Annotated in this window: 44 protein-coding genes and 1 tRNA gene (1 of these 45 running past the window's edge); 28 read left to right on the forward strand and 17 right to left on the reverse strand. The window is 34.9% G+C overall.

The features are described from left to right. A partial coding sequence (locus HRU49_RS00615; RefSeq protein WP_363146051.1) for a uracil-DNA glycosylase family protein occupies positions 1 to 222 on the forward strand: 222 nt, incomplete at its 5' end. A gap of 51 nt (positions 223 to 273) precedes the next feature. Here the strand turns inward: HRU49_RS00615 and HRU49_RS00620 are convergent. Then, positions 274 to 876, reverse strand: a complete 603-nt coding sequence (locus HRU49_RS00620) for a carboxymuconolactone decarboxylase family protein (RefSeq protein ID WP_296353082.1) — start codon at positions 874 to 876, stop codon at positions 274 to 276. Between the two features lie 67 nt (positions 877 to 943). Here HRU49_RS00620 and HRU49_RS00625 point away from each other — a divergent pair, with 67 nt between their 5' ends. From HRU49_RS00625 to argH, 19 genes are all read left to right on the forward strand, one after another. Further along, positions 944 to 1,372, forward strand: coding sequence for an OsmC family protein (locus HRU49_RS00625; protein ID WP_296353084.1), 429 nt, complete (start codon positions 944 to 946; stop codon positions 1,370 to 1,372). 224 nt (positions 1,373 to 1,596) lie between these two features. Next, positions 1,597 to 3,276, forward strand: coding sequence for a dihydroxy-acid dehydratase (ilvD, locus tag HRU49_RS00630; protein WP_296353086.1), 1,680 nt, complete (start codon positions 1,597 to 1,599; stop codon positions 3,274 to 3,276). Positions 3,277 to 3,288: 12 nt separating this feature from the next. Then, positions 3,289 to 5,025: a biosynthetic-type acetolactate synthase large subunit gene (ilvB, locus tag HRU49_RS00635; protein WP_296353088.1), complete on the forward strand. Its 1,737-nt coding sequence runs from the start codon at positions 3,289 to 3,291 to the stop codon at positions 5,023 to 5,025. 87 nt (positions 5,026 to 5,112) lie between these two features. Next, positions 5,113 to 5,643: an acetolactate synthase small subunit gene (gene ilvN, locus HRU49_RS00640; RefSeq protein ID WP_296353090.1), complete on the forward strand. Its 531-nt coding sequence runs from the start codon at positions 5,113 to 5,115 to the stop codon at positions 5,641 to 5,643. 12 nt (positions 5,644 to 5,655) lie between these two features. Further along, complete coding sequence (gene ilvC, locus HRU49_RS00645) at positions 5,656 to 7,164, forward strand: ketol-acid reductoisomerase (protein WP_296353092.1); 1,509 nt, start codon at positions 5,656 to 5,658, stop codon at positions 7,162 to 7,164. A gap of 66 nt (positions 7,165 to 7,230) precedes the next feature. Beyond that, complete coding sequence (gene ilvA, locus HRU49_RS00650; protein WP_296353094.1) at positions 7,231 to 8,496, forward strand: threonine ammonia-lyase IlvA; 1,266 nt, start codon at positions 7,231 to 7,233, stop codon at positions 8,494 to 8,496. A gap of 265 nt (positions 8,497 to 8,761) precedes the next feature. Then, positions 8,762 to 11,209: a bifunctional aspartate kinase/homoserine dehydrogenase I gene (gene thrA, locus HRU49_RS00655; protein WP_296353096.1), complete on the forward strand. Its 2,448-nt coding sequence runs from the start codon at positions 8,762 to 8,764 to the stop codon at positions 11,207 to 11,209. Between the two features lie 5 nt (positions 11,210 to 11,214). Then, positions 11,215 to 12,135: a homoserine kinase gene (locus tag HRU49_RS00660; RefSeq protein ID WP_296353098.1), complete on the forward strand. Its 921-nt coding sequence runs from the start codon at positions 11,215 to 11,217 to the stop codon at positions 12,133 to 12,135. Further along, the gene (thrC, locus tag HRU49_RS00665) at positions 12,132 to 13,430 is read left to right on the forward strand and encodes a threonine synthase (RefSeq protein WP_296353100.1); all 1,299 of its coding nucleotides are present in this window, start codon (positions 12,132 to 12,134) and stop codon (positions 13,428 to 13,430) included. Before HRU49_RS00660 ends, thrC begins: the two co-directional genes overlap by 4 nt. 11 nt (positions 13,431 to 13,441) lie before the next feature. Continuing rightward, positions 13,442 to 15,028 carry an NADP-dependent glyceraldehyde-3-phosphate dehydrogenase gene (locus HRU49_RS00670; protein WP_296353102.1) on the forward strand — a complete coding sequence of 529 codons (1,587 nt, stop codon included), beginning with the start codon at positions 13,442 to 13,444 and terminating at the stop codon, positions 15,026 to 15,028. A 318-nt stretch (positions 15,029 to 15,346) separates the two neighbouring features. Then, entirely contained in the window at positions 15,347 to 15,970 is a 624-nt protein-coding gene (locus HRU49_RS00675; protein WP_296353104.1) for a GNAT family N-acetyltransferase, read from the forward strand. Continuing rightward, the gene (locus HRU49_RS00680) at positions 15,967 to 17,148 is read left to right on the forward strand and encodes an argininosuccinate synthase domain-containing protein (RefSeq protein WP_296353107.1); all 1,182 of its coding nucleotides are present in this window, start codon (positions 15,967 to 15,969) and stop codon (positions 17,146 to 17,148) included. Before HRU49_RS00675 ends, HRU49_RS00680 begins: the two co-directional genes overlap by 4 nt. A gap of 2 nt (positions 17,149 to 17,150) precedes the next feature. Further along, positions 17,151 to 18,128 (forward strand): N-acetyl-gamma-glutamyl-phosphate reductase, encoded by a 978-nt coding sequence (gene argC / locus HRU49_RS00685; RefSeq protein WP_296353109.1) that lies wholly within the window; start codon positions 17,151 to 17,153, stop codon positions 18,126 to 18,128. A gap of 11 nt (positions 18,129 to 18,139) precedes the next feature. Then, entirely contained in the window at positions 18,140 to 18,940 is an 801-nt protein-coding gene (proC, locus tag HRU49_RS00690; RefSeq protein ID WP_296353112.1) for a pyrroline-5-carboxylate reductase, read from the forward strand. After that, on the forward strand, positions 18,937 to 20,064 hold the full coding sequence (locus tag HRU49_RS00695) for an aminotransferase class III-fold pyridoxal phosphate-dependent enzyme (protein ID WP_296353114.1): 1,128 nt from the start codon (positions 18,937 to 18,939) through the stop codon (positions 20,062 to 20,064). Before proC ends, HRU49_RS00695 begins: the two co-directional genes overlap by 4 nt. A 1-nt stretch (position 20,065) precedes the next feature. Then, on the forward strand, positions 20,066 to 21,001 hold the full coding sequence (locus tag HRU49_RS00700; protein WP_296353116.1) for an acetylornithine carbamoyltransferase: 936 nt from the start codon (positions 20,066 to 20,068) through the stop codon (positions 20,999 to 21,001). A 1-nt stretch (position 21,002) separates the two neighbouring features. Further along, positions 21,003 to 21,779, forward strand: coding sequence for an acetylglutamate kinase (gene argB / locus HRU49_RS00705; protein ID WP_296353118.1), 777 nt, complete (start codon positions 21,003 to 21,005; stop codon positions 21,777 to 21,779). Continuing rightward, positions 21,776 to 22,837 carry a M20 family metallo-hydrolase gene (locus tag HRU49_RS00710; RefSeq protein ID WP_296353120.1) on the forward strand — a complete coding sequence of 354 codons (1,062 nt, stop codon included), beginning with the start codon at positions 21,776 to 21,778 and terminating at the stop codon, positions 22,835 to 22,837. Before argB ends, HRU49_RS00710 begins: the two co-directional genes overlap by 4 nt. Continuing rightward, complete coding sequence (gene argH, locus HRU49_RS00715) at positions 22,834 to 24,108, forward strand: argininosuccinate lyase (RefSeq protein ID WP_296353122.1); 1,275 nt, start codon at positions 22,834 to 22,836, stop codon at positions 24,106 to 24,108. Before HRU49_RS00710 ends, argH begins: the two co-directional genes overlap by 4 nt. Positions 24,109 to 24,187: 79 nt before the next feature. On the opposite strand, the gene HRU49_RS00720 is transcribed toward argH, so the two are convergent. Further along, a complete protein-coding gene (locus HRU49_RS00720) occupies positions 24,188 to 25,654 on the reverse strand; it encodes a glutamate synthase subunit beta (RefSeq protein WP_296353124.1) in 1,467 nt (488 codons plus the stop codon). A 3-nt stretch (positions 25,655 to 25,657) separates the two neighbouring features. Continuing rightward, a complete protein-coding gene (gltB, locus tag HRU49_RS00725) occupies positions 25,658 to 30,160 on the reverse strand; it encodes a glutamate synthase large subunit (RefSeq protein ID WP_296353127.1) in 4,503 nt (1,500 codons plus the stop codon). A gap of 442 nt (positions 30,161 to 30,602) precedes the next feature. Between gltB and HRU49_RS00730 the strand changes: the two genes are divergently transcribed. From HRU49_RS00730 to HRU49_RS00740, 3 genes are all read left to right on the forward strand, one after another. Further along, on the forward strand, positions 30,603 to 31,631 hold the full coding sequence (locus HRU49_RS00730) for a porin (RefSeq protein ID WP_296353129.1): 1,029 nt from the start codon (positions 30,603 to 30,605) through the stop codon (positions 31,629 to 31,631). Between the two features lie 71 nt (positions 31,632 to 31,702). Beyond that, positions 31,703 to 32,977, forward strand: coding sequence for an ammonium transporter (locus tag HRU49_RS00735; protein WP_296353177.1), 1,275 nt, complete (start codon positions 31,703 to 31,705; stop codon positions 32,975 to 32,977). 210 nt (positions 32,978 to 33,187) lie between these two features. Continuing rightward, positions 33,188 to 33,490 (forward strand): P-II family nitrogen regulator, encoded by a 303-nt coding sequence (locus HRU49_RS00740; protein ID WP_296353130.1) that lies wholly within the window; start codon positions 33,188 to 33,190, stop codon positions 33,488 to 33,490. A 232-nt stretch (positions 33,491 to 33,722) separates the two neighbouring features. Here the strand turns inward: HRU49_RS00740 and HRU49_RS00745 are convergent, their stop codons facing one another. The 5 genes from HRU49_RS00745 to HRU49_RS00765 are packed head-to-tail and all read right to left on the reverse strand — an operon-like array spanning position 33,723 to position 40,591. Then, positions 33,723 to 36,305 carry a phosphoenolpyruvate carboxylase gene (locus tag HRU49_RS00745; protein ID WP_296353132.1) on the reverse strand — a complete coding sequence of 861 codons (2,583 nt, stop codon included), beginning with the start codon at positions 36,303 to 36,305 and terminating at the stop codon, positions 33,723 to 33,725. A gap of 6 nt (positions 36,306 to 36,311) precedes the next feature. Continuing rightward, on the reverse strand, positions 36,312 to 37,430 hold the full coding sequence (gene leuB, locus HRU49_RS00750; RefSeq protein ID WP_296353134.1) for a 3-isopropylmalate dehydrogenase: 1,119 nt from the start codon (positions 37,428 to 37,430) through the stop codon (positions 36,312 to 36,314). A 9-nt stretch (positions 37,431 to 37,439) separates the two neighbouring features. Next, positions 37,440 to 38,030, reverse strand: coding sequence for a 3-isopropylmalate dehydratase small subunit (gene leuD / locus HRU49_RS00755; protein ID WP_296353136.1), 591 nt, complete (start codon positions 38,028 to 38,030; stop codon positions 37,440 to 37,442). Next, complete coding sequence (gene leuC / locus HRU49_RS00760) at positions 38,030 to 39,415, reverse strand: 3-isopropylmalate dehydratase large subunit (RefSeq protein ID WP_296353138.1); 1,386 nt, start codon at positions 39,413 to 39,415, stop codon at positions 38,030 to 38,032. Before leuC ends, leuD begins: the two co-directional genes overlap by 1 nt. Positions 39,416 to 39,421: 6 nt before the next feature. Further along, positions 39,422 to 40,591 (reverse strand): 2-isopropylmalate synthase, encoded by a 1,170-nt coding sequence (locus HRU49_RS00765; RefSeq protein ID WP_296353140.1) that lies wholly within the window; start codon positions 40,589 to 40,591, stop codon positions 39,422 to 39,424. Between the two features lie 144 nt (positions 40,592 to 40,735). Here HRU49_RS00765 and HRU49_RS00770 point away from each other — a divergent pair, with 144 nt between their 5' ends. Genes HRU49_RS00770 through HRU49_RS00780 form a run of 3 tightly spaced genes read left to right on the forward strand, consistent with a single transcriptional unit; the run spans position 40,736 to position 45,253 of the window. Continuing rightward, a complete protein-coding gene (locus HRU49_RS00770) occupies positions 40,736 to 42,298 on the forward strand; it encodes a hypothetical protein (RefSeq protein WP_296353142.1) in 1,563 nt (520 codons plus the stop codon). Positions 42,299 to 42,300: 2 nt separating this feature from the next. Then, on the forward strand, positions 42,301 to 43,992 hold the full coding sequence (gene recJ / locus HRU49_RS00775; protein WP_296353145.1) for a single-stranded-DNA-specific exonuclease RecJ: 1,692 nt from the start codon (positions 42,301 to 42,303) through the stop codon (positions 43,990 to 43,992). Between the two features lie 4 nt (positions 43,993 to 43,996). Further along, on the forward strand, positions 43,997 to 45,253 hold the full coding sequence (locus HRU49_RS00780; protein WP_296353146.1) for an MFS transporter: 1,257 nt from the start codon (positions 43,997 to 43,999) through the stop codon (positions 45,251 to 45,253). 18 nt (positions 45,254 to 45,271) lie between these two features. On the opposite strand, the gene HRU49_RS00785 is transcribed toward HRU49_RS00780, so the two are convergent. The 4 genes from HRU49_RS00785 to HRU49_RS00800 form a co-directional block, all read right to left on the reverse strand. Beyond that, positions 45,272 to 46,024, reverse strand: a complete 753-nt coding sequence (locus HRU49_RS00785; protein WP_296353179.1) for a UDP-2,3-diacylglucosamine diphosphatase — start codon at positions 46,022 to 46,024, stop codon at positions 45,272 to 45,274. 10 nt (positions 46,025 to 46,034) lie between these two features. Further along, complete coding sequence (locus HRU49_RS00790) at positions 46,035 to 46,487, reverse strand: 6-carboxytetrahydropterin synthase (protein WP_296353148.1); 453 nt, start codon at positions 46,485 to 46,487, stop codon at positions 46,035 to 46,037. Between the two features lie 330 nt (positions 46,488 to 46,817). After that, a complete protein-coding gene (locus HRU49_RS00795) occupies positions 46,818 to 48,152 on the reverse strand; it encodes an MATE family efflux transporter (protein WP_296353150.1) in 1,335 nt (444 codons plus the stop codon). Continuing rightward, on the reverse strand, positions 48,149 to 48,649 hold the full coding sequence (locus HRU49_RS00800; protein ID WP_296353152.1) for a GNAT family N-acetyltransferase: 501 nt from the start codon (positions 48,647 to 48,649) through the stop codon (positions 48,149 to 48,151). The genes HRU49_RS00795 and HRU49_RS00800 overlap by 4 nt, the downstream gene beginning before the upstream one ends. Positions 48,650 to 48,683: 34 nt before the next feature. Between HRU49_RS00800 and HRU49_RS00805 the strand changes: the two genes are divergently transcribed. Next, a complete protein-coding gene (locus tag HRU49_RS00805; RefSeq protein WP_296353154.1) occupies positions 48,684 to 49,481 on the forward strand; it encodes a universal stress protein in 798 nt (265 codons plus the stop codon). 2 nt (positions 49,482 to 49,483) lie between these two features. Then, positions 49,484 to 49,557: transfer RNA gene (locus HRU49_RS00810), tRNA-Ala, on the forward strand. 37 nt (positions 49,558 to 49,594) lie between these two features. On the opposite strand, the gene HRU49_RS00815 is transcribed toward HRU49_RS00810, so the two are convergent. From HRU49_RS00815 to HRU49_RS00835, 5 genes are all read right to left on the reverse strand, one after another. Beyond that, the gene (locus HRU49_RS00815; protein ID WP_296353156.1) at positions 49,595 to 50,434 is read right to left on the reverse strand and encodes an alpha/beta hydrolase; all 840 of its coding nucleotides are present in this window, start codon (positions 50,432 to 50,434) and stop codon (positions 49,595 to 49,597) included. Between the two features lie 2 nt (positions 50,435 to 50,436). Further along, the gene (locus HRU49_RS00820) at positions 50,437 to 53,193 is read right to left on the reverse strand and encodes a PD-(D/E)XK nuclease family protein (RefSeq protein ID WP_296353159.1); all 2,757 of its coding nucleotides are present in this window, start codon (positions 53,191 to 53,193) and stop codon (positions 50,437 to 50,439) included. A 64-nt stretch (positions 53,194 to 53,257) separates the two neighbouring features. Beyond that, complete coding sequence (locus tag HRU49_RS00825; RefSeq protein ID WP_296353160.1) at positions 53,258 to 54,664, reverse strand: OmpA family protein; 1,407 nt, start codon at positions 54,662 to 54,664, stop codon at positions 53,258 to 53,260. Between the two features lie 125 nt (positions 54,665 to 54,789). Then, the gene (gene kbl / locus HRU49_RS00830; protein WP_296353162.1) at positions 54,790 to 55,983 is read right to left on the reverse strand and encodes a glycine C-acetyltransferase; all 1,194 of its coding nucleotides are present in this window, start codon (positions 55,981 to 55,983) and stop codon (positions 54,790 to 54,792) included. Positions 55,984 to 56,024: 41 nt separating this feature from the next. Next, positions 56,025 to 57,671, reverse strand: partial view of a UvrD-helicase domain-containing protein gene (locus HRU49_RS00835; RefSeq protein ID WP_296353165.1) — the 3' portion only. It continues 1,485 nt past the right edge of the window; the window shows 1,647 of its 3,132 coding nt (coding positions 1,486–3,132); its start codon lies beyond the right edge, outside the window; it ends in the stop codon at positions 56,025 to 56,027.

Here is a 57,671-nt window from a genome sequence, read left to right on the forward strand (position 1 = left end):
AATGTAGATTTAATTATTTTAATTGGCGCCTATGCGCAAAATTATTATTTAAAAGACAAGAAAACATTGACAGAGCGTGTTGGGGACTTTAAAACCTATCTACCTAAATATTTTCCTATTCCTCATCCTTCACCAACAGATAGATTTTGGCGCGCAAAAAACCTTTGGTTTGAAGAATTGGTGGTGCCTGAGTTAAAAGACTACATTTCTAAAATAGTGTAAAAAAAGCCTTACCATTTTTGGTAAGGCCTTAACTCTTAAATGGATTTGAGATTAATATTTAGTGCCATCATGTTTACCTTTTTCCCATCCGTGTTTTCCGAGATACTGGTCAGCACTTTCTACAGCTCCTGATTCTATATCAGTTCCCATAGAGTCGTTCCATCTGTTGAGGTATCCGAAAAGTGAAATTACACCTAACATTTCTACAATTTCCCCTTCGTCCCAATGCTCATATAATCGTCTTTTAATATCTACATCTACAGCATTAGGCACTAATGATGCTGCTAAGCTAAAGTCTAAAGCTGCACGCTCTGCCTCAGAAAAAGCAGGATGTGTTCTGTATTCCCAAATATTATCGAGTTGTTCTTGTTCTGCGCCATAACGCTCGGCTGCTCTAATAGCGTGAGCCTGACAATATCGACAACCAGTAGAATTACTACTTACCCATGCAATCATGCGTTTCAAGGCCGAGGTTACGCGACCTTCGTTGGCCATAACGGCTTTGTTTAGGTTTATAAATGCTTTACTAATTGCTGGTCGTCGTTGCATAGTCAAAACAGAATTTGGGCAAAATCCAAGGGTTTCATTAAAGAATTCTGCCAATTCTTTTGTTTTTAAATCATGCTCTGGCGATAACGGAGTTACTAATGCCATAGTTGTATTTTTAAGTCGTATTTTTGATTGTACAAGATAGCAGTTCTAACATGTAATCTAAAACAAAATGGCAGATAAAATTGTAACACATTGGCAAGGTAGTTTAACCTTTGAATCTGATAATCCAAGTGGAAAATTAGTAATTATGGATACAGATGTTGAGGGTGAAGAACGTAAGGGATTATCTCCTAAAGCAATGATGTTATCATCATTAGCCGGTTGTTCTGCTCTGGATGTGATTTCAATCCTAGACAAGATGAATGAAGACATTGACGATTTTAAAATTGAAGTGTCTGGAGAACTAACAGATGAACATCCAAGATTTTACCATTCTGTGGTAGTTGATTATCATTTTTATGGCACAGATTTAAATAAGAAAAAATGTGAAAGAGCTGTTGATTTATCTGTAGAAAAGTACTGTGGTGTCATGGAGATGTTCAGGCAGTTTGCTAAAATAGAAACATCAATTCACTACCACAATGTGATGAAAAAATAGGCTCCAAACAGTCAATGACTCTTGAATATGATGACATGAGAATCTTTTTTCAAAGAAAATAGAATATTGGACATCATACAAAATAGACAACAAATAACTGTTAATCAGTTAGTTGTAAATTTTGTAGCCCATCTGAATTTACAAGTTAATTCTTCATAACACGACTCCGAGCTTGTTCAATAGGTAATTTTAACATTGCAACTAAGATTTTGCAAGCTTAAGTTATGAGTCAATTGAATAAATACAGCAAAACAGTTACACAAGATCCAACACAGCCAGCTGCTCAGGCTATGCTTCATGCTATAGGATTAACCAAAGAGGATTTTTTTAAGCCAATTATCGGAATTGCAAGTACAGGTTATGAGGGCAATCCTTGTAATATGCACCTAAATGATTTAGCAAAACTTGTAAAAGAAGGCACAAAGAATGAGGATATTGTTGGGTTAATATTTAATACCATTGGAGTTAGCGATGGTATTTCCATGGGAACACCGGGAATGCGTTACTCCTTACCGTCGCGAGATGTTATTGCCGATTCAATGGAGACTGTAGTTCAAGCGATGAGTTATGATGGGCTTGTTACTGTTGTTGGTTGTGATAAAAATATGCCAGGTGCTCTAATGGCAATGATTAGATTAAACCGTCCTTCTATTTTAGTGTATGGTGGTACCATAGATTCAGGATGTCATGAAGGTAAAAAGTTAGATGTTGTTTCTGCGTTTGAGGCTTGGGGAAGTAAAGTTGCAGGGACTATGGCCGAAGACGAGTATCAAAATATTGTTGAAAAAGCTTGTCCTGGGGCAGGTGCTTGTGGCGGAATGTATACCGCTAATACTATGGCATCTTCTATAGAAGCTTTAGGTATGGCATTGCCATATAATTCTTCAAACCCTGCATTAAGTAAAGAAAAAAAGGACGAGTCGGTTCGAGCTGGCGAAGCTATGCGCATCTTACTAGAAAAGGATATTAAACCCTCTGATATTATAACACGCAAGTCTCTCGAAAACGCAATAAGATTAGTTACAATTCTTGGTGGTTCTACCAATGCAGTTTTACATTTTCTTGCTATTGCAAGAGCAGCAAATATTGAATTTACTCTCAAAGATTTCCAAGATATTAGTGATAACACTCCATTTTTAGCAGACCTTAAACCTAGTGGTAAATATTTAATGGAAGATGTACATGCTGTAGGTGGTATTCCAGCTGTAATGAAATATCTTTTAAAGAAAGGTTTACTTCATGGAGACTGTTTAACAGTAACAGGAAAAACTGTTGCTGAAAATTTATTAGATGTAAAAGATCTTACCAAAGGTCAGGATGTTATAAAGCCAATAGAAAACCCTATCAAAGTTTCAGGCCATTTGCGCATGCTGTACGGCAATTTAGCCACAGAAGGTAGTGTTGCTAAAATTACTGGAAAAGAAGGATTAAGATTTAAAGGAAGAGCTAAGGTGTTTGAAGGAGAATATGCTGCAAATGATGGTATAAGAGATGGTAAGGTGGAAGAAGGGGATGTGGTAGTTATAAGGTATGAGGGGCCAAAAGGAGGCCCAGGAATGCCAGAAATGTTAAAACCTACTGCTGCCATTATGGGTGCAGGATTGGGCAAAGACGTGGCTTTAATTACGGATGGAAGATTCTCAGGAGGAACTCATGGTTTTGTTGTTGGGCATATTACTCCAGAGGCTCAAGAAGGTGGTAATATTGCTCTTGTTAAAGATGGTGATGTCATAATAATTGATGCAGAAACCAATTCAATTTCTGTTGAGGTTTCAGAAGAAGAATTACAAAGTAGAAGATTAGAATGGAAGGCGCCAGATTTAAAGTTTAATCGCGGTGTGCTTTATAAATATGCTAAAACAGTATCATCAGCTTCTATGGGCTGCGTTACTGATGAATTTTAAAATCAAAAGCTCATGAAAGAAACACAAATCGTACAAGGTCAGGTAGAAAAAACATCTACTACAGAACGTATTTCTGGAAGTGAAGCTATCGTAAAATGTCTTATTGAAGAAGGTGTTGATCTACTTTATGGTTATCCAGGTGGAGCCATAATGCCAGTTTATGATGATCTTTATAAATACCAAGACAAGATTCATCATGTATTATGTCGTCACGAGCAAGGAGCAACACATTCGGCGCAAGGTTATGCACGAATTTCGGGAAAAGTTGGTGTGGCTATGGCTACCTCCGGACCAGGAGCAACTAATCTCATTACTGGAATTGCGGATGCTCAGATAGATTCAACTCCAATGGTTTGTATTACAGGTCAAGTGCCTTCCCATCTATTGGGAAGCGATGCCTTTCAAGAGACTGATATTGTGGGTATTTCTACTCCAATTACAAAATGGAATCATCAGATTACTAAGGCTTCAGAAATTCCTGAAGTCATAGCAAAAGCATTTTATATTGCAAAGAGCGGTCGCCCAGGTCCAGTTTTAGTTGATATTACTAAGGATGCACAATTCGAAGAGTTTGATTTTAGATATGAAAAGTGCTCTGGAATTAGAAGTTATAAACCGGTACCTGAAACAGATAAGGAAGCTTTGAAAGTGGCTGCGGATTTTATAAATAATGCCAAAAAACCATTAGTTGTTTGGGGCCAAGGAGTCATTTTAGGAGAAGCTGAAGAGGAATTTAAAGCAGTTATTGAAAAGGCTGGAATACCTTCGGCTTGGACTATTTTAGGTGCTTCGGCCATACCAACATCTCATCCATTAAATGTTGGAATGGTTGGTATGCATGGTAATTATGCGCCTAATATTTTAACTAATGAATGTGACGTGCTTATAGCTATTGGTATGCGTTTCGACGATCGCGTTACAGGAAGTCTCAACACCTATGCGAAGCAAGCTAAGATTATTCATTTCGAAATTGATCCTGCAGAAGTAGATAAAAATGTAAAAACAGATGTTGCTGTTTTGGGCGATGCAAAGGACAGTTTAAAGCAATTGCTTCCACTATTAAATCCTAATTCTCACATAGGCTGGCGCCAACGTTTCAAAGATCTCTACAAAATTGAATTTGAAAAAGTCATTAAAGCGGATTTACATCCAACTAAAGATGGCTTAACTATGGGTGAAGTTTTAAAAGAAATTAATGTACAGACTAAAGGTGAAGCGGCCATTGTAACCGATGTTGGACAACACCAAATGATAGCCTGTCGTTATGCAGAGTTTAATGAATCCAAAAGTAATATTACTTCTGGTGGCTTAGGAACTATGGGCTTTGGTTTACCAGCTGCTATTGGAGCTAAAATGGCGGCGCCAGATCGCGAGGTCATTTCAATTTCAGGTGATGGTGGCTATCAAATGACCATTCAAGAATTAGGTACCATTTTTCAAACAAAAGCAGCGGTTAAGGTTGTTGTACTTAACAACGACTTTTTGGGAATGGTAAGACAATGGCAACAGTTGTTTTTTGATAAACGTTATGCATCCACTGAAATGGTGAACCCGGATTTTGTTGCTATTGCAAAGGGTTATCACTTAAATGCAAAACGCGTTACTAAAAGAGAGGAATTGGCAAGTGCAGTGGAAGAAATGATTGCAAGTAAGGAGCCTTACTTCTTGGAAGTTTGTGTTGAAAAAGAGGATAATGTATTTCCAATGATTCCATCTGGAGCATCAGTATCAGATATAAGATTAGAGTAGCCCATAATAGGCATTTGGCAAAATGAGCCTTGATAAAATGTTACATATATCGCAGTCGAAATGTGCATAGATTATTAAAAAATTAGAATGAGTACAGAAAAACAATATTTCACGGTTTCAGTATATACTGAAAATAACATTGGTTTGCTTAACCGGATTTCAGCAATTTTTCAAAGACGACACATTAATGTAGAAAGTTTAAATACTTCAGCTTCTGAAATTGAAGGCGTTTCAAAATTTACAATTCTTGTGCATGTTTCCGAATCGCAAATTAAGAAGATTATTGGGCAAATTGAAAAACAAGTTGAAGTTATAAAAGCCTACTACCATACAGAAGAAGAAACTATTTATCAAGAATCATGCATCTTTAAAATAAAGTCAGATCTGCTTTTTGAAGAGCGTCAGATTCAGAATATCATTAAAGAAAGTAATGCCAGGATAGTTACTGTTAACAAGGAATTTTTTGTTCTTGAAAAATCTGGAAGGCGACAAGAAATCGAATTATTATATAGAGAACTAAATGCTTTTGGAATTATGCAATTTACGCGTTCAGGACGTATTGCAGTAACCAAAGATGAAATGAAAATATCACAAATGCTAGCCGCATTTCAACATTAAAAACAAATTAAAATGTCGAATTATTTTAACACATTGTCATTAAGAGAACAATTAGAGCAATTAGGAAAATGCCGATTTATGGATGCTTCAGAATTTGAAGATGGGGTTAATGCTTTAAAAGGAAAGAAAATTGTTATTGTAGGTTGTGGAGCGCAAGGTTTAAATCAAGGTTTAAATATGAGAGACTCTGGCCTAGATATTTCCTATGCACTGCGTCAAGCCGCTATAGATGAACAACGTGCTTCTTATAAGAATGCCTCATCCAATGGATTCACCGTTGGCACATATGAAGAATTAGTTCCGGATGCTGATTTAGTATTAAACTTAACTCCAGATAAACAACATACAAATGTGATTAAGGCAGTAATGCCTTTAATGAAGAAAGGAGCGACATTAAGCTACTCTCATGGTTTCAATATTGTTGAGGAAGGTACTAAAATACGTGAAGATTTAACCGTTATAATGGTTGCGCCAAAGTGCCCAGGAACTGAAGTTAGAGAAGAGTATAAGCGTGGATTTGGGGTTCCTACATTAACCGCAGTACATCCAGAGAATGATCCTGAAGGTAAAGGATGGGCACAAGCTAAAGCCTATGCTGTAGCAACTGGAGGTCATCGTGCAGGAGTATTAGAGTCCTCATTTATAGCAGAAGTAAAATCTGATTTAATGGGTGAGCAAACCATTTTATGTGGATTATTACAAACTGGAGCCATTTTAAGTTTTGATAAAATGGTTGAAGATGGTATTGATCCAGGATATGCAGCTAAGCTAATACAATTCGGATGGGAAACCATTACAGAAGCCTTAAAGCATGGTGGTATAACCAATATGATGGATCGCCTATCAAATCCAGCAAAAATAAGAGCCTTTGAATTATCAGAAGAACTTAAAGGTATAATGCGTCCTTTATTTGAAAAACACATGGATGATATTATATCTGGTCATTTTTCAAAAACTATGATGGAAGACTGGGCAAATGATGATATTAATTTATTATCCTGGAGAGCAGCAACTGGCGAAACTGCCTTTGAAAAAACTGCTCTGACTTCAGATCATATTATTGAGCAAGAGTATTTTGACCATGGCGTATTATTAGTGGCTTTCGTGAAATCTGGAGTAGAGTTAGCTTTCGAAACTATGGTAAGTGCTGGTATTATTGAAGACTCTGCATATTACGAATCCCTTCATGAATTACCATTAATCGCAAATACGATTGCGAGAAAGAAGCTATTTGAAATGAATCGCGTTATTTCGGACACTGCAGAATATGGGTGCTATTTATTTGATCATGCTTGTAAGCCTTTATTGGAAGACTTTATGAAATCTGTAGACACCTCTGTTATTGGTAAATCGTATAGCGCGTCACATGGAGTTGATAACCTTGAATTAATTGCTATTAATGAAGCGATTAGAAATCATCCAATCGAAGCAGTTGGGAAGCGCTTACGCAGTGCTATGACAGCTATGAAAGAAATAAAAACAGAAGAAGTAAGTAGAGCAACACAAGAGGCGCTTGTCTAGGCGATATTTATTGTTAGTCTTTGTCAAAGACAAAAAATGATCATTTCTTTTAATTAAGGACTGAAGATGGAAAACACAACAACATATAGCCCTTCGCTACACGACGTTGAGAAAGCTGCAGAAAATCTAAGAGGCATTGCTAAAGTAACGCCACTCTCTAGAAATGTGCGTTACTCAAAGCATTTTAATTCTAATATCTTTTTTAAACGTGAAGACTTACAAGACGTAAGGTCTTATAAAATTCGAGGAGCATATAACAAGATTTCATCTTTGGAGCCTAACCAAATAGAAAACGAAATTGTTTGTGCTAGTGCGGGTAATCATGCACAAGGAGTGGCCCTATCCTGCAAACTTTTAAAAATTAAGGGTACCATTTTTATGCCTTCACCAACACCTAGTCAAAAAATTGAACAGGTAAAGATGTTTGGCGAAGCGTTTGTCACTGTTGTTTTAGTTGGTGATACGTTTGATGATGCTTATGAAGCTGCAATAAAAGAATGTGAACGATTAAATAAAACATTTATTCACCCCTTTAATGACGAAAAAGTTATTGAAGGACAAGCTACTGTTGGATTAGAAATCATTGATCAGGCAGCATCGCATCCTATTCATTATGTGTTTGTGCCAATAGGTGGTGGTGGGTTATCAGCAGGTTTGTCCACAATTTTTAAATTGCTTTCACCAGAGACTAAAATCATTGGAGTAGAACCAAAAGGAGCGCCATCAATGTCAATCTCAATTCAAAATGATCGCAATACAACATTAAAGGCCATAGAGAATTTCGTAGATGGGGCGGCAGTTAAACGCGTTGGTGATATTAACTTTAATATTTGTAAGTCAACCTTAGATGACGTTGTGATAGTTGATGAAGGTAAAATTTGCCAAACCATTTTAGACCTTTATAATAAAGACGCCATTGTTCTAGAACCAGCAGGCGCCTTAAGTCTTTCGGCTTTGGAACAATATAAAGAAGAGATTGAAGGAAAGAATGTTGTATGTGTTGTTAGTGGTAGTAATAACGACATAACGCGAACGGCAGAGATTAAAGAGCGTGCTTTATTGTATGCCAATTTAAAGCACTACTTTATAATAAAGTTTCCTCAGCGCGCAGGAGCGCTTAGAGAGTTTGTCTCTACTATTTTAGGACCTGAAGACGATATCACTCATTTTGAATATACTAAGAAGGTGAATAGAGAGAATGATGTTGCAGTAGTTGGTTTGCAACTAAAATCACCAGAAGATTTACAGCCCTTGATCACTAAGATGAAGTTGCATAATTTTTTCGGAGATTATCTCAATAACAAGCCAGATTTATTTCAGTTTCTAGTATGATAATGAGGTTTTTAAGGAAAATTCATTTGAATAATCATTGAAAAATGAGTCGAGAGAAAATAAATCATTTATTGGTTTTGTTAAGTAAATATATTTTTGAACATTTGTACTTGAATGAGATATATTATAAACATAATGACAACAATGATTACCATGATTCCCTGACGGAAGGTGATATTGTTATACCCATATATTAAACCTTCCTAAAATTTTTAGGAAGGTTTTTTTATGGACTAGATTCAAAGGTCCAAGAAAATTGAACTATATGAAAGTACTAAAATTTGGAGGCACATCCGTTGCTAATGCAGAAAACATATCTAAGGTTATTACGATCCTTAAATCAGAATCGAAAAAGCAAAAACTTGCCGTTGTTGTTTCGGCATTAGGCGGCACAACAGATATGCTTATTAAAGCAGGTGAGTTAGCGACTCAAAAAGATAAAGATTACATAAAGGTGTTTCAAAATATTTCTGAAAGACACCATAAGACTGTTGAAGGCTTAATTAAAGGACCTAGAAAAAGAACAGTTTTTAAGCAGATCGATGACATGCTAAATGATTTAAAGCAGATACTTCAAGGTATTTATTTAATCAATGAATTTTCCGACAAATCTCGCGATAAAATCTTAAGTTTCGGTGAATTGTTGTCTTCATACATTATATCAGAAGCATTAGTACAAATAGAAAAAAAATCTACATTAAAGGATAGTCGAGACTTAATCATTACCGATTCTAATTACACCAATGCTAATGTCATCAGTAAAATAACCTCTGAAAATATTTCTTCATTTTTCAATAAAAACAAAGAACGAATAGTTGTTTTACCTGGCTTTGTTTCTAGCAATAAAGCTGGTGATACAACAACACTTGGGCGAGGCGGATCTGATTATACAGCTGCATTGGTTGCTGCAGCAATTAAATCATCTACATTAGAGGTTTGGACTGATGTAAGTGGTATGTACACTGCTAATCCTAAATTGGTTAAGCAAGCGTTTGCAATAGAAGAGATTTCTTATCAGGAAGCTATGGAATTATCACATTTTGGCGCCAAGGTATTGTATCCTCCTACGGTTCAGCCTGCATTACAAAGGAGTATTCCGATTTATATAAAAAACACTTTTGAGCCAAAGGCAAAAGGGACTTTAATAACTAAAAAACCAAAATCCAAGAATGGTCCTGTTAAAGGAATAAGCCATATCGAAGATATAGCCTTATTAACTCTTGAAGGAAATGGCATGGTAGGAATTCCTGGATTCTCTAAGCGGTTATTTTCTGCGCTCTCAAGACATGAGATCAACGTGGTTTTAATTACACAAGCATCTTCAGAACATTCTATCTGCGTTGGAGTGTATAGCAAAGACGCTAAGCAGGCTAAAAGCATCGTGGATGATGAATTTGCTTATGAGATTTCATTGAAGCGTATTCAACCACTACTTATTGAAGACGAATTGGCTATTGTTGCTGTGGTCGGTGATAAGATGAAGAGTCATCAAGGTATTAGTGGGCGACTATTTAGTTCCCTTGGTCAAAATAATGTAAACGTAAGAGCAATTGCCCAAGGAGCATCTGAGCGTAATATATCAGCAGTAATTGCACATAAAGACATTAAGAAGGCATTGAATACTTTGCATAATCGATTTTTTGAAAAACAAGTAAAAACACTAAACTTATTTGTTGTTGGTGTTGGCAATGTAGGTGCTATTTTACTAGATCAAATAAAGCAACAGCAAGACTACTTATCTAAAAATCTGTTGTTAAACATTAAAGTAGTTGGCATAAGTAATTCTAGAAAAATGATCTTCAATGAAGAAGGCATTGCATTATCAACTTGGACAGAACAGATTAAAAAAGGAAAAGCTAGGACACATAAATCGTTTTTTGAAGCGGTTAAAGCTCAAAATCTAAGTAATAGTATTTTTATTGATGTTACCGCTAATGAAGACGTTGCAAAAACCTATAAAGATTATTTAAAAGAAAGTATTGCAGTTATAGCATGTAATAAAATTGCCTGTTCCTCAAAATATTCAGATTATCAAGAACTAAAGGAATTGTCAAGAAAGTACAATGCTTCATTCTTATTTGAAACAAATGTTGGCGCCGGATTGCCAATAATTTATACTTTGAATAACTTGATAAACTCAGGTGATACTGTAACGTCTATTCAAGCTGTTTTATCAGGAAGTTTGAATTTTATTTTCAATAATTTTAATGAAGAACGAACTTTTTATGATGTAGTTAAACAGGCGCAAGATGAAGGATATACAGAGCCGGACCCTAGGATTGATCTTAGTGGTGTTGATGTTGCAAGAAAGATACTAATTCTAGCCAGAGAAGCTGGATTTAAATTAGATCTCAAAGACATTAAGAATGAAGCGTTTTTACCTAAATCAAGTTTAAAAGCAGATTCTGTGGCAGATTTTTATAAAACTTTAAAGTCTGAAGCTACGCATTTTGAAAGCCTTTATCAAAATGCAAAAGCAGAAGACTGTCAATTAAAGTATGTTGCTGAATTTAATAATGGAACCGCTAAAGTTGGACTAAAGGCAGTTGATAAAGAGCATCCATTTTATAATTTAAAGGGAAAAGATAATATTGTGCTTTTTTATACCCATCGTTACCCAGAGCAACCGCTAATTATAAAAGGAGCTGGAGCTGGAGCTCAAGTTACAGCTTCAGGTTTATTTGCTGATATTATAACCCTTGGACGAAATTAATATACATGAAAAGTATTAAAGTTTTTGCGCCTGCAACAGTAGCCAATGTGTCCTGTGGATTTGATGCTATGGGCTTTGCCTTGGAAAGCCTTGGTGATCAAATGGTGTTTACACAAACAGAAGACAACGGTGTTAAGATATCAAAAATTGAAGGAGCAAATTTACCCTATGACGTGGATAAAAATGTTGTAGGTGTAGTTGCGAAACAAATGCTAGAGGATTCTAATGCTAACTTTGGGTTAGACATACAGATATTTAAAAATTTCAAACCAGGTAGCGGATTAGGAAGTAGTGCTGCAAGTGCCTCTGGAACTGCATTTGCGGTCAATACACTATTAGATAATAAATACAATAAATTAGAATTAACACAATTTGCGATGCAAGGTGAAGTCACTGCTTGTGGCTCTGCCATAGCAGATAATGTTGCCGCATGTTTGTATGGTGGTTTTATTTTGGTTAGAAGTTATAATCCTTTAGATATTGTTTCTATACCAACACCAGGAGAATTGATAGCTACAGTCATACATCCTCAGATTGAAATAAAAACAGCAGATTCACGCCAGGTTGTACCTGAAACAATTCCTGTAAAAACAGCAGTTGCACAATGGGCTAATGTAGGTGGTTTAATAAGTGGCTTACACACCAAAGACTTTAATTTAATAGGTCGGTCATTGGTTGATTATGTAGCAGAGCCAAAACGAAAAGAACTCATCCCACATTTTGATAAGGTTAAACAAAGCGCATTGAATTCCGGTGTTTTAGGCGTTGGTATTTCTGGATCGGGACCAACAATATTTGCGTTAAGTAAAGGTAAAAATATTGCGCATAAAGTGGCGAAGGCAATGGATGAGGTATATGTAAATTCTGGTATTGGCTATAATATATATGTGTCGCGAATAAGTAATAAAGGGGTTCACTTAGTATGAAGTATTTTAGTTTAAATCATGACGCGCCTGAAGTATCATTTCAAGAGGCTGTAATAAAAGGATTGGCACCAGATAAAGGCCTTTATTTCCCTAAGTCAATTAATCAACTTCCTAAGTCGTTTTTTGATAACATTGAGTCCTTAGATGATGTCTCTATAGCTTATGAAGCTATTAAACAATTTGTTGGTGATGAAATTCCACAAACAGATTTAAAAGACATATTAGAAGATGTTCTAAGTTTTGACTTTCCTGTTGTAGAACTTAATGATTCCATATCGGCTTTAGAATTATACCATGGGCCAACCATGGCATTTAAGGATGTAGGAGCTCGATTTATGGCAAGATGTCTAGGTTATTTTAATGGGCAAAAAGAGACGAAAGAGAATGTAACAGTATTAGTAGCTACTTCAGGTGATACAGGTGGTGCAGTGGCGAGTGGATTTTTAGGCGTAAATGGTGTTGAGGTTGTTATCCTTTATCCAAGTGGTAAAGTAAGTGACATACAAGAAAAGCAATTAACTACCCTTGGTCAAAATATTACCGCCTTAGAAGTCGAGGGTGTTTTTGACGACTGTCAGGCTATGGTAAAGCGTGCTTTTTTAGACAAGGATTTTCATAATAAGCGAAAGTTAACATCAGCTAATTCTATAAATATAGCAAGGTGGCTTCCTCAAATGTTTTACTACTTTTTTGCTTATAAGGCTTTAAAACATAAGGGTAAGGATTTGGTGTTTTCTGTACCTAGCGGTAATTACGGGAATATTTGTGCAGGTATGATGGCTCAAAAACTAGGGCTACCAATCCAACATTTTGTTACGGGCACGAATGCAAATGATGTGATACCACAATATTTAAAAACAGGTAATTACACTACTAAATCATCTGTTGCTACAATTTCAAATGCTATGGATGTTGGTGCACCTAGTAACTTTATTCGTATTAAAGAATTACATGACGGCAGTTTTGAGTTATTAAAAAAGAATTTATCCGGTTATAGTTATTCTGATGTTGAAACTCTAGAAGCGATCAATTATTTAAAAGAGCGTAGTGATTATGTAGCAGATCCACATGGTGCCATTGGTTATTTGGCATTAAAGGATTATTTAGCAGGAAACCGCAATGTTCAAGGTGTCTTTTTAGAAACAGCCCATCCCATCAAGTTTTTACCTGTTATGCCAAATTCTATTGCAGATAAATTAGAAATACCAACTCAAATAAAATCAATTTTGTATCTTAAAAAGCGCAGCATTCAAATACATGACTATGAACAGCTAAAGGACTATTTGCTCCCTTAAAAGAACTTTTTATGAAACACAATTGTATCCCTCAACAATTTCAAATCAACGAACTGATTCATCAATCGACGTATTTACTTAATGGCGAATTAATAGAGTGGAGTGGTGAAACAACAGATATATATTCGACAATTTCTTCAACAGAAGATTACAAACCAACCTTATTAGGAAGTATTCCTACTTTAACAGAAACGGAGGCGTTACAAGCCTTAGATGCGGCTTCTGAAGCCTATGGGAAAGGACAAGGATTATGGCCAACTATGAAAGTTTTAGATCGTGTAGAATGTATGTTAAAGTTCGTTGAACAGATGAAAACCAAGCGCGAAGAAGTTGTAAAATTATTAATGTGGGAAATTGGTAAAAATTTACCAGATTCTCAAAAAGAATTTGATAGAACAGTCCAATATATTTACGACACTATTGAAGATTATAAGCAGTTAGATCGGGATAGCGCGAAGTTTCATAAGCAAAGTGGTGTCCATGCACATATAAGACGCGGTCCGCTAGGAGTAGTATTGTGTTTGGGGCCTTATAATTATCCTTTAAACGAAACCTTTGCACTTTTAATTCCCGCTTTAATAATGGGAAATACAACGATATTTAAACCTGCAAAATTCGGGGTATTATTATTATCACCACTTTTAGAGGCGTTTCAAAATAGCTTCCCCAAAGGTGTGGTTAATATTCTTTACGGCAGAGGCAGAACTGTTGCTACTCCAATAATGAAGGATGGCAGAGTTGATGTTTTGGCTTTGATTGGTAATAGTAAGTCTGCAAACGCATTGCAAGATCATCACCCAAAAAGTAACAGGCTAAGGATGGTTCTAGGATTAGAAGCTAAAAATCCTGCTATTGTTTTAAAGGATGCGGATTTGGATTTAGCTATAGCTGAGTGTATTGCAGGAACAACCTCTTTTAATGGACAACGTTGTACGGCATTAAAAGTATTATATGTCCACGAGGATGTTGTTGATGAATTTAACAGGCGATTCTCAAATGCTGTTGACGCTTTGAAATTTGGTAATCCTTGGGATAAGGATGTTAAACTGACTCCGTTACCAGAGCCAGATAAACCTGTTTATATTCAAGAATTAATTGATGATGCTAAGATAAAGGGTGCAAGTATATTAAATTCTAGAGGTGGTGAAACCACTGATAATTATATATTCCCGGCTATCTTATATCCTGTGACTAAGGATATGCGCGTATATGAAGAAGAGCAATTTGGTCCCGTAATACCCGTAATTCCTTTCTCTAAAATCGGCGAGCCTTTAGATGATATGGCTGCTTCTAATTATGGGCAACAAGTTAGTTTGTTTGGGAAAGACACTAGAACATTAGCGCCATTAATTGATACTTTAGTTAATTTGGTTTGTAGAGTAAATCTTAATAGTTCATGCCAAAGAGGCCCTGATGTTTATCCATTTACTGGACGTAAGGATTCAGCAGTAGCAACTTTGAGTGTTCATGATGCGCTTCGTTCTTTTTCAATTAGAACGTTTGTAGCTTCGAAAGACAACGATTATAATAATGCGATTTTAAAGGAACTACTTGATTCTAACGCTTCAAATTTTGTAAGTACTGATTACTTATTGTAGTTAATTAGTTAGATATTCATAAAATAGCTTTGGTTATTTTATGAATATCATAATAATTTTTAATTGTAAATTAATTAGGAAGTCCGTTAAAAATATATTTCTACCTTTACACCCAGAATTAAACCATAAAAGCAGATAGCTTGTTAGTATTAACCTTCATATTTATTTTTAGCACTGTTGTTCTTCGCAATAACAGCAGAAGGTTACGTCCTATTTTCCGTCGCCCGTAAGGGTATGTATTTATTTTGGAACCTAGGTGAGTCCGGTTCCCTTTTCAAAACATTTCAAAACACATTTTAACACTAAAACACAATTGCAATGAAAATTGTTATTGCTGATAAGTCACATACGGTATATGCAGATATAATTTGCAAAACCATTGAAGATGCTGCGCAAGTAAGAGGTACTGGTATTGCTAAGCGCCAGCCAACATATATCATATCTAAAATTGAAAATGGGAATGCTGTGATAGCACTAAAAGACAACAAATTTGCCGGTTTCTGTTATATCGAATCGTGGAGTCATGGAAAGTTTGTAGCCAATTCAGGATTAATTGTTCATCCTGATTTTAGAAATCAAGGTTTAGCTAAGCAAATTAAGACTGTCATTTTTGAACATTCAAGGACTAAATTTCCTAACGCCAAAGTCTTTAGTATAACTACAGGATTAGCAGTAATGAAGATGAATAGTAATTTGGGTTATAAGCCTGTTACTTTCTCTGAGCTTACTGATGATCAATCATTTTGGAATGGTTGCCAGACTTGCAAAAATTACGATGTACTTCAACGTACTGAGCAAAAGATGTGTCTGTGTACAGGAATGTTGTACGATCCAAGCAAGAAAAAAGGTAAAGAAAGTTCAAATCATAAATATGATAAAAAAGTATGGACGAGATTAAAAAGCATCAAGCAATCTCGATTCCTTAAAAAGGATAAGACATGAAAAATAGATTAGTTATAGCCTATAGTGGTGGATTAGACACCTCTTATTGTGCATTGAGTTTGAGTAAAGCTGGTTATGATGTGCATGCTGTTAGTGTTAATACAGGAGGTTTTACAAAAGAAGAAATCAAAAGCATTGAAACTAATGCCTATAAAATGGGTGTATCTACCTACAAGAATATAGACGCCATTAGTTCATATTATAATAAGGTAATTAAACACCTCATTTATGGTAATGTTCTCAAAAACAATACCTATCCATTATCCGTGAGTGCAGAACGAATAATTCAAGCCATTGAAATTGTAAAATATGCGAATGACATTGATGCTAAATTTATAGCTCATGGCAGTACTGGAGCTGGGAATGATCAAGTAAGGTTTGATATGATTTTCCAAACTTTAGCGCCAGATATTGAAATTATAACACCAATAAGAGATGGTAAATTAAGCAGACAGGAAGAGATTGATTATCTCAAAGCAAATGGTGTTGATTTGCAATGGGAAAAGGCTAAGTACTCCGTTAATCAAGGGCTTTGGGGAACCAGTGTTGGAGGAGAAGAAACGCTAACTTCTAAAAATCCTTTACCTGAGTATGCATATCCATCTCAATTAGAAAACTACGAAACACAAAATATTGAGCTTCATTTTAAAGAAGGTGAATTGGTTGGAGTTGATGAATTTAAGTCTGAACCTCAGCATTGTATAGCGTATTTAAATAAAGTGGCTTCCAAATTTGCCATTGGTAGAGATATTCATGTTGGTGATACCATTGTTGGGATTAAAGGACGTGTAGGTTTTGAAGCAGCTGCAGCTTTAATTACTATTAAAGCGCATCATTTATTAGAAAAGCATACCCTAACAAAATGGCAACTACAGCATAAGGAGTACTTATCTAGTTTTTATGGAATGCATTTGCATGAAGGACAATATTTAGATCCTGTTATGCGAGATATAGAAGCTTTCCTAAAGAACAGTCAATCCAAGGTTTCTGGAAGTGTTTTTGTTTCCTTAAAGGCGTATCATTTTTCCTTGGATGGTATAGCCTCACCTAATGATTTAATGAATGCCAAATTTGGAAGTTATGGTGAAGACAATAAAGGCTGGACCGCAGATGAGGTCAAAGGATTTATCAAAATTAATGGTAATCAAAATAGAATCTATCACCACGTAAATTCATAGTAATGATAAAGGTAGGAATTATAGGAGGAGCAGGATATACCGCTGGAGAATTGATCAGACTTTTGTTAAATCATAATCAGGTTTCAATTGATTTCGTTTTTAGCACATCTAATGCTGGTAATAAAGTTTCTAAAGTGCATCAGGATTTGATTGGATCAACTGAAATTGGTTTTACTAGCGAAATTAATTCGAATGTAGATGTTCTCTTTTTGTGCTTGGGTCACGGAAATTCCAAAGCATTTTTAGAGCAAAATAGCTTTTCTGGTCATACTAAAGTCATTGATTTAAGTAATGATTTTAGACTGGAGCCTAGCCAGACATTTGAGAATAAATCCTTTGTTTATGGTTTACCAGAATTTCAAAAAGAGCGAATTAAAACCTCAAATTTTGTGGCAAACCCTGGGTGTTTTGCTACAGCTATTCAATTGGCAGTTTTACCGCTCGCCAATGCTGAGTTATTAACCAATGATATTCATATTAATGCAGTTACTGGTGCAACAGGCGCAGGAACTTCTTTGTCTAAAACAACACATTTTACATGGCGCGACAATAACTTTTCCTATTACAAGCCTTTTACACATCAACATTTGGGTGAAATAGAACAAACCATAAATGGGCTTCAAAATAGCTTTCAGTCTAACGTACATTTTATTCCTAATCGCGGTAATTTTTCAAGAGGCATTTTTGCAACGGTATATACAGATTATGAAGGTACAATAGATGATGCTACCCAGTTGTATCAAGACTATTATAAGGATGCAGCCTTTACTTTTATTTCAGAAGAGGCAGTGCATTTAAAACAGGTAGTGAATACTAACAAGTGTATCATTCATTTACATAAGCATAATGAAAAGCTATTAATCACAAGTATAATAGATAACCTACTAAAAGGAGCTTCAGGTCAAGCTGTACAGAATATGAACTTGATGCTTGGATTTAATGAAACTGAAGGATTAAACCTAAAAGCCAACTTCTTCTAAAACCATAGATTATGAAAATTGCAATTATAGGAACAGGAAACTTAGGAAAATCTATAGCAAAAGGCTTGATAACTACCGACGCTATAACCTCACTTTATCTTACCAAAAGAAATTTGAGTGATATACAAAGTTTTAAAGGGTATAAAAATGTCTTTTTAACTTCAGACAATATAGAGGCCGTTAAGCATTCAGATATTTTAATTTTTGCTGTTCAACCTGCTCATTTTGAAGAAATTCTTCAAACGATAAATCCGTATTTAACGGAGAAGCATGTTTTAATATCCACAATAACCGGATTTACCATTTCAAAAATTGAAGCTGAGGTTGGTGAGCAGAATTTTATTATCAGAGCTATGCCAAATACGGCTATTGCAGTTGGTAAATCCATGACCTGTTTATGTGCTAATGCAAATGGTGAAAAGCGCATTAAAATAGCGGCGGCTATTTTTAACAGACTTGGGCACTCATTGACTATTCCAGAATCACAAATGCAAGCCGCAACGGTTGTTTGCGCAAGTGGTATTGCCTTTTGGATGCGTTTGATTAGAGCCACAACACAAGCGGCGATTCAGCTTGGTTTTGATGCCAAGGAAGCCCAAGAATTGGCGATGCACACGAGTGAAGGAGCTGCTAACTTATTAATTACAACTGGGAATCATCCTGAAGAAGAGATTGATAAAGTTACAACACCAATGGGTTGCACCATTGAAGGTTTGAATGAGATGGAACACAAGGGCTTGAGCTCTTCCTTAATTCAAGGTATGGTAACATCATTCAAAAAGATTAATACAATAAAAGAAGAACAGATATGAGTTTATTTAATGTATATCCGTTGTATGATGTAACTCCAGTTAAGGCCAAAGATGTCTATATATATGACGACCAGGGACAATCGTATCTCGATCTTTATGGCGGTCATGCGGTTATTTCTATCGGGCATTCACATCCAAAATATGTCACTGCCATTACTAATCAATTGGAACAATTAGGGTTTTACAGTAATTCTATAGTTAATCCTTTGCAGATAGAATTAGCTAATAAACTGAAAGTCGTTTCAGGATGTAATGACTATGAATTATTTTTATGTAATTCTGGTGCAGAAGCTAATGAGAATGCATTGAAATTAGCGTCATTCCATACGCAAAAGTCAAAAGTTTTAGCGTTTAAAAATGGATTCCATGGTAGAACATCGGCAGCAGTTGCAGCAACGGATAACAGAAAAATTATATCTCCTTTGAATGCACAACAAAAGGTTGATTTCGTCGACCTAGGAGATTTAGAATCTGTAGAAGCTATCCTTAAACAGAACCAAACTTGTGCTATAATAGTTGAATGTATTCAAGGCGTTGGTGGATTAGATCAGAGTACTACAGCATTTTATCAAGGTTTAGAGCAATTATGTAAGACTTACAACACTTTATTAATTGCAGACGAAGTGCAATCTGGTTTTGGTAGAACTGGTGAATTCTTCGCCTTTCAAAAGCACAAGATCACTCCAGACATCATCTCAATAGCTAAAGGCATGGGTAATGGATTCCCTGTTGGCGGTATATTGATTTACTCTGAGATAAAAGCGTCATTCGGATTATTGGGAACAACTTTTGGAGGGAATCATTTAGCCTGTGCTGCAACTTTATCAGTATTGGAGGTTTTAGACCAACAACAATTAATGAATAATGCCACAGATATATCTGAATATTTTATGGAGCAGGCTAAGAAGCTTCCAAAACTTAAAGCTATAAAAGGGAGAGGTTTAATGTTAGGCTTAGAGTTCGATTTTCCGATTTCTGAATTACGAAAAACGCTCATTTTTAAACATCACATTTTTACAGGGAGCTCGAAGAACCCAAACCTTATTCGAATTTTACCGCCCTTAACGGTAAAGAAAAGCCATATAGATATGCTTATTGAAGCATTGCATTCAGAATTAAAATAATATGAAACATTATACATCTATTTACGATATAGAAAATCTACAGCAATGTATTGCTGACGCTAAGGCTCTTAAAAAAGATCCCTATGCTTTTGATGATTTAGGAAAGCATAAAACTTTGGTCATGCTCTTTTTCAATTCAAGTTTGAGAACACGTTTAAGTACAGAAAAAGCAGCAAAGCATTTAGGTATGGATGTCATGGTTTTAAACATTGACAATGCCTGGAATTTAGAATTTGAAGATGGCACAATTATGAATCTCGATACTTCTGAACATATTAAAGAGGCAGCACAAGTGATCTCACAGTATGCAGACATTATTGCGGTCAGAGCATTCCCAACGTTGAAGGATAAGGACAAAGATGAATCTGAGCTTATACTCAGTAGTTTTAAATCTTATGCCACAGTTCCTATTGTAAATATGGAAAGTTCAACAGCACATCCATTACAGGCATTAGCAGATGCCATTACAATTTCTGAATTAACTGAAGTTAAGAAACCTAAAGTTGTGCTCTCTTGGGCACCACATCCCAAAGCCTTACCACAGGCTGTAGCAAATTCATTTGTAAAGATGATGCAACAACTAGATATAGAGTTTGAAATTACGCATCCAGAAGGGTATGAGCTAAACCCTGAAATTGTTAAGGATAGTAAAGTGAACTACAATCAAAACGAAGCTTTAAAGCATGCCGATTTTGTATATGTCAAGAATTGGAGCAGTTACAGCGATTATGGGAAGATACTGACTGAAGATGCTGATTGGATGATGACTAAAGCTAAGTTAGGAGATGCCAAGTTTATGCACTGTTTGCCAGTAAGACGAAATGTTGTGGTAGAAGATGCCGTTTTAGATAGTGCACAATCTGTGGTTATTGAGCAAGCTAACAATAGAACATATGCTGCGCAGATTGTATTAAAAAATATTTTAGAGAACCTTTAAAATGCAAACACTAAAAATCATAAAAATAGGTGGGAACATCATTGACGATCAAAAAGCATTATCTGACTTTTTAAAACAATTGGCAACACTAGAAGGTCCTAAAATTCTAGTACACGGTGGAGGTAAGTTGGCTTCCAAAATGACAGAGCGGTTAGAAGTGCCAGTTAAAATGCATAATGGCAGACGTATTACAGATGCAGAAACCCTAGATATTGTAACAATGGTGTACGCAGGAAAAATAAATAAAACAATCGTAGCACAGTTACAAGCCAATCAATGTAATGCTATTGGATTAACCGGATCTGATGGTAATACTATTATTACTGAAAAAAGAGCAATCAATCAGATAGATTTTGGGTTTGTTGGAGATGTTAAGGCTGTGAATACGGATAGTCTAGACTTACTAATAGATAACAAAATTACCCCTGTTTTTTGCGCTATAACTCATGATAAAAAAGGACAACTACTTAATACCAATGCAGACACAATTGCTTCTGAATTAGCCATTGCATTTTCCAAAAATTTCAGAACGGAATTGTATTACTGTTTTGAAAAAAATGGCGTTTTAAAGGACGTTTCAGATAATGATTCTGTAATTGAAACTATAGATGCTAAGTACTATCAAAAACTAATTGAAGAGCATATAATAGCTGATGGCATGTTGCCTAAGCTCACCAATTGTTTTAATGCTATTGAAAAAAATGTGAGTAAGGTTTGTGTTGGCAAGCCTAGTATGCTATTTCAATCAGATTCAATTTATACAACACTTATAAAATGATAAAGACATTAACCAAAGATGCTATTGCCTTATTGAAGCAATTAATTGAGACTCCATCGTTTTCATCACAAGAAGGTGATACAGCGGTATTGATTGAGCAGTGGTTTATAAATCATAAGATTCCATTTAAAAGGCAAGCACATAACGTTTGGACTTTCAATAAATACTTCGATGACAGTAAACCGACACTTCTTTTAAATTCCCATCATGACACGGTTAAACCAAACAACGGTTATACTAAAGATCCGTTTCAAGCTATAGTAGAAGGGGATAAATTATATGGCTTAGGAAGTAATGATGCTGGAGGATGTTTGGTGTCGCTACTAGCAACTTTTACATATTTCTATGAAAATAGAAACCTCAACTATAATCTTGTTATTGTGGCTTCAGCAGAAGAGGAAAGTAGTGGTCCAAATGGATTAAACAGTATGTTACCTGTGATTCCAAAAATTGATGTTGCCATTGTTGGTGAACCGACCTTAATGCAGCTTGCTGTTGCAGAAAAGGGCTTGGTGGTTTTTGACGCCAAAGTAAAAGGTACTGCAAGTCATGCAGCACATCCAAATGACGATAATGCCATTTATAATACCATCGATGTATTAAAGTGGTTTCAAGAGTTTAAGTTCGATAAAAAGTCACTTGTTCTTGGAGATGTTAAAATGACTGTCACTCAAATCAATGCTGGCAAACAGCATAATGCCGTACCGTCAGAGGTTGATTTGGTTGTTGATGTTCGTGTTAATGATAGGTATAGTAATGCCGAGATTGCTGAGATACTTAAGCAGAAGTCTCCTTGTACTAGCATTGAAGCGCGAAGTTTGAGATTAAATTCATCGGCAATTCCGATTCATCATGAGTTGGTGAAAGCTGGAATAAAATTAGGTAGAGAGACTTATGGGTCACCTACCTTGTCCGATCAAGCCGTATTAAGCTGTCCATCTCTGAAATTAGGTCCAGGTGATAGCACACGTTCTCATACAGCAGACGAGTATATTTATATATCGGAAATTGAAGAAGGTATAGATATCTATATAAAAATGTTAAATCAGGTATTATGAAACTCTGGGAAAAAGGATTTACAATCGATAGAAAAATAGAACAATTTACTGTTGGCAATGATAGGGAAATTGATCTGCATATCGCCAAATATGATGTACAAGCATCTTTGGCACATGCTGTTATGTTAGAGTCTATAGGAATTTTAAACTCTAAAGAACTCGAACAATTGAAAAATGGCTTAGAAGGAATTTCAAATGCAATCGAAAACGGTGAATTTATAATAGAAGACACCTTTGAGGATGTGCATTCTAAAATCGAATACGAACTCACAAAAACTTTGGGAGATGTTGGTAAAAAAATTCACACAGCACGTTCCAGAAACGATCAAGTTTTAGTGGCTTTACAGTTGTATTATAAAAATAGTTTAAAGGAGATTAATAAAAGAGTCAAAGAGCTATTTGATACACTATTAAACTTGGCGGCTACACATAAAGATGCAGTATTGCCTGGCTATACGCACTTACAAGTTGCCATGCCATCGTCTTTTGGACTTTGGTTTTCTTCTTATGCTGAACTTTTGATTGATGATGTGCATGTATTAAATGCCGTTGAAAAAATTGTAGATCAAAATCCCTTAGGATCGGCAGCAGGATATGGAAGTTCATTCCCAATTGATAGAAATTTAACCACTAAAGAACTTCAATTTTCAACCTTAAAGTATAATGTTGTCGCAGCACAATTAAGTCGAGGAAAAAGTGAACGATCTATCGCTAGCGCTTTAGGTGGTTTAGCAAACACTCTGGCGCGTTTTGCAATGGATATTTGCTTGTATATGAGCCAGAATTTTGGGTTTATTAGTTTTCCAGACGAACTCACAACAGGAAGTAGTATTATGCCACATAAGAAGAATCCTGATGTCTTTGAATTGATTAGAGGAAAATGCAATAAGATTCAAGCTTTACATACTGAAATGCTACTCATTACCAACAATTTACCTAGTGGTTACCATAGAGATTTTCAATTGCTTAAAGAGCATATGATTAGTGCCTTTGAAGACCTTAAGAACATTTTGGATATTTTTAATTATGCAATTCAACAAATCATAGTTAAGGATGTAGACTTAACAGATGAAAAATATAAATATCTTTTTACTGTTGACAGTATTAATAACCTTGTGGTAGAAGGCATGTCCTTTAGACAGGCTTATCAAGAGATTGGTAGCCAAGTACAAAACGATACTTATAAGCCAGATTTAGGTAAACCACATACACATATTGGCAGTATGGGTAATTTATGTTTAGATGAAATACGAGCTAAGTATCCAAAATAAAAAGCATCCGAAAGGATGCTTTTTTGACCTACTAGAATTTATAGCCCTTACCCTAAAACAAAGACTAGTAGTACATTATTTAGACACGTGGTAAATCGCTGTCATCTTTTAAAGGCAGATGAGATTCACCCATTAAATAGGCATCTACATGATGTGCAGCTTGGCGACCTTCTGAAATGGCCCAAACAATTAAGGATTGTCCACGACGCATATCTCCTGCAGCAAAAATACCTGGTACGTTTGTGGCATAATCTTTAGTTGTTGCTTGGATGTTAGTTCTAAAATCCATTTCTAACCCAAATTGTTCAGCTAAGGTGGTTTCTGATCCTGTAAAACCAAGCGCCAGTAAGGCCAAATCGCATTTCCATTCCTTTTCGGTGCCCTCAATTTCTTTAAGTTGTGGTCGTTCACCTTTGGTGAATAACCATTCAACTTCAACTGTTTTTAAACCTTTTAGATGGCCTTTACCATCGCCTAAAAATTCTTTGGTAGAAATACTAAAAAAGCGTTCTACACCTTCTTTGTGAGAAGAACTTGTTCTCAATTTCATTGGCCAATAAGGCCATGGTTGATGTGTAGGACGTCCTTCAGTAGGTTTGCTTAGAATTTCAAAATTAGTTACGGATTTAGCACCATGACGGTTAGAAGTCCCTATACAATCACTTCCAGTATCACCTCCACCAATCACAACTACATCCTTACCTTCTGCTGAAATAATAGACTCGAAATCAGTTAAACCATCTACATATTGGTTGTTTAATTTCAAGAAGTCCATGGCTTGTATAACACCTTTTAAATCAGATCCTGGAATCGGGATACTGCGTCTTACAGTGGCACCACCACAAAGTACAATAGCATCATACTCATCCTTTAGTCTGTTAGCGTCGACATTCCCTCCAACATGAGCATTTGTCTTAAATACAATACCTTCTTCTTCTAAAATCTTAAGACGTCTATCGATGACATGTTTTTCCATTTTAAAATCAGGAATACCATAGCGTAATAAGCCTCCAATCTTTTCATCACGTTCAAAAACAGTAACATTATGGCCAGCTCTGTTTAATTGTTGTGCTGCTGCTAATCCAGAAGGTCCAGAACCTACTACAGCCACTGATTTTCCGGTTCTTACTTTAGGTGGATTTGCAGCAATCCAACCTTCTTTGAAAGCTGTTTCGACAATATTTTTTTCAATATTCTCAATGGTCACAGGATCTTCATTAATACCTAAAACGCATGCTTCTTCACATGGTGCTGGACATAATCTGCCTGTGAATTCAGGGAAATTATTGGTTTTATGTAAAATTTCTGCGGCCTCTTTCCATTTTCCTTTATACACCTTATCATTAAAATCAGGAATTAAATTCCCAAGCGGACAACCACTATGGCAAAACGGAATACCGCAATCCATACAACGTGCTCCTTGATTTTTAAGCCCTTCTTCTTTTAGCGGAATCATAAATTCCTTATAGTCTTTTATGCGTTTTTCTGGAGCAATATAGCTTTCGTTTTCTCTCTCAAATTCTAAAAATCCTGTTACCTTTCCCATGACTTAAGCTGTTTGTAATTGTTCTTCTTTCTCTAATCTTAATAAAGCTTGCTTATACTCTTCTGGAAGTATTTTTTTGAATTTTGGAAGTGTATTTTTCCAATCATCTAAAAGACGTCTAGCCAAAGGACTACCTGTCGCTAAAAAGTGGTTTTCAACCAACTGTTCTAGTTGAACTTGATCCTCTACTGTGCTAACCGGATCAATATTTAATTCAGAGGAATTGCAAAAAGATTCAAAAGTGTTATCACTATCTAGAACGTAAGCTATACCTCCACTCATACCGGCTCCAAAATTGCGACCTACAGACCCCAAGATCACAGCAACACCGCCTGTCATGTATTCACAACCATGATCTCCAATACCTTCTACTACTGCTTTGGCTCCTGAATTACGAACGCAAAAACGTTCACCGGCCTTACCGTTTATATAAACTTCTCCACTGGTTGCACCATATAATGTTACATTACCTGTAATGATATTTTCCTCAGGTACAATCGTACATTCTTTAGGTACTTTAATGATCAACTTACCTCCAGATAAACCTTTTCCTAGATAATCATTGGTATTACCATGAACAGTCATACTTACGCCTTTAGTAGTAAAGGCTCCAAAACTTTGACCGGCAGATCCTGTAAAGTCAATATTAATAGTGTCTTCTGGTAAGCCATTAGCACCATATATTTTAGAGATTTCATTGCTCACAATCGCACCCACCGCACGGTCTATATTGGTGATAGGTAACTCTAAATCTGTGCGCTGTCTTCTAAACAAAGCCTGGTGTGCTTGACGTATTATTTTAAAATCTAAATGCGTTTCTAGATTATGATCTTGTGTATCAGTATTGTAAAGTTTTACATCTTCTGAAACCTCTACTTTGTGCAGTATTGGTGTTAGATCAATACCAGAAGCCTTGTAATGTTCAATGGCTTTATTTCGGTTTAATTTCTGAACCTGACCTACCATTTCATTCACTGTTCGGAAACCAAGTTTAGCCATGATTTCACGCAACTCTTGTGCTACAAAATACATGTAGTTAACAACATGCTCTGGCTTGCCTTTAAATTTCTTTCTAAGTTCAGGATTCTGCGTTGCAATACCTACAGGACATGTATTTAAATGGCACACACGCATCATAATACATCCTGATGCCACAAGAGGAGCAGTAGCAAAACCAAATTCTTCAGCACCCAGTAAACAGGCGATGGCTACATCGCGACCGGTCTTTAATTGACCATCACATTCTAAAACTATTCGGTTACGTAGGTCATTCATAACCAAGGTTTGTTGTGCTTCTGCTATACCTAATTCCCAAGGTAAACCAGCATGACGCAAAGATGTTAAAGGAGACGCTCCTGTTCCACCGTCAAAGCCAGAAATAAGAATGACATCTGCTTTGGCTTTTGCAACACCAGCAGCAACAGTTCCAACACCAACTTCTGATACTAATTTTACATTAATACGTGCTGCTCTATTTGCAGATTTAGCATCATATATTAATTGTGATAAATCTTCAATAGAGTAAATATCGTGATGTGGTGGCGGCGAAATAAGTCCTACATAGGGAGTTGAATTTCTCGTTTTCGCAATTTCACGATTAACTTTTGGGCCAGGCAATTGACCACCTTCTCCAGGTTTTGCTCCTTGTGCAATTTTTATTTGAATTTCGTTAGCATTGGTCAGGTAATTTGAAGTGACTCCAAATCGACCCGATGCAATCTGCTTTATAGCAGAGTTTCTCCAGTCTCCTTGAGAACTTTTATAGAAGCGTTCTTGATCCTCACCGCCTTCTCCAGAATTGGATTTACCACCAATTCTATTCATGGCTACGGCTAAATTCTCATGCGCTTCTTTACTAATAGACCCATAAGACATAGCTCCAGTTTTAAAGCGCTTTACAATTTCTGTCCATGGCTCAACTTCATCAAGAGGAATTGGGTCAAATTGATCAAACTCAAAGAGACCTCTGATGGTCATTAAATGTTTAGATTGATCATTAACGAGTTGAGAGTATTCTTTATAAGTCGTAGCTTTATTTGTGCGAACTGCCTCTTGGAGTTTTGCTACAGTAAGCGGATTGAACATATGTTTTTCCTGACCTCGACGCCAACGGTAATCTCCACCAACTTGGATATCAATATGTGTGTCGTCCTTTTGAAATGCTTTACGATGACGTTTTACAATTTCTTGTTCAATTTCTCTTAAGCCAACACCTTGAATTCGTGTTGGTGTATTAGGAAAATACTTCTGAACAGTTGCTGTATTTATTCCAATACATTCAAACAATTGAGAGGCGCGATACGAATTTAAGGTTGAGATACCAATCTTATTCATCACCTTTAAAATACCCTTTCCAATGGCCTTATTGTAGTTTTTAATTGCTGTTAAATATTCTAAATCAGTGACGTCCTTGCTGTTAATTTGTTCCTGAACAATCTCGTTAACGATGTAAGGGTTAATTGCGCTTGCGCCAAAACCAAATAATAATGCAAAGTGATGAACCTCGCGTGGTTCTGCCGATTCGATGATGATGCTTACCTGTGAGCGTTTTCCTAATTTATGTAGCGCGTGATTAACATAAGAGCAAGCTAATAACGCTGGAATAGGTGCTTGATTTTCATTAACATAACGGTCAGACAAAATAATGATATTAGTACCATCGTCAATGGCTTTTGAAGCTTGCGCAATAAGATTCTCAAGAGCAACTTCTAATTCATTTAGACCTTTACTAACTTCATACAGCATTGAAATTGAAGTGACCTGAAAATCTGGATTAGAGTCAAAATTTCTGATCTTGTCTAAATCATGTTTAGAAATGACAGGATTTTGAATTTTCAGTTTCTTACAATGAGTTGCATTGATATCAAATAGGTTAACATCACTTCCAAGGGTTAAACTAATATCAGTAATCAATTCTTCTCTAATACCATCTAATGGTGGATTTGTAACCTGAGCAAAGAGCTGTTTAAAATAATTGTAGACTAATTGTGGACGTTCAGATAATACCGCAATTGGCGCATCGCTACCCATGGATCCAATAGGTTCTTTACCTAGTTGCGCCATTGGTCTGATGATGGTATTTAAATCCTCTCGGGTGTAACCAAAGACTATTTCTCGCTTTTTTAAATCTATTTCATCATATAATATTGGCCCTTTCTTCGCAGAAATATCCTTTAAGTGAACTAAGTTTTTATTGAGCCACTGTCTATAAGGGTATTTAGATGCTATTTCTTCTTTTATTTCCTCATCATTTACAATTCTTCCCTTATTCATGTCTACCAAGAACATCTTCCCTGGTTCTAGCCTTCCATGAAATTCAACGTTCTCTGGTTTAATATCAACTACACCTGTTTCTGAGGACATGATAACATTTCCACTTTTTGTAACGGTATAGCGCGATGGACGTAGACCGTTTCTATCCAGAACTGCTCCGATGTAATTACCATCTGTGAATGGTATAGAAGCTGGGCCATCCCATGGTTCCATTAAGCAAGAATTATACTCGTAGAATGCGCGTTTAGCATCAGACATATTTGGGTTTTTTTCCCAAGCTTCTGGAACAAGCATCATCATTGCTTCTGGCAAAGAACGCCCTGTCATTAAGAGTAATTCTACAACCATGTCTAAGGTTGCTGAATCCGACTTACCTTTTAAAATGGTCGGTATAACTCTTTTAATGTCATCACCAAACGCCTCACTCCGCATAATTTCTTCGCGTGAAAACATTCGAGAGACATTTCCTCTAAGGGTGTTAATCTCACCATTATGACATATGTATCTGAATGGTTGAGCCAAATCCCACGTTGGGAAGGTGTTGGTTGAGAAACGTTGGTGTACAAGTGCTAACCTGGTATCTAATGCCGAATTAAAGAGATCTAGATAATATTCGTTGATGTGCTCTGGCTTTAATAATCCCTTATAAATGATAATTTTTGTTGACAAACTAGGAACATAAAAGACTTTAGATTCTGAAAGTTTAGAATTATAAATAGTGTGTTCTGTAATTTTACGTGCAGCAAAAAGTTTTAAATTAAACGCTTTGTCGGTTTGTTCTGGGTGAGACTTGCCAATGAATATTTGTTTAACAAACGGTTCTGTAGATTTGGCAATTTCACCGAGAATTTTACTGTTTACAGGAACATCTCTCCAGCCAAATAATTTTAGTCCTTGATTAGCGATTTCTTTTTCAAAAACATCAATACAAAATTGACGTTGATTTTCTTTTCTTGGTAAGAACACATTACTTACTGCGTATTGCCCTGGTTTCGGCAACTCGAATTCGCAAAAAATCTTAAAAAACTTATGTGGAATATCAATTAAAATTCCAGCACCATCTCCAGTAACACCATCCGAACTAACTGCACCACGATGTTCTAATTTCACTAAAATTTCTAACGCTTTGTGTATGATATCATTTGAACGTTTTCCAGTAAGGCTACAAATAAAACCAGCACCACAATTATCATGTTCAAATTCGGGCAAATAAAGACCTTGTTTCTTCAGCATATCTCAAAAATTTCGCAAGTATTCTACTCCTATTATTAGCTCTAAGATAGACGCAAGAATTTGATTAAAAAAAAAGTCAATTCACTTTTCTCATATCCATAATTAAGTGATTTGTAAATGAAAAAATGGAAATTAAATGGACGAAAAATGCAAAATTCATAATGAGATTAATCTATAAATAGACTTAAAAAATTACGAAAACGTTTTCGAAAAATTCATTTTAATAAGAATAATTTAATGAAAATGATAAAAATATGAATTTTATTCATTTTTTAAATTATTAAATTTTAAAAAAAATCATTATAAAAAATTATACCTCAAAATAAAATGGGTGTAAAATGAGAAAATAATAAAAATAGTCTAATATACCCCCTTTTTTTAGGGGTATTAAATAAAATAAAATAGTTTTGACCATTGACTAACGTTTAAAACAGATTGAATTATGAAAAAAATGTTTACCTTATGTATGTTCTCTTTAGCATTTGGATTATTTGCACAGGAAGAAGAGACAGAAGAAAAAAAGTCATTTAGTTTTAGTGGAAGTATTGACGCTTATTATAGGGCTAACTTAACTGCTCCAAATGATGAAGATGCTATTGCCCCAGGATCGTCTTTTGCCAATTTGCCAGGTTTCTCTCTTGGTATGGCTAATATTATTGCTTCTTATGAAGGAGAGAAGATTGGATTTGTTGCTGATTTAGTCTTTGGTCCTAGAGGAACAGACGCCATTTTTGCCTCACCAATGTATTCTGCAACAGGGAACATTGTAAATCAATTATACGCCTACTGGAATGTAAATGAAAGTGTAACCTTAACCTTTGGTAATTTCAATACGTTCTTGGGTTATGAGGTTATTTCACCTGTAGCTAACTTTAATTATAGTACATCTTATCTTTTCTCTTATGGTCCTTTTAGTCATACAGGGTTAAAAGCAGACTTTGCTTTATCAGATGATTTAAGCTTAATGGTTGGTGTTTTTAATGACACGGATTTAACTGAATTTAATCCAACAGGTGATTATGCTGCTGGTGCCCAATTAGGTTACAAAGACCAGTATTTGAACTTATTATATGATCCATCATTTTTTGAAATTGATTTTACCGGGGGATTCAACCTTTCTGATGAATTCTTTTTAGGGATTAACGCGGCTTATTTAAGTTTAGAAGATGATGCAGGTGGATTTATGGGTGCGGCTTTATATCCTCAGTACACTGTTTCCGATACGTCTGCAATAGGTTTAAGAGTGGAGTACTTTGCTGAAGATGAAAATTTTGGTGCTATTGGTTCTGGAGTTGCAGATACTAGTGTTATTGCTGCAACATTAACAGGAAGTTTTACAATTGAAGATGATTTAATCATCAAGCCAGAAATACGACTGGATAGTGCCTCCGATGATGCGTTTATAGATAATGATTTAGCTGCAACAAAGAGTTTGGGTTCTTTCTTGATAGCTGCTGTCTATAAGTTCTAGTACTACAAAAATTTAACTAACAAAAACAAATAATTATGACTGACAACTTTTTAATGATATTGCCAAAATTTATGGCGATTCAAGAAGCTGTTCCAGCGACAACAAAGGACATTGAAGATGCTGTATCGGCAATCAACGGTGACTTAGGGATGCTTTGGATGCTTCTTTCGGGAATCTTAGTATTTTTTATGCAAGCAGGGTTTACCCTTGTTGAATCTGGGATGACACGATCAAAAAATGCGGTAAATATCGCAATGAAAAACTTACTTGATATTTGTGTTGGATCACTAACGTATTGGTTAGTAGGGTATTCTTTAATGTATGGTGACACTTCTAACGGATGGTTCTTCTGGAGTGGTTTATTTCAAGGTGAAGGTGCGGATTTATTTTTCCAAACAATGTTTGCTGCAACAGCTGCAACAATTGTATCTGGTGCCATAGCTGGTAGAACAAAATATTCTACTTATGTTATTTTCTCTGTAGTAATGACTGCTTTAATTTATCCTATTTCAGGTGGGTGGCAATGGCAAGGCGAAGGCTGGTTAACAGAATTAGGTTTCATTGACTTTGCTGGATCTTCAATTGTTCATTCTGTAGGTGGATGGGCTGCTTTAGTTGCTGCTATTTTGGTAGGACCGCGAATTGGAAAATTTGTTGATGGAAAAGTATTACCAATACCTGGACATAATCAAATCTTAGCGACTTTAGGTGTATTCATTCTTTGGTTAGGCTGGTTTGGATTTAACGGTGGATCTCAATTAGCTTGGGGAGGTGCAGATGCCATTGGAGCCTCAAATGTAGTGTTAATTACAAATATCGCAGCTGCAGCTGGTGGTTTAGGGGCATTAATTACTACTTGGATTTGGTACGGAAAACCACATTTAGCGCAAACTTTAAACGGTGCTTTAGCTGGATTAGTGAGTATTACTGCTGGATGTGGAAATATGTCTTCTCAAGGTGCTTTCTTAGCCGGTTTATTAGGTGGAATTTTAGTTGTATTCTCTATCGAATTTATTGAGAAGAAATTAAAAATAGATGATGCTATTGGTGCCGTTTCTGTACACGGAGTAGTAGGTGTATGGGGAACTGTAGTTATTGGATTATGGGGAATTGACGGTGACACAGGTATTGGTTTATTCAATGGAGGTGGTATTACGCAACTTGGCGTACAGGCTTTAGGTGCTTTAGCATATGCTGTTTGGGCTGTTGCTTTATCATGGATCGTTTTATTTACCTTAAAGAAAACAATTGGATTGCGTGTAAGTAAAGAAGTTGAAGAAAAAGGATTAGATTTGGCTGAACATGGAACTATTGCTTACCCCGGTAAGAGAGATAGAGGAGAATAGATTTTATATAAAATAATGAAACTTTACAAAGATTTTAAAATTGATCATATCATTTAGTTTTGTTAGCAAAACCCTCGGAATAAACTTTCGAGGGTTTGCATTTTAAATTATCAATAAAACTTGTATTATATCAATTAGACATTGTAAATCTTTAAATCTACCAGATTGATTCTTTATTCTAATTAATATTTCAGTTAATGCAATAAACATATGAAAAAGATAGAAGCAATAATTAAACAGCCTAAGTTTCCAGAAGTTAAATCTGCATTACATGATGTTGGGGTTAAGTTTTTCTCTTACTGGGAAGTTAATGCGGTATTAGATGAAAATGATACGTTTAAAAAATTGTATCTATCCATTTTGGTTAATGATGATTTTGAAGAAGTTACTATAAAAGCAATTCTTCAATCTGCATTCACTGGGGACGATGGTGATGGGAGGATTTTTATTTCCTCAATAGATGAAATATATAAAATTCGAACTAAGGAAAAAGGATCAAGAACTTTAAGATAATAGTCTTGTTTTATCAAATTTAGGCGTTTGATAAAGACACTATAAAGAGACTCAACAATATTGTTTTTAGCTATTAGCTAAATTCATTTTTGTTAGTTAAACCCTCTAAGGTGATTTGATTTAGAGGGTTTTCTTTGCATTAGTAAGAGAATTAAATTTTTTAATCTGAAAATTAAAAAAGACCCATTCAATATTAAAACTAAATGGGCCTCAGTAAAAGTATTTTTTATTACTACGCAGAATTACGGCTTGCATTAATGTTACCAAATAATGACCGTGTTACCATATTAGCATAAATCTTCATTTCTTCATTGTCTGGTTTAATCCCAGCTTTTTCCATATCCTGAATCTTTTTCAAGGCATATTGTTGAATCGTTAATAAGGGTAGAACAATGGATTCTCTAACGTTAATTGATGCTTTACCTGCAGGTTCTTCTTGCATTAATTCAGAATAACCAGTCAATTTAAGAATAAGGCGTTTAGAGGTTTCATATTCATCATAAATAATCTTCCAGAAGTCTCCGTATTCTTCATCATCTGCCATATATCTTGTTAAATCAAAAAAGGATTTAGATAGAGACATCATACTGTTTTCAATAAGTGTTTTAAAGAAATCAGATGTTTTAAATAAGATCTTTACCTTTTCAAATTCTCCATGGTCTTCATAGTACTTTAAGGCAGAACCTACACCAAAAAATCCAGGGACATTTTGTTTTAGTTGACTCCAAGATCCAACAAAAGGAATAGCTCTTAAATCTGAGAATACTAATCCATCAGATTTTCCACGTTTAGAGGGTCTACTACCAATATTAGTTTTAGCGTAATACTTTAAAGTACTCATATGCTCTAAATACGGTATAAACTTTGGATGTGCTTTAAAATCTGAATACACCTTATAACTCCGTTCAGCTAAGTCAGTCATAACAACTCTGTTTTCAGGCGTCATACTTAGATCTGTATCACTGATACTATTGTAAATACCAGAACTTATTAATTGTTCTAAGTTGTATTGTGAGGAATCTAAAGTTCCAAAGTTTGAACTAATCGTTTGTCCTTGAATAGTCAATTGTACTTCTTCATCTTCGATGGTTGGACCTAATGAGGCATAAAAGTTATGCGTTTTTCCACCTCCACGAGCAGGTGGTCCACCACGTCCATCAAAAAAGATGACTTTAATGCCATACTTTCTCGAAATCGCTGTTAAATTTTCTTTAGCTCTATAAATGGCCCAATTTGCCATTAAATAACCTCCATCTTTAGTACCGTCACTAAAGCCAAGCATAATGGTTTGTTTATTACCTCTAGATTTCAAATGTGCAGCATATTCTGGATTTGTATATAGCTCTTCCATAACCGTAGGTGCATTTTGTAAATCTGTTACAGTTTCAAAAAGAGGACCAATATCTACAGTTAGTTCATCTTGAAATGCCACTAATTTTAGCATGGCATACAATTGCATTACATTTAAAGTAGTTTGGTTGTTACTTATGATATAACGATTGGCAGCTTTCTCGCCATTATTCCCTTGAATGATCTTTATCACTTTCATGGTTTTTAAGGCTTTAAGGGTCTCTTCATCTTTAATTATAGATAAATCGACTTCACCCTTTACCTTAGAAAGTATTTTAATTTGTTCCTTTTCAGATAAATCATGATAGTTTTCTGGAAAGACAGAACTACCGTTTTCTATTAAGGCATTAACCATATCATTAAAAAACTGGGCGTGTTTTCTACTGTCTTGTCGGATGTCTAGATTAGCAAAGTGAAACCCAAATAAGTGAATTTTATTAAGCAAGCTATTGACTTCGGAGACATAAAGTGACTGGTGCTTATTGATTAGTAAATCCTTAATGACTTTCATTTCTGAGATGAAATGTTCAATAGTTAAATTAGATTCTTTATTGGTTATGATTTTCCAGAGTTCTGTCTCCAATGCAACTATGCGTTCCTCTACACCAACAAATGTTAATTTTCGTCTTAAACGGCGTGCGTCTCTGTAATAGTTTTTTATGACAGTTGAATGCAATCGTTCAGCAACACTAAGTGTTATCTCTGGTGTTACAAATGGATTGCCGTCGCGATCTCCTCCTGGCCAGAATCCAATATTGATAATATCATTTTCAATTTCCTTGCCTTCGAAGATATTTTCTTGGATATAATCGTAAATTTTCCCAAAAGATTTATAAAAGACATTTTCTAAATACCATATTAAACTAACCGCCTCGTCATATGGAGTTGGTTTTTTATGTTTAAAGAATGGTGTCTTGCCTAATTGTGCTAATAAATTATTTATTCTTAACAGATCATTTTCTTGAATGGCCTCTGTTAAATCTGTAATAATACCCAAAACTGATCCTGGATAAAACTGAGTGGGATGTGCTGTTAAAACAATTCTTACTTTAAACTCCTCTAAGTATTTTTTAAGAGTATCCAATTTACCCTCCTTTGCGACAGACTCTTTTAAACTTCTTAGGGTGCCAATACCATCCATATTATTCACCACAGGGAAGGCAGCATCTTCAATAGCATCAAACAAAACTACTTGACGCTCGATATACTGTATAAACCTAAAAAGTAAATTAATACGGCTCTTTGGGGATCGTCTTGCCTGGTACTTCTTAAAAAATGTATCTACTATTGTAGTTGGGTCTTCTTGATTGGAAAATCCGTTTTTACAAGTTTCATGAAACAAGGGTAGTAAAACACCTGTTTTAGTAATTGTATCGAAAGGAAGTGTCATAAATATACTGTTATATATCTGATATTTAGACAATACACTTTGATTGAATCTTGTAAGTTTAGGTTGTGTTGGCATTTTAATTTATATGATAGTTGATTGACCGAGATGAATATTGGTAAAGTTCATGTTACTGTCATTTGGATTATTGATAAAATCTTCAATAAACTCTCCAACTTTACTTGTTGTTACATTATCGTGATTGTCGTTAATATCTGGTGTTGAAATACCTAGTTTTAAAGATTTTTCAACAGCTTTATTAATTAATTGCGCTTCTAAAAACAATTCAAAATGCTCTAGAAGCATAGCAGCAGACAGAATAGAAGCAATAGGATTTGCTATGCCTTTACCAGTAGCTTGAGGATATGATCCGTGAATAGGTTCGAACATTGCATATGTCTCTCCAACTGAAGCAGAGGCTAATAATCCAATAGATCCACCAATAACACTAGCCTCGTCACTAATAATATCACCAAACATATTTTCAGTTAAAATAACATCAAATTGCTTTGGGTTTAGAATCATTTGCATCGCTGCATTATCAACAAATAAGAAGTCTAATTCTACATCTTGGTATTGCTGCGCAATTTCACCAACAACTTTTCTCCAGAGCCTTGAGCTCTCTAAAACGTTTGCTTTGTCAACCAAGGTAACTTTACCCTTTCTGTTTTGAGCGGCTTGAAAAGCTAAGTGTGTTATGCGTTCAATTTCTTCACGCGAATAGAGACATAAATCTGAGGCAACGTTTCCATTTTCACTTAAATGTTTATCACCGAAGTAAATACCACCCGTAAGTTCTCTATAAATTGAAATATCAGTCCCCTTAATAATATGTTCTTTTAAAGGAGATTTATCCAGCAGCGTTTCATAAGCTTTCACTGGTCTTATATTGGCAAATAAGCCTAATTCTTTTCTTAGTTTAAGTAGCCCTTGTTCCGGACGTATTTTAGCGCTTGGATCATTATCATATTTTGGATGACCAATAGAGCCAAATAAAATCGCATCAGACGTTTTGCACAATTCAAGGGTTTCATCGGGTAATGGATTATTGTATTTATCAATAGCTATAGCTCCAACATCTGCTTTTTTAAATGTAAAGCTATGATTAAATTCAGAGGCTATAGCCTTAAGTGCTTTTACTGCTTGATCAGTCACTTCTGGACCGATGCCATCACCTGGTAATACTGCTATATTTAACTTCATATCTAAGGCTTAATAAATTTTGTTAGCTTCAAAAGCTTCAATTAACTTTTTATTATTAATTAGGTAGTCAATATCATCATACCCATTTATCATACAGGTTTTTTTGTAAGGATCAATAGCAAACATTTCTGAGAGATCACTTCCTTCAATTGCAATGGTTTGTTGTTCTAGATTTACCTTCACTAAGGTCTCTGGATGGGATGTTACGTCTTGTAATAAGTGTTCTAAAAACTCCTTTGAAACCTGAACTGGCAATAAACCATTATTAAGTGCATTGCCTTTAAATATGTCCGCAAAGAAGCTTGAAACTACTACTTTGAATCCATATCCACCAATAGCCCATGCAGCATGTTCTCTACTAGAGCCACAACCAAAGTTATCTCCAGCAATTAAAATGCTTCCGCTGTAGACTTTATTGTTTAAAATAAATGATTCGTTTATTGATCCATCTTTATGAAACCTCCAATCTCTAAATACATTATCGCCAAATCCTTTTTTATCTGTCGCCTTTAAAAAGCGCGCAGGTATAATTTGGTCTGTATCAACATTCTCTATATTTAACGGAATGGCTGTAGATGTTAATGTCCTGAACTTTTCCATTAATTTAAGTGTTTTGTGATATCTATTATTTTTCCTTCAACTGCAGTAGCAGCTGCTACAAGTGGGCTCGCTAAAATGGTGCGAGAACCTTGTCCTTGTCGTCCTTCAAAATTTCGATTAGAAGTTGAGACACAATACTCACCTTGAGGTATTTTGTCATCATTCATTGCTAAACAGGCAGAGCAGCCAGGTTGACGAAGCTCAAAACCAGCTTCTGTAAAAATATCTTTTAATCCTTCATCTATAATTTGAGTTTCAACTTGTTTACTACCCGGTACAAGCCAGGCGGTAACGTTGTCAGCTTTTTTCTTTCCTTTAATAAAGTTTGCAGCTACCCTAAAATCTTCAATTCTTGAGTTGGTACAACTTCCTATAAAAACGTAATTAATAGGCTTATTTATCAGGCTCTCTCCTGCTTCAAAATCCATATAAGCCAATGACTTTTTAAAAGATGGATTTTCTTCAACAGGAATGGTGTCAGAGATTTTAATTCCCATACCAGGGTTAGTACCGTAGGTTACCATTGGTTCTATATCGGCAGCATCAAAATGATATTCTTTGTCAAAGACGGCCCCTTCATCTGTTGGAAGTGTTTTCCAATAGGCGACCTTCTTTTCAAAAGCTTCACCTTTTGGTGCAAATTCTCGGTTTTTAATATAATTAAACGTAGTTTGGTCAGGTGCTATCATGCCTCCACGCGCACCCATTTCTATGCTCATATTACAGACAGTCATTCGACCCTCCATACTCATTTCTTCGAAAACATTTCCTGCGTATTCACAGAAATAACCTGTTCCTGAGTTTGTGCCGAGCTTTGAAATGATGTAAAGGATAACATCTTTAGGAAGCACTCCCTTTTTTAGTTTACCATTTACAGTTACTCTTAAACTTTTTGGTTTAGTCAATAACAAACATTGACTTGCAAATACCTGAGCAACTTGGCTGGTTCCAATACCAAAAGCAATTGTTCCAAAAGCACCGTGAGTAGAGGTGTGACTATCACCACATACCATAGTAATACCGGGTTGCGTAATGCCAAGTTCTGGGGCCATAACATGGACAATACCATTATACTTATGGCCTAACTCATATAAGGTTATATTGTTCTTTTTGCAGTTAATTGAAAGTTGCTCTAACTGATGACGCGACAGGGCGTCTTTAACCGGTTGATCCTGATTTAAAGTCGGTGTATTGTGGTCTGCAGTAGCAACAATTTGATTTGGTCTAAAAATAGGAATTCCGCGATTTTCTAATTCGTTGAAAGCTTGCGGACTTGTTACTTCATGGATTAAGTGTTTGTCGATGTATAAAATCTGTGGACCATTTTCTATACTATCGACAACATGAGAATCCCATACTTTGTCAAATAGTGTTTTTTTACTCATCTAAGCTCAAATAATTTCCTGATATACTTTGCTTGTTTCAATGATTTGATGAATATCATCATTATTAATTTCTTTCTTCTTATCGGCAAATATTAAAAAGTTAGCATAAACTTCATCAAGTTGCAATTTAGTTAATTCATAACCTATTTTTTTAGCACGGTAAGCTAATGCAGCTCTCCCACTTCTTGCAGTAAGAATTATAGCAGACTCAGTAACACCGACATCTTTAGGGTCTATTATTTCGTAAGTTTCTCTATTTTTTATGACACCATCTTGATGGATTCCTGAGCTATGTGCAAATGCGTTTGCACCTACTATAGCTTTATTTGGCTGTGTATAAATTCCCATGCTATCACTTACTAACTGACTCATACCATAAAGCATTGAGGTATTTACATTGGTATCTAAATTGAGGTAAGGATGCTGTTTTAAAATCATCACAACTTCTTCTAGAGCAGTGTTACCTGCGCGTTCTCCAATACCGTTAATAGTACATTCTATTTGCCTTGCACCGTTAATAATACCTTCTATAGAATTAGCAGTTGCTAAACCTAAATCGTTATGGCAATGACATGATAAAATGGCTTTTTCTATGCCTTTTACATTTTCTTTTAAATACTTAATCTTAGCGCCATATTCGCTTGGTAAGCAATAGCCTGTGGTATCTGGAATATTAAGCACTGTGGCACCAGCCTTAATGGCAACCTCACACACTCTAGCTAAATATTCATTATCAGTTCTACCGGCATCTTCCGCATAAAACTCTACATCTTCAACAAAAGACTTTGCATACTTTACTGCTGCAAAAGCACGTTCTAAAATATCTTCTTTTGTTGTTTTGAATTTATGTAAAATATGAGAATCTGATGTACCTATTCCAGTATGAATTCTAGGTTTCTTAGCATACTTTAGAGCTTCAGCGGCCACTTTTATGTCATTTTCTACAGATCGGGTTAATCCACACACGGTAGCATTTTTTACGATTTTTGAAATAGACTCTACAGATTTAAAATCACCTGGACTCGACACAGGAAAACCAGCTTCGATAACATCTACACCTAAAATGTCTAGTTGCTCTGCAATTAATACTTTTCGTTGAGTATCAAGTTTACAACCAGGCACTTGTTCACCATCGCGAAGCGTAGTATCGAATATTTGAATAGCGTTATTTGACATTTAACAAAATAAAGATTAGTATTGTCTAACGAAGTTAGGGTATGGTTTTTTCAATTTTTTGGACCCTCCGATAGATTTTACGATGTTCAAAACCAAAAACATACATTAAAAACCTCACAGTCAAATACTTAATAGATATTTCCGTTGACAACTAAGGACCAAAAAGACAACTTATTTTCACTCGTTAAATCACTGACCAAATCAGAGAAAAGACAGTTTAAACTTTATGTTGGTCGCTTGGGTGTAAATGCTAATTCAAAATTTCTTAATCTCTTTAATCTTCTCGATAAAGCAAAGACTTATAATGAGCAAGCAATTTTACAAAGCAAAATCATAAAAAAGCAGCAATTGGCAAATGTAAAAGCGCATTTGTATAAACAGATTTTAATTAGCCTTAAGCTTAATCCCTCGCATCAGAATATAAGATCTCAAATTAGGGAACAACTCGACTTTGCATCTATATTATACCATAAGGGATTATACAAACAAAGCCTAAAAATTTTAGACAAAGCAAAGGAGTTGGCTATAGCCAATGAAGAGAAAAATATGGCTTTCGAAATTGTTGAATTGGAGAAAATTATTGAGTCACAGTATATCACAAGAAGTATCAGTACTAGAGCTGATGAATTGGCAATTCAAGCTCGAGATTTAAGTGCTCAAAATGTCATTGCAAGTAAACTTTCTAATCTTTCCCTACAGCTGTATAGCATTATTCTTAAAACAGGGTATGTTAAAAATGAAAAAGAAGGAAAGGTTATTAAGGAATACTTCAACGATAGACTTCCTAAGTTAAACAATAAAAAAATTGGTTTTAGAGAGAAGCTTTGGTATTATAAAGCCCATTTATGGTATAATTTTTTACTGCAGGATTTTTTGAATTGCTATAGATATGCTTCAAAATGGGTAGATCTTTTCTATCAATATCCAAACATGATCAATTTAAATCCTGTGTTTTTCTTAAAAGGGAATAACTATTTACTTGAGTCAATTTTCTTCCTAAAGAGCAAGGATAAGTTTGTTAAGAAACTCAATGAGTTAAATGCTACGGTTTCAGATTCTAATTTTATAAAGGATGAAAATGTAGCTGCACTCATTTTTCTTTACACAAACTTCCATAGCATAAATCAACATTTTATTGATGGTAGTTTTGATGAAGGGTTAGCTTTAATACCTGATATTGAAAAGCAACTTTCAAAATATGAAAGTCGAATTGATCCGCATCATAAAATGATTTTCTATTACAAATTTGCGAGTCTTTATTTTGGAGCTGGATATAATAAAAAGTCCATCGAATACTTAGGTAAGATAATTTCTAACAAGTCCCTATCTATGCGTGAAGACCTACTTTGTTTTTCGAGAGTCCTCAATCTGGTTGCTCATTATGAAGCAGGATTAGATTATCATCTGGAAGCATTACTCCGCAGCACGTATAAGTTTTTGATTAAAATGAATGACTTGTACGAAGTGCAAAAGGAAATGATAAAGTTTATCCGCGGGCTGCAAGATATCTATCCGCAAGACCTGAAAAAGGCATTTAAAGCGCTGCTAGATCAATTAAAAGTTTATGAAGATCATCCGTACGAACGACGAGCATTCCTATATTTAGATATTATTTCATGGTTAGAAAGTAAGATCGAAAATTGCACGGTTCAAAAAATAATTCAGAAAAAATACATCTTGTCTCAAAATAATGCTAGAAAACTATAGATATGCGTTGGACGCTGAAACCTAAACCTGAGATTTCAAAAATTGAAGCTTTAAAAAAAGCACTTCAAGTAGATGATACTGTGGCCATGCTTTTGTTACAACGTGGTATTGAAACTTATGAAGCTGCAAAAACATTTTTTAGACCAAGTTTTAATGATTTACACGATCCTTTTTTAATGAGGGATATGGATATGGCTGTTAATAGAATCGAAAAGGCCATAGAATTAAAAGAAAATATCTTGGTTTATGGTGATTATGATGTCGATGGATCTACTGCTGTTGCTTTAGTGTCTTCATATTTAAAGACAAGGGTAAAATCTGTCGCAACATATGTTCCAGATCGTTATGATGAAGGGTATGGTGTTTCTTTTAAAGGAATAGACTTTGCTGATGATAATGACTTTAGTTTAATTATCGCCTTAGATTGTGGTGTTAAAGCAATTGAAAAAGTGACCTATGCTAAAGACAAGGGTATTGATTTTATTATTTGCGATCATCACAGACCAGGTGATACATTGCCTGAAGCGGTTGCCGTATTAGACCCTAAAAGGAATGATTGTGACTACCCCTATAAAGAACTATGTGGTTGTGGAGTTGGTTTTAAACTAATTACAGCCTTAGCAGTGAAACAAGGTCAAACAGCTGAAGATTTAGTAGAATATTTAGATTTAGTAGCCACTGCTATAGGTGCAGATATCGTACCAATAACGGGCGAGAATAGAGCATTGACATATTTTGGGTTACAGGTTATTAATTCTAATCCTAGGCCTGGCATTAAGGCTATTATTACTGAGATTAAGAAAGAAGAGTTATCCATTATAGATGTGGTCTTCATAATAGCACCGCGCATAAATGCTGCCGGCAGAATGAAACATGGTAATCATGCTGTGACTCTTTTAACGGAGCAAGATTTTAATCTTGCTGCAGAATATGCATTGGATATAGACCAATTTAATACGGATAGACGTGAAACGGATCGGATTATAACAGAAGAAGCCTTACTTCAAATTAAAGAAAATAAAGAGCAAAAAGGGTTTACAACGGTCGTATACAACAAAGACTGGCATAAGGGTGTTATAGGCATTGTTGCCTCTAGATTAACTGAAACCTACTATAGACCCACATTAGTTTTTACAAAAAGCGGTGACAAATTGGCTGCATCAGCACGTTCAGTTAAGGGTTTTGATGTATATAATGCGCTTGAAGCTTGTAGTGATTTTATCGTTCAATTTGGCGGACATAAATATGCGGCAGGATTGACAATATTGCCAGAAAATTATGACGCATTTAAAGCAAAATTTGAAGGTGTTGTCAAGGAAACAATAGATAAAAAACTGTTGACTCCAGAACTTAAAATTGACTTAACTATTGGATTACAGCAAATAGATCACAAACTTTATAGAATAATTCGTCAATTTGCTCCTTTTGGCCCAGGAAATATGACTCCTGTGTTTATGACTCAAGGAGTTACAGATACTGGATGGGGAAAATGCGTTGGTGAAGACGATAAACATATTAGATTTACAGCAACACAATCGTTCAATGATAAGCTTGTTGCAATAGGATTTGGTTTAGGGGATAAAATAGATCTTATTAGAAACAGAAAGCCTTTTGATATTGCCTATACGATTGATGAAAATCAATGGAATGGTTCTGTAAGTTTACAATTAAAATTAAAAGACATTAAAGCATAATTACTTGGCAAAAGTAGATCCATACGCAGCATTACGGTTTAAAGAATTTAATATCTTTTTACTATTACGTTTTGCATTGGTTTCTGCATGGTCCATGCAATTTTTAGTAATTGAATGGCAAGTCTATGATCTTACTAATGATAAATTGAGTTTGGCGATTATTGGTGCTTGTGAATTTCTACCAGCGTTTTTTTTAGCTCCTTTTGCAGGGCATATTGTGGATCAAAAAGAGAAGCGAAATTTATTTGCTATATGTATAGCATTATTTTCCTTGATTAGCTTTGGTCTATTTTGGTTAACCTCTGAAACGATTGAATCGTCTTGGGAAACGAACACTATTTTATTCAGTATATACGGTTTGGTGTTCTTTGGTGGTGTTCTAAGATCCTTTTTCGGACCAACTATTTTTTCATTGATTGCCCTATTGGTTCCCAAAAAAATATATCCTAATGCTGCAACCTGGAGTAGCAGCACTTGGAAGGGTGCAGCGGTTTTAGGGTCGTTATCTAGTGGTTTTTTAATTGCTTGGATTGGTGTACATTCTACATTAGGTGTAGTCTTTTTGTTGGTAATGTTTGCGCTGGTATTAGTTTTTTTCATAAAGAAAAAGTCGATCTTAAACAAGGAGATCAAAGAATCCGTTAAAGAGAGTTTAATAACAGGTGTAAGCTTTGTATTTAATGATAAGGTTATTTTAGGTGCTTTGACTTTAGATATGATTGCTGTACTATTTGGTGGCGCAGTGGCGATTTTTACAGTATTTGCTAAAGATATTTTTGAAAATGGACCTAGAGGACTAAGTATTTTAAATGCATCACTCTCCTTGGGTAGTATTTTAACAATGTTAGCAACGACTTATATACCAATAACCAAAAATACAGGAAAGAAACTATTAGTGGCAGTGTTTGGTTTTGGTCTTTGCATGATTGTTTTTGGGGCATCTAAATTATTCTGGCTTAGTGTGGTAGCAATATTTATAGCTGGTGTTTTTGATGGTATTTCTATGGTGGTTCGCCAAACCATACTGCAATTAAAAACTCCAGATGAAATGCGTGGACGTGTAGGTGCTGTAAATTCAATGTTTGTTGGATCTTCTAATGAACTTGGAGCTGTTGAAAGTGGTGTAGCGGCAAAGATATTTGGTGCTCCGCTTGCTGTTATGCTTGGTGGAACAGTAACATTAATCGTAGTACTAATTATTGGTGCAAAAAATAAATCTTTACGAGAGCTGGACTTACAGCAAGATGTTGAAGCGAATTAAGCGGAAGCAAAAGAGTGATTAATTTTTCTTTAACTCTAAAACTTTTCCATCAAAAACTCCATAGGTATAGTATTGAATCCAATCTCCTAAGTTAATGTAGTTTGATTTTTCATTTAGGGTAATTTCTAAAGGGAGATGTCTATGACCAAAAACAAAATAATCGCGATGTTTTTCACAGAGTTTCTTTTTACTGTATATGGCTAGCCATTCATTTTCCTCTCCTAAAAATTTGGCATCATCATCACCAGATATCAGTTTATTTTTTACAGATAAATATTGAGCAATTTTAACACCTATATCTGGATGCAGCCATCTAAAAAGCCACTTAAAGAATGGATTTGTAAATACCTTTTTCATTCGCTTATAGCCTTTGTCTCCAGGACCAAGGCCATCTCCATGACCTATAAAGAATGAGGCATTGCCAATAGTAAAATCTTGAGGTTTGAAAAACACAGGAATCCCTAGCTCCTTTTCAAAATAACCATTCATCCATAAATCGTGATTTCCAACAAAATAATAGACAGGAATTCCTGAATCTACAATTTCAGCAAGTTTACCTAAAGTACGCGTAAATCCTTTTGGAACGACAGTTTTATATTCGAACCAAAAATCGAACAAATCACCGATAAGAAATATGGCAGCGGCATCGTCTTTAATGGCGTCTAACCAAGCCACAAACTTTTTTTCACGTGGTAGAGATTCTTTAGGAGTTGGTGCGCCTAAATGATTATCTGAGGCAAAGTATACTTTTTTGCCTTCAGACAAAACTATGTGGTGATTACTATTCATTATCAGACGCATACCATTCTGCAAAGCTGGTAGCGGTTTCTTGGAGTTTTATAGAATGAAGTTTTATATTTTCTGGTAATCGACTTTTAATCTTTGCAGCAAAGTCTATTACCATCATTTCAGTTGTTGGTTGATAATTCGTTAAAATAATATTATGGCCCTGCTCCTTTAGATCATTAGCCAAATCTATATGTGGTGTGTTTTTATTAAAGATCATTGTATGATCAAATACATCTACAATTTCTTCTTTAACAATCTTTTTTAAATCTCCAAAATCAATTACCATTCCAAATTTAACATTTGCAGTATCTGTAATTGGAACACCTATCACTGTAACAAACAAATGATAACTATGGCCGTGAAGGTTTTTACATTTACCGTCGTACCCATAAAGTGCATGACCAGCTTCAAAAGAAAATTGCTTTGTAATTCTTATGTTACTCATTATCGTCTTTTGTTTCGATTATAGAAATAGACAACAACAAGGACTACACCTAGAATAAGAAACAATCCGTTACCTCCTAGAAAATTTAAAACATCCATCTTATTCGTCTTTTATTCTGTTTTTATAATATCTCAATATTACGTGAGCAAAGATTACCAAAACCACAAAGGGCAATAACATACCCATAGATATTCCAATACTCTAACTATTATTAGGAGCTTCCGTAAGCTTTTCTTTGCTATGAACTTATTGAAATAATTTAATCAATGCAAACATGGCGCAAATGTAATACGTATTTACTTGATCACTAAATTTTTTGCGCGCTCAAATTTAAGTCTTTTGTACAAGTGGTTTAAAAGTTTTTCTGAATTTTATGATTAGTGGCAATCCACGGGCTACAATCCAAAGTGTAAATGCAATGAAAATTCCAATGAGCTTATAACTAAAATAATCCATTACATAAATTACAGGAATAAACACCAATAAGGTTGAAAATAGTAGCACATTTCTGAGATATTCCATTTTACCTAGGCCTTTAAAGACTCCGTCAAATATGAAGGCCAAAGCACATAAAGGTTGCATCAATAAAATTATCCAAAAAACCTTATAAAACTCTTTGAGTACAGTTTTATCGTCTGTAAATATTTGACCAATTGGGAAATACAGGATCGCCCCCAAAAATCCAATAATTATACCTACAAAGATTCCATATTTAATAAGTTTTTTGCTCAGATCTATTAGTAATTCATACTTCTTTGCACCAAGTAGTTTTCCTGAAAGAATATTACCTGCACTAGCGTACCCATCTATTAAAAAAGCCCCTAAAAACCATAGATTAATAGCTATAGTATAGGCAGCAATGTAGGTTGCACCATACTTTGTTGCAAAGCTAGTTCCAAAATACAAAGCAATATTTAAGGCAATTGTCCTTATGAATAAATTCATAATCATTAAAATAAAGCGCTTTATCTCCGGATTAAATGGAAACTTAACTAATAAAGGAATATTTGTTTTTTTAATGATGAAATATGCAGCGATAAAGGCCATAATTATTTGTGCAACTACACTAGCATATGCTGCTCCTTGAATATGCATAGCAGGAATAATGTCCGGAATACCATACACAAAAATGATATCTAAAACTATATTAGCTAAAGCACCTGTAATAGCTATGAGCATTGGATGATAAGTGTTTTGAAGACCTCTAAAGGTTCCAAATACAGCTATAGTAAAAAGTGTAAATGGAAATCCAAATACTCTAATTTGGTAATAGTCCACACTGTAAGTTAAAATTACACCTGATGCATTATATAGTTTAAAAATCTGCGATGAAAAAGGATAAGTTACCAGAATAATAATAATACTTAGTGAGGTAATTAGAAAAATTGCTTGTGCAGGTAGATTTTTAACTTCACTTAATTTATCAGCTCCTAAATATTGCGATACAATCGAAGAGATGGCACTACGTGTTTGACCCAAAACCCAAATTAGCATTGACATAAATGTGGTTACGATACCAACAGCAGCCAAAGATGCTGTGGCATTATAATCCATATTACCAATTATTGCTGCATCAGTTAGAGACAATATAGGTTCAGATACACCAGAGATTAAGGCTGGTATAGCCAGGTTATTAATTTGTTTTAAAGTAATTGTTGTACTCAAAGGACTAATTCATAGCAATGAAAAGGGAATTCACTTTGTTTCGGAAAATAAATATCACCCAATCGTTTATAGCCGCGAAGTTCGTAAAACTTTTGATTTCTTTTGTTCTGTGAAAAGGTGTCTAATCGTATAGAGTTATAGTAATTTTCTAGAGCGTAGTTTTCGGCAAAACTCATGAGCTGTTGTGCATGACCAGAGCCCTGAAACTTTGGGTGAACCGCTAAGCGATGGATGTAGATATTATTGTCATTTTGGGTTAACCATTTAACAGGTATGTATTCCTTGTCCATGTACGTTGAAATCACGATGGTACCTATTAATGTTTCATCTTTAATTAAAACATAGAGCTCAGCACGTTTTACATCATTAACAAAGGCTTTAGGGTTTGGGTAATGTTCATTCCATTGATAAATGTCATTGGTAATCATTGCTTTAGCACAAGCCTTAATCATTACCATGATGGCGTCTATATCTTTCAAATTACCTTTTCGAATCATTTATAATGTGTACTTTTGTTTCAAATTTATAGAGATGAAAACAATATTAGTTCCTGTTGGGTCGTCAAATAATGCAAAGTCCCATTTGCAGTATGCTGTGGATTTTGCAAAAGCATTTGGGGCTAAATTATATGTAGTTCAAATATATAATGTTTATACCAAAGCAGGAACAATGATTAAAGTAGATCATATTATTGAGCGTGAATCTAAAAAGTTTTTAGATAATCATGTAGCCTCTATAGATACTAAAGGTGTTGACCTTATTACGAAAACTTTTAAGGGTAAACTTGTTGATACCATAGAGAAAGTGTCTCATGCTTTGGATGTGGACCTTATTATTCTTGAGCCAAGAACAAATTCTGTAAAAGACGACGTGTATTTGGGTAAAACGTCAGGGAAGATAATAAAGCGTACTCAGATTCCTGCTCTCATAGTCCCTGAAGGGTCCACTTACAGGCCGATAGTTAAAATTTTAATCGCTTTAAAATCTGCTATTATTAAAAGGGAAGGTGTCTTGAGACCCTTAACTGCAATTAAGGATCATTTTAAGGCTGTTGTTAATATTCTCTTGGTTAAGACGAAGCAATATATTGAGGAAGATTTTGAACTTAATGACGAGTTACAGAGCATCATTACGAATACTACAATTGCAGAATGCCCAACAACCTTTCATGCTGTTTTAGAGCACTATAAAAATCATAGTCCAGATTTATTATGTGTTGTTAGACGTAAACGAGGATTCTTCTCTAAACTTTGGGAAGAAGACGTGATTTTAAAGAAGGATTTCCACAGCTCAACAATTCCTGTTTTAGTTTTAAGTGGTTTAAAATAATTGGGGCATTAGCTCAGCTGGCTAGAGCGCTACGCTGGCAGCGTAGAGGTCATCGGTTCGAATCCGATATGCTCCACTTTAATAGAAATACCTAAGTCTACACTTAGGTATTTTTATTTAACGAAAGTTATTATAGATTCAACAACTATATCCAGTTCTGAGGACAATTGGTTTGAAGTCCAAGGATGTTTTACATTAAAAACATGATCTGCTCCGTCGATTATTACAAGCTTACTATTGGGATTCCATTGATGTAAAGCATAGGCTTCGTCCATAGAAATCGATGTATCATTATCACCATGAATAATTAAGTGTGGTATATCCAATCGTTTTTCAGCAGATGCTATGTGAAACCGTTCTTTATTTGCTATAAAATCTTCATAGAACTGATAATAATGAGGCATTTGTTGTTTGGTTCTTCCATTAATAACATATTTTACCCCTTTAGCTTTCCATTCGTCAAGGTCACTAGTTGTTACTGTGCGCTTCTCAAAATCAGAAACACTAGCTAAGGTTATTAATTTGGTGACCCTATTATCTTCTGAGGCCTTTAATATTGTTATCCCACCACCTCTACTGTGCCCTATTAAAGTAATCTGAGAACAATCAATTTTAGGATGAGTTATAAAATGCGCTATAACCCAAGAAATAACATCATTTAAATCATCTAGCTCTATAGAATAATTGTTATTTCCAAAGGCTTCAAGATCTGGAAAATCTATGGGATTTTCAATAGTACCTCCATTGTGTGAAAAGTTGAATTTGACAAAACAATTTCCAGCTTCAGCAATTTTTTTACCCATTAAATCCCAAGCTCCCCAATCTTTAAATCCCTTATAACCATGACAAAATAGAACTATGGGCTGATTCGGCACGTCTTCTTTATAAAATGTATCAACTAGTATGGATTTCTTTCCTTTACGATTAAGGATACTATTTTTATTAATAATCATGATTAGCGTTCTTTTTCGGTAAAGTCAATATTCGGATCCAATATTTCTAAGATAAGTTGCTTTAACTCAACTTCAAAAGCCTTAATTGTATCAATGGAAAGTGTTTGATCTTTTTTCTTGCTGTAGGTTGAGGGTTTTGTTCCAAATTTCAGAAAACCCGAATTAAGATTTTTAAATGAAATAATTCCTGCTTCAATGGGTAATTCTATCTTACTATTGACATACATCATATACGCATAGCAGAGTATCTGAAACGATTTACTGTATTTATCGTAGTCAGTTGTGATATCTTCCCAATTGATTATTTCGACTTTATTTTGTTCTACCTTTCCTGACTTATAATCAATAACCCTAGTTACGCCATTTAACTGATCAATGCGGTCTACTTTTCCTTTTAAGACAATTGGGAAGTTAATATTTTTAATTTTAATAGGGATAGATTCATCAACTTCAATAGCTAAAATTTTAATGGTATTTCCTGAGTTAAGGGATTTTATTTCTAGGTCTAAAAAGTTATGAATGTACCGTTGGGCAATCTCAAAAACGATGAGGTTTTTTCCTTTTGAAAAATCTCCTTCCCTATATAAAAGTTTAAAGTGTTTATAAACGGTACTTCTAACCTTAGATTTAAACGCTTTAAGTAAAGCTATAGTTAAAAAATGGCCTTCCACGGGTTTATATAAATCCTCCAAGGTGTTATGAATAATCGAGCCTAGCGTATTTGCTGCAATATTTTCTTCAACACCTTCAAACTCTTTAACACCCAGTACTTTGTCATAATAAAAGTCTATAGGATTTCGAATGTAGTTTGTTAAAGACGACGGTGAAAATCCTTTAGCAGCAATAGTCTTAAGTTGCTCTAAGGCAGTTTGATTTTTCGACACTTGCTTTAGTTTATGTTCAATTATAGGGACTTTAGGCGCTGCAATAACCTGTTCAATTGTATGTATGCCTTCAATTTCTAACTGTGTAATAAATCTACTTTTTTCACCTCCTTTAAGTGCATTAATTTCTGTATTATAAAGTATATAAATATTTTTAGCACGCTGAAGGAGTCGAAAAAAATGGTAGGTGTAGACAGCGTCTTTTTCTTTATATGTTGGCAATCCATTTTGTAACTTAACGTCATAAGGGATAAAGGAATTATTAGTTTTACCTGAAGGAAGTATGCCTTCATTAACCGAACTAATTATTACGGTTTCAAAATCTAATACTCGCGATTCTAACATTCCCATTATTTGTAACCCATCAAGAGGTTCACCTTGAAAGTCTAAAGTTTCTGAAGTTAATAATTCGTTGAATAGACCTTCTAATATTTTAATAGACTTTAATTGTTGCTTGTATTTAGAGCTAAGTTCTGTTAACTGATTAAATAATTTATAAAATCTAAATAAATATTCTAACTCCAAATTACTCTTCTCCTGATTTAGCTTTGTTTTTATACGCTTAATTAGTTTTAAACATTGATTAAGAGCAAATTTGGGATTGTCGGTCCAGGATTCAAATAACTCATGCAAGAAATTGAAATGAATATCATCAACTAGTGATTTTAATTGGTCTAGATTTAAATAGGTAAAGTTATATTTTTGAATACTTGTAATAATGTGTTTAGCCCCATTGCCTGAGTTTGACTCAAAGAGTCTATAGATTGAAGGGTGAGAAAGTAAATCGACAACATCTTCATGATAATATTGAGCAGTATTGTGTCGATGAATATGGAAAAGTAAATTAAATAATGATGCAAGAGGTACAAACTTTAATGGTAATCCCATTGTTACATTAACTTGACTGATACTTTTAGGAATAGAATTTAAAACAGGCACTAAAAGATTTTCCTCTCCTAAAACCACAGCTACTTTTGATAGGTCTGAACGTTCTTCCTTTAAACCCTTAAGTATATGGCCAATATACTTGGCTTGCCCAACTAATTTGGGTATGCCAATAGTCTGAATCTTTTTCTTATTTGAATAGTGCGAGGTAATCCAATTGAAAGGGTTAGTATTAAAATATTTCCACTGTGATCGGTGCTGTCTTGCAAAATGTCCGGCATCATGAATAACGTCATTTACGAACGTCTGATCGATGTCCCAATAGATATGAGCAATATCACTTTGAAGCAAGCCTTGGATAATCTGAGACTCGGATTTATTTAAAGCATTAAATCCAAGAAATATGTGTTTTCTATTAGAATTAGTTTCGATGTAATACTCAAGGTTGTTTGCAGCCTCCCTATAGATTAGTCCTTGATAGCCTTCTTTGTTACCAATTAATTCTTCTGTAAATGCGTTGTAGTAGTTTCCTAATTGCTTCCAGAATTTTAAATGCGATTTAATTAAGTTAGTTTGGTTAGATTCTAAGGACCAGTGGTCCAATTCTTTTATAGCTCCTAAATAATTGAATATATCAGTTTGATTTACCAGATATCTGTCAATCTCGTTAAAGTCTTGCAGTAATATCTGAGCCCATTTTATAAAAGAGTCAAAGGGTTCTATTTCTAAATTATCAGTATGAGTAGAATAAGTTGTATATAGTCTAAATAATAGTTCTGAATTATGAAGCGCCTTAAGTCCTGATAGGTCTTCTACCAACTCTTCAATACTGAGAATTGTTGGGGATAAAATAGGAGACTTTAGAACAGAAGCTAGCTTATGTTTTAAGAATATTTTTGCCCGTTTACTTGGCAGAATAAAGCATAAATCTTGGAGTGGTAGTCCTTTTTTTTGGAGATCGTATAATACCTGCTTTATAAAACTTTCCATTTTATAAAAATAAAAAACGCCCCGAAATACGGGACGTTTTTAGTCAATTTATATAAATGTTTATTTAATTCTGCGGATTTAATAGAATTACTTCAACACGTCTGTTGCTTTTTCTTCCATCTCTTGTTTTATTGTCTGCAATTGGCTTTTCTTCACCATACCCTTTTGATTCTAATCGGTCTGCAGCAATTCCATTAGCAATTAAATAATCTCTAACTGCATTAGCTCTTCTTTCAGATAACAACTGGTTTGTTTTCTTAGAACCTACACTATCTGTATGACCGTCTATAGAGAATCTAGACTTTGGATATTCCTTAAGAATTGCAATGATATTATCAACTACTTGCTCAGACTCACCCTTAATTGAAGATTTACCTGTGTTAAATAAAATAGTCTTAGCGTAATCGTTTAATGTTTTCATAACGGCTGGGCTAGGTGCTTGTCTTGGACATCCATCTAATTCAGCTTCACCAGCTTCGTTAGGACATTTATCATCTTTATCTAAAACACCGTCTCCATCAGTATCTGGCCAAGGGCAACCACTATTGGCAGCAGGTCCAGCCTCGTTAGGACAGTTATCATCAACGTCAGCAACACCGTCACCGTCTGCATCTGGACAACCCATTAAAGATTTCAGACCAGCTACAGTAGGACACTTATCGTCGTTATCTATAACTCCATCACCATCGCTATCTGGGCATCCATTAAATTCAGCTAAACCAGCAGTATTAGGACAGTCATCTTTAGAATCTTGGATACCATCGTTGTCAGAATCCGGACATCCGTTGAAAATTTCTAAACCAGCTTCTTCTGGACAAGCATCGTCTTGGTCATAAATACCATCGTTATCCGTATCAACACCACCAAATTTAAATGTAACACCTAACGAATGTTGGAAATGCTTAGGCAGATAATCCTCGAAAGCATGTTTATATCTTGTATTGAAATCAACACCTAATTTTTTAGTGATCCAATATTTGATACCTAATGTACCATTGAATGTACCTGCGCCGATATCATCTAACCAGGTATAACCACCACCGATACCTAAATAAGGATCAATTTTATTAGAATTAATAGCATTCATGAAACTATATGAAATTGTACCGTCAAGAGCATAATAAGTTAAATCACCAACTGTGTTTGTGCCAGCTTCAGATCCGTCAGGATTTAAATTTGTACCAAACTTGTCTATTTTATTAACAGAACCAGTAGCAGTAAAAATAAAACCATCGCTGAGATATCTTGAAAGAGAGATAGTAGAAAGTGATGGATAGATATTCCAATGATCTTCTACATTAAAAAATTCGTCAAAATATTCTCCTTGAGGTGCATCCTCCCCAACAGGATATGGGTCGACTGCATTGACACCGATAGAAACAGCCCATGGATTGTTCTTGTCTTGACCATGCGTAGTGCTGAAACTCATAAGAAGCACTGCGACAAAAAGTAATCTGCTAAGATTTTTCATATTCTAATTAATTTAATTTTTTAAGTGTTAATTGTTAGCAAATGTAAGTTGTTAAATGTTATTAACAAAGACAAATATATAAAAATATTGTTATAACGCCCTATAATAGTGACTTTCTAAGGTTTTTATATCAATTGTAGTTTTTTACCAACTTTAACAAATGCATTAATGGCTTTGTCCAATTGGTCTTTACTATGAGCTGCAGATAATTGTACTCGAATTCTCGCTTTTTCTTTAGGAACTACAGGATAGAAAAACCCTATCACGTAGACACCTTCATCAAGTAGCATCTTAGCCATAGTTTGAGATAGCTTTGCATCATATAACATTACAGGAACAATCGCTGAATCTCCATCAATTATATCAAACCCAGCCTCTCTCATACCTTTCTTAAAATATTTGGTATTCCAATCAACTTTGTCTCTCAGTGAGGTATCGTTTTTGAGCATATCAAAAACCTTAATACTGGCACCTACTATTGCAGGTGCTAAAGAATTTGAAAACAAGTATGGTCTCGATCTTTGACGTAAAATTTCAATAATTTCTTTTTTAGCAGTTGTGTAACCTCCCATAGCACCTCCCATGGCCTTGCCAAGAGTACCCGTAATAATATCAATTCTTCCAAGTACACCTTTTTCTTCTAAAGTTCCAATACCCGTTTCACCTATAAATCCAGTAGCGTGACATTCGTCTATCATGACTAAGGCATCATATTTATCTGCCAAATCACAAATTTTATCTAATGGGGCAACAAGACCATCCATTGAAAAAACACCATCTGTAACTATGATTTTAAATCTAGCACCATTTTCATTCGCTGCAATGAGCTGTTTTTCTAAGTCGGCCATATCATTATTTCGGTAACGATACCTGGCGGCTTTACAAAGTCTAACACCATCAATTATGGAAGCATGATTAAGTGCGTCTGAAATTATAGCATCTTCTTTAGTAAGTAAGGGTTCAAAAACTCCCCCATTAGCGTCAAAAGCTGCCGCATAAAGAATTGTATCTTCGGTGCCATAAAAATCAGCGATTTTTTGCTCCAGTTCTTTGTGGATATCCTGTGTGCCACAAATAAAACGAACGGATGACATGCCAAAGCCATGGGAGTCTAAAGTGTTTTTTGCGGCTTTAATAACCTCAGGATGAGAGGATAAGCCAAGATAGTTGTTAGCGCAGAAATTTAATACCTTTTCTCCAGTATTTAATGTAATTTCTGCATCTTGAGGTGATGTTATAATGCGCTCCTCTTTAAAAAGTCCAGCCTCTTTTATAGCTTCTATTTCTTGTTGTAAATGCGATTTTATATTGCCGTACATAGTTATGGTGTTAATTATTTGGTAAAGATACCATCAATAAGTTAGACTTCAATGACCTTAATAGTATCATTTATATAAACCAAATATTTATGAGTAACCTTTAAGTCCATCATACTTATAACAGTAGAATATTCGTCTAACTGTGATTCATGTGATGATTTTGGGATCCCGGTCTTATAGTCAATAATTATGGCATTATCGTTTATAATATTTAAACGGTCAGGTCTAAAAAGTAAACCAGAATCGGTAATGATATCTCGTTCGTTATACACTTCAGAACCTTGAACATAATATGTTTGCAGCATTGGATGGTTAATAACCTCTAACACTAACTTTTGTAAATTTTCTTTTTCATCATAAACAATTTCACCTGAACTGATCAAGTCATTAAAGGCAAAATCTAAGTCTTCCTGGTATTTAATTTTTGAAAGAATTAAATGTACTTTATTGCCTCGTTCTATTGCTATTTCTTGCTTTGTATCCCATAACTGACCTGATTTAGTTATGATATTTAAATTATGGTCTTCTTTTGGTATAGATAAAAGTGGCAACTCTTTAGGTATAAAATCCTCTTGTTCGGCTTTAGATGGTTTGGATTCTGGTTCACCAAAATTATAGCTAAGTCTTTGGTCAGACCATTGATCTAGACTTTGCAAATAAGAGATTAACATTCCGGAATAGGTGTTGTCTTTTACATTGCCTTTTGAGTCAAAGTCCTTTTTTGATATTATGTGAAGTTCATCCTCAGGTCTCGTTAATGCCACATACAAGAGATTTATATTATCCAATTCTAATTGAGATTGGTGTTCTCTAAAAATACGTTCTCCAATTTCTCCGAATTGAACGACGTCTTTACTGTAATTGAGCAGTAAAATCTCAAAATCATTGAATTTTTCTCTTTCTATGGGAAACCAAATCTTTGGCTCGAGTTCTTTATAGATGTTAAGGTCTGCAAACGGAAAAATAACAACTGGGAATTCTAAACCCTTACTTTTATGAATAGTCATAATTTCTACAGCATTTAAATTCTGCGATGAGATAATGCTTAGACTATCTTTTTTAGTGTCAAAAAATTTCAAAAAAGAACTTAGATCTGCATTTTGTTTTTGGGTGAATTCTAAAATAAAATCTAGATAAAATTGAATGTAAGCATCAGACTCTTTATTGAGTTTAAATGACCTTATAAGTTCTTCAACGAGATCATATAGAGGCAAACTAATAAGTTGTGTTTTATTTATAAACACATTCAAGGACTCTAATCCTTCAAAGAATTTGTCTGTATTTGAATCTAAATGGCTTGTAAAAAATGCATGTTTATCCTTTATATCGTTTAGTTCAGCTAATGCAGAAAGGATTTCAATCTTTAGGTTATCATTATCTTCTTGAACTAATAATTTCAGCGTTGTATCTAATAGGTTTACTTTTGGAGAGTTTGAAACAAGTAATGTTTCAGAAGAGGTTATTTTTAGATTTTTTTGACTCAGGTAATCTGCGATAGCAACACCTTCTTTACGCTTTCTTACAAGAATACAAATATCATTAAGTTCATATCCTCTGCTTAAGCAATTAATAATTGTTTCATAAGCCTTCTCACAATATAATAATGCCTCATCATCATCAACTGTAGCATCTATGAAATCTAGATTAACATAGCCATTAGTATTACGAATAGCATTTTGCTCTCCATT

Origin of the sequence: Winogradskyella sp., assembly GCF_013213975.1 — a bacterium.
GTDB lineage: Bacteria > Bacteroidota > Bacteroidia > Flavobacteriales > Flavobacteriaceae > Winogradskyella.

Coding starts and splice junctions, on each gene's coding strand:
- HRU49_RS00620 (WP_296353082.1), bottom strand. CDS start 876: ATGGCATTAGTAACTCCGTTATCGCCAGAGCATGATTTAAAAACAAAA.
- HRU49_RS00625 (WP_296353084.1), top strand. CDS start 944: ATGGCAGATAAAATTGTAACACATTGGCAAGGTAGTTTAACCTTTGAA.
- ilvD (WP_296353086.1), top strand. CDS start 1,597: ATGAGTCAATTGAATAAATACAGCAAAACAGTTACACAAGATCCAACA.
- ilvB (WP_296353088.1), top strand. CDS start 3,289: ATGAAAGAAACACAAATCGTACAAGGTCAGGTAGAAAAAACATCTACT.
- ilvN (WP_296353090.1), top strand. CDS start 5,113: ATGAGTACAGAAAAACAATATTTCACGGTTTCAGTATATACTGAAAAT.
- ilvC (WP_296353092.1), top strand. CDS start 5,656: ATGTCGAATTATTTTAACACATTGTCATTAAGAGAACAATTAGAGCAA.
- ilvA (WP_296353094.1), top strand. CDS start 7,231: ATGGAAAACACAACAACATATAGCCCTTCGCTACACGACGTTGAGAAA.
- thrA (WP_296353096.1), top strand. CDS start 8,762: ATGAAAGTACTAAAATTTGGAGGCACATCCGTTGCTAATGCAGAAAAC.
- HRU49_RS00660 (WP_296353098.1), top strand. CDS start 11,215: ATGAAAAGTATTAAAGTTTTTGCGCCTGCAACAGTAGCCAATGTGTCC.
- thrC (WP_296353100.1), top strand. CDS start 12,132: ATGAAGTATTTTAGTTTAAATCATGACGCGCCTGAAGTATCATTTCAA.
- HRU49_RS00670 (WP_296353102.1), top strand. CDS start 13,442: ATGAAACACAATTGTATCCCTCAACAATTTCAAATCAACGAACTGATT.
- HRU49_RS00675 (WP_296353104.1), top strand. CDS start 15,347: ATGAAAATTGTTATTGCTGATAAGTCACATACGGTATATGCAGATATA.
- HRU49_RS00680 (WP_296353107.1), top strand. CDS start 15,967: ATGAAAAATAGATTAGTTATAGCCTATAGTGGTGGATTAGACACCTCT.
- argC (WP_296353109.1), top strand. CDS start 17,151: ATGATAAAGGTAGGAATTATAGGAGGAGCAGGATATACCGCTGGAGAA.
- proC (WP_296353112.1), top strand. CDS start 18,140: ATGAAAATTGCAATTATAGGAACAGGAAACTTAGGAAAATCTATAGCA.
- HRU49_RS00695 (WP_296353114.1), top strand. CDS start 18,937: ATGAGTTTATTTAATGTATATCCGTTGTATGATGTAACTCCAGTTAAG.
- HRU49_RS00700 (WP_296353116.1), top strand. CDS start 20,066: ATGAAACATTATACATCTATTTACGATATAGAAAATCTACAGCAATGT.
- argB (WP_296353118.1), top strand. CDS start 21,003: ATGCAAACACTAAAAATCATAAAAATAGGTGGGAACATCATTGACGAT.
- HRU49_RS00710 (WP_296353120.1), top strand. CDS start 21,776: ATGATAAAGACATTAACCAAAGATGCTATTGCCTTATTGAAGCAATTA.
- argH (WP_296353122.1), top strand. CDS start 22,834: ATGAAACTCTGGGAAAAAGGATTTACAATCGATAGAAAAATAGAACAA.
- HRU49_RS00720 (WP_296353124.1), bottom strand. CDS start 25,654: ATGGGAAAGGTAACAGGATTTTTAGAATTTGAGAGAGAAAACGAAAGC.
- gltB (WP_296353127.1), bottom strand. CDS start 30,160: ATGCTGAAGAAACAAGGTCTTTATTTGCCCGAATTTGAACATGATAAT.
- HRU49_RS00730 (WP_296353129.1), top strand. CDS start 30,603: ATGAAAAAAATGTTTACCTTATGTATGTTCTCTTTAGCATTTGGATTA.
- HRU49_RS00735 (WP_296353177.1), top strand. CDS start 31,703: ATGGCGATTCAAGAAGCTGTTCCAGCGACAACAAAGGACATTGAAGAT.
- HRU49_RS00740 (WP_296353130.1), top strand. CDS start 33,188: ATGAAAAAGATAGAAGCAATAATTAAACAGCCTAAGTTTCCAGAAGTT.
- HRU49_RS00745 (WP_296353132.1), bottom strand. CDS start 36,305: ATGCCAACACAACCTAAACTTACAAGATTCAATCAAAGTGTATTGTCT.
- leuB (WP_296353134.1), bottom strand. CDS start 37,430: ATGAAGTTAAATATAGCAGTATTACCAGGTGATGGCATCGGTCCAGAA.
- leuD (WP_296353136.1), bottom strand. CDS start 38,030: ATGGAAAAGTTCAGGACATTAACATCTACAGCCATTCCGTTAAATATA.
- leuC (WP_296353138.1), bottom strand. CDS start 39,415: ATGAGTAAAAAAACACTATTTGACAAAGTATGGGATTCTCATGTTGTC.
- HRU49_RS00765 (WP_296353140.1), bottom strand. CDS start 40,591: ATGTCAAATAACGCTATTCAAATATTCGATACTACGCTTCGCGATGGT.
- recJ (WP_296353145.1), top strand. CDS start 42,301: ATGCGTTGGACGCTGAAACCTAAACCTGAGATTTCAAAAATTGAAGCT.
- HRU49_RS00790 (WP_296353148.1), bottom strand. CDS start 46,487: ATGAGTAACATAAGAATTACAAAGCAATTTTCTTTTGAAGCTGGTCAT.
- HRU49_RS00800 (WP_296353152.1), bottom strand. CDS start 48,649: ATGATTCGAAAAGGTAATTTGAAAGATATAGACGCCATCATGGTAATG.
- HRU49_RS00805 (WP_296353154.1), top strand. CDS start 48,684: ATGAAAACAATATTAGTTCCTGTTGGGTCGTCAAATAATGCAAAGTCC.
- HRU49_RS00815 (WP_296353156.1), bottom strand. CDS start 50,434: ATGATTATTAATAAAAATAGTATCCTTAATCGTAAAGGAAAGAAATCC.
- HRU49_RS00820 (WP_296353159.1), bottom strand. CDS start 53,193: ATGGAAAGTTTTATAAAGCAGGTATTATACGATCTCCAAAAAAAAGGA.
- HRU49_RS00825 (WP_296353160.1), bottom strand. CDS start 54,664: ATGAAAAATCTTAGCAGATTACTTTTTGTCGCAGTGCTTCTTATGAGT.
- kbl (WP_296353162.1), bottom strand. CDS start 55,983: ATGTACGGCAATATAAAATCGCATTTACAACAAGAAATAGAAGCTATA.